The following is a 56,908-nucleotide window of genomic DNA, read 5'->3' as shown; positions in this document are numbered from 1 at the left end:
CGGAAAGGACGAAGCCGATCACGTAATCCTTGGTGGTGGCGTGGAACGCAGGCTCGTGGCCATGCCCGTGTGCGTGGTCAGCCATTAGCGCAGCACTCCCATCAGATAGACAAAGGTGAACACGCCGATCCAGACCACGTCAAGGAAGTGCCAGAACAGCGAGAGGCAGGACAGGCGGCGCTGGTTGGCCTCGGTCAGGCCATGCTTACCCACCTGGAACAACAGCGTGACCAGCCAGATCGAACCGAAGGTCACGTGAAGACCGTGGGTGCCGACCAGCGTGAAGAAGGCCGACAGGAAAGCGCTGCGCTGGGGTCCTGCGCCTTCCTCGATCAGGTGATGGAACTCGTAAAGTTCGATCGAGAGGAAGCCCAGACCAAAGCACAGGGTCAGGATCAGCCAGCCGATCAGGCCCTTCTTGCTGCCATTTTGCATCGCGATCATGGCAAAGCCATAGGTGATCGACGAGAAGAGCAGCAGCGAGGTGTTGAGCGCCACCAGCGGCAGATCGAAGAGATCCTTGGGCGCCGGACCCCCGGCATAATTGCCGCCCAGCACCGCATAGGTGGCAAACAGCATGCCGAAGATGAGGCAGTCGCTCATCAGGTAGATCCAGAAGCCCAGCGTGGTGCTGTAGCCGTCCGGATGGGCGTGTTCGTGCAGATCGTAATACTGCTCGGTGAGGTTGGTGCTCGCCATTACGCGGCTCCCTTTTCCAGCGCGGCCAACTGGGCCGTGCGCGCAGCTTCCACCTCGGCGACATGGTCGGCCTTGATATAGAAGGTGCGGTTATAGTTGAAGGTGTGGAAGATGGCGGTTGCAACAACACCCACCAGCATCACAATGGCCAGCCACCAGACCTGCCAGATCAGCGCGAAACCGCAGACCGTGGACAGACCCGCCAGCACGATACCGGCCCAGGTGCCCTGCGGCATATAGATGTCCTGAAAACCTTCGACCGGACGGGTGACGCCCTTGGCCTTCATGTCGGCCCATGCGTCAATGTCATGGATCTTGGGCGTGAAGGCAAAGTTGTATTCCGGCGGGGGCGACGAGGTGGCCCATTCCAGAGTACGGCCGCCCCACGGGTCGCCGCTTTCGTCCTTGTATTCTTCACGCTTCCAGATCGACACGGCGAACTGGATGAGCATCGCGCCGATACCGGCGGCGATCAGCAAGGCACCTGCCAGCGCGATCCAGTAGTAAACGCGCATCGGGTCAAAGCTGGCGTCGAACACGCGCATACGACGCGTCACGCCCATGAAGCCCAGGATGTAGAGCGGGGTAAAGGCGATCCAGAAACCCGGAACCCAGCACCAGAACGACACCTTGCCCCAGAACTGGTTCAGCTTGAAGCCGAAAGCCTTGGGCCACCAGTAGTTGATCGCGGCAAACACGCCCCAGACCACGCCGCCGATGATGACGTTATGGAAGTGGGCGATCAGGAACACCGAGTTGTGCAGCACAAAGTCGGCGGCGGGCACAGCCATCATCACGCCGGTCATACCGCCGATGGTGAAGGTGAGCATGAAGGCAACGGTCCACATCATGGGCAGTTCAAACCGGATGCGGCCACGGAACATGGTGAAGAGCCAGTTGAACAGCTTGGCCCCGGTGGGGATCGAGATCACCATGGTGGTGATGCCGAAGAACGAGTTGACCGAAGCGCCCGAACCCATGGTGAAGAAGTGGTGCAGCCAGACCGAGTAGGACAGGATGCCGATAACGCAGGTGGCGTAAACCATCGAGGTATAGCCGAACAGGCGCTTGGAACAGAAGGTCGAGACGATTTCCGAGAACACGCCGAAGACCGGCAAGACCAGAATGTAAACCTCGGGGTGGCCCCAGATCCAGATCAGGTTGACATAGAGCATCGGCGAACCGCCGAAGTCATTGGTGAAGAAGTTGGTGTGGAACACGCGGTCCAGACCCAGCAGGGCCAGAACAACGGTCAGCACGGGGAACACGGCAACGATCAGGATGTTGGTGACCAGAGCGGTCCAGGTGAACACCGGCATCTTCATCATGGTCATGCCGGGCGCGCGCAGCTTGATGATCGTGGCGATCAGGTTCACACCTGAAAGCGTCGTACCGACACCGGCCACCTGAAGCGACCAGATGTAGTAATCGACACCCACGTCAGGGCTGTACGCCAGACCCGAGAGCGGGGGATAGGCCAGCCAACCGGTACGCGCAAACTCACCCACAAAGAGCGAGAGCATGACCAGCACCGCGCCGCCCGCCGTCATCCAGAACGAGAAGTTGTTCAGGAAGGGGAAGGACACGTCGCGTGCGCCGATCTGAAGCGGCACGACATAGTTCATCAGGCCCGTGACGAAAGGCATCGCCACAAAGAAGATCATGATGACGCCGTGGGCGGTGAACACCTGATCAAAGTGGTGGCTGTTCAGATAACCGTCCGAACCGCCAAAGCCCAGCGCCTGCTGGCTGCGGATCATGATCGCGTCGGCAAAACCGCGCAGGAACATGACCAGACCCAGGATCATGTACATGATCCCGATCTTCTTGTGGTCCACGCTCGTGAACCACTCTTTCCAGAGATAGGACCACAGGCGGAAATAGGTGAGCGCACCCACCAGCGCGATGCCGCCGAGAGACACGGCCGCAAACGTGGCGAGCACGATCGGCTCGGTAGGGATCGCGTCCGGGCCAAGGCGGCCCAGAAGCGGTGTCCAATGGGAATGTGTCGGGATCATGGGATCTCGCTATCAGCTAAGAGGGGTGCGCGCAGGGGCGGCCAGCGTCAGCTTGGCAGCGGCGGCGGGAACGGGGGTCTTCACACCATCGGGAACGCAGATCGCGCGAACGAATGCCTTGGTGCGAGCGTCAGCCTGCTGGGCGGCGCGACCGGGGATGACGGGGATGGTCGTTTCGCGGCCATTTTTGTCATAGGTCAGAGCGGCGACATTATAGATGCCGGCCTTGCCCGCGCCACCGCGAGCGTCCAGCGCCATCATGTCACGCACGCACATCTTGCCCGGACGGACGCAAAGGTTGACGACCTTGTCGAACAGACCATCATCAACGGCGGTGAAGTGACGGACCGGTTCCTTTTCGCTGGGCTGTTCCAGCTGGAGGTAGGCGACGGTGTCGAGCGAACCGGCGCTGGCATTGTCGGCGCCCTTGGCGATGTTGGCGGTCCACTGGTTGAAATCAGCGTCGGTCATGCCCAGCGTCTTGAAACGCATGTGCGAGAAGCCTGCGCCCGAATAGTTGGCCGAGAAGCCGTCAAACGTGCCGGTCTTGTTCAGAACCGCGTTCAATTCGCTCGTCATGCCGGGCATGGCATAAATCTGGCCAGCGAGAGCCGGGATATAGAAAGAGTTCATCACCGAGGAGGCCGAGATGCTGAAATGCACCGGGCGATCTACGGGCAGAGCCAGTTCATTCACCGAGGCAATCTTCTGCTCGGGATAAATAAACAGCCATTTCCAGTCCAGCGCCACAACCTGCACTTCGAGCGGCTTCGCGTCCGCAGCAAGGGGCTTGCCCTCTGCGATGCGCGAGACCGGACGGAACGGGTCAAGCGTGTGGGTGGTCACCCAGGTCAGCGAGCCGAGCGCGATGATGATCATCAGCGGTGCGGCCCAGATCACCAGTTCGAGCTGGGTCGAATGGTGCCATTCGGGCTCGTAGCGGGCGCCGGCGTTTTCGCGATATTTCCATGCGAAATAAACGGTCAACGCCATCACCGGGATGATGATGATCAGCATCAGCAGCGTGGCGGTAACCACCAGGCTGGCTTCCTGCTTGGCAATGTCGCCCGCGGGGTTCAGCACCACCGGGCTACAGGCGGAGAGCGAGGCGAGCAGGGCAAGGCTGCCGAGCCGGCTCACAAGGCGAAAGGGGGTGGGTTGCGTGCTCATGGCGCCCGCGCGTAGGAGGCTCATGCTGCAACCGCGATAGGACATATTGTCCCATCAATTTGATTGCCATCAAATCGCTTTTGATGCAGTCTCTGATCAGTCCCTGTGAAAGGCGCTGAAATCTGCGGTTTTCCGTCCATTTCGGAACCTTTTTCCGGAGGCGAAATTATAGAGAAAAGCCGGGTTGTTCCTTTGGGAAAACACCGGCCCGATTATGGGGATGCTGATTATGACCACCTCCGTTTCCAACGGGGTGGCCGCAGGGGTCGTTTCGGGCCATGCTGGCCATTCCGATCACGTTTCTCCCGGTGAAATCGCCATTGGCGTGATCATTGGACGCACGTCGGAATTTTTTGACTTTTTTGTCTATGCCATCGCTTCGGTGCTGGTATTTCCGAGCTTTTTCTTTCCCTTCACCGATGCCTATACGGGCACGCTTTACTCCTTCGCGATCTTTCCGCTGGCCTTTGTCGCGCGACCGCTGGGCACTTTCGTGTTCATGACGGTTGACCGGCTGTATGGCCGCTCGGCCAAGCTGGCGATTGCGCTGTTCCTGCTGGGCGGTTCGACGGCAGCGATTTCCTTCCTGCCGGGCTATGCCACGCTGGGCAGCGGGGCGATCATGCTGCTGGCCCTGTTCCGTCTGGGGCAAGGGTTTGCGCTGGGCGGAAGCTGGGATGGTCTGGCTTCGCTGCTGGCGCTCAATGCGCCGCGTGATCGTCGTGGCTGGTTTGCGATGGTGCCGCAATTGGGCGCGCCGCTGGGGCTGATCGTGGCCTCCTCGATGTTCGCCTTTTTCGTCTCGTCGCTGCCGACCGAGGACTTCCTCAGCTGGGGCTGGCGCTTCCCGTTCTTTGTGGCTTTCGCGATCAACGTGGTGGCTCTGTTTGCCCGTCTGCGTTTGGTGGAATCGCCTGAATTCGTTCGCCTTTTCGAAAGCCGCGATCTTCAGCCGGAAAAGGCCATCGTCACCATCCGTGAAGAAGGCCGCACCATCCTGATCGGCGCACTGGCGCCTCTGGCCAGCTTTGCGCTGTTCCACATGGTCACGGTTTTTCCGCTTTCCTATGTGATGCTCAACACGCCTGAACGGCCCGCCTCGTTCCTGATTATCGAAACGGGCGCGGCCATGATCGGCGTGCTGGCGATCATCGTGTCGGGCTATATGGCCGACCGTTTCGGGCGTCGTGCGGTGCTGGGCGCTTCGGCGGCGGCGATTGCGGCGTTTTCGGGTTTTGCCCCGCAATTGCTGGGTCAGGGCACCGGGGGCGAAGTGGCCTTTATGACCATCGGTTTCGCCATCCTCGGCGTCTCTTTTGGCCAGTCTTCGGGCGCTGTGGCTTCCAGCTTCTCGACTCAGCATCGCTATACCGGCTCGGCTTTGACCAGCGATATTGCATGGTTGGTGGGCGCTGCCTTTGCGCCGTTGATCGCGCTGAAACTGGCCACGACTTATGGGTTGATCTCGTCGGGGGCCTATCTGCTCTCCGGTGCTGCGGCCACGTTGATCGCGCTGTGGGCCAACCGCGAACTGGCGGGTAATCGCAACGCGATGTCGCCGATGTCGCTGGCGGTGTAATTGTTTCTCTCGCGGGCCTATGCCTAATGGCATTGCCCGCGGGCCACAGTTCTGTAATGGAAAGGGGGCGTGAAAAGCCCCCTTTCTCTTGACCTGAAGGCTATTGCAGAGCCCGATCCGCCCATAGCCGATGATCGCGGCGCATGGCGTGCGCATCCGCTATGGCCTTACCTTTGCTCGCTGGGGCTGGTGACGGGCTTTTCGCTGGTTGGCATCCTGCTCAACCCTTGGTTGGGTGAAGGCTATGCTTCGCTGGTCTTTGTGGTGGGCGTGTCGATGGTGGGCGCGCTTTATGGGCTGATGCCCTCGCTGCTATGCGCGCTTTTGTCCTCGCTGCTGTTCGACTTTTTCGTGTCGGAACCGGTGTTTGAATTGGCGATCAGCAGGACGACCGACCTTGCCCCTCCGGTGGTTTTTGCCCTTTGCGCGGTGATTTCGGGGCTGCTCTCGGGCCGCCTGCGCGACGAGGCGACGCGCGCCAATCGATCGAACCAGCAATTGGCGAGCCTCCTTTCCCTCTCGCGCCAATTGCAGAGCGCCAGCAGCGACGAGGCGGTCCACGCGATTCTGATGGAAAGCATGTTGGCCGGACAGGCCGGACAGATTGGGCTGTATCGCATGATCGACGGCGCCGCCGTGCCGGTGGGGGACAGCCAGGCCACAGCGGAATGGATCGATCTGGCGCGGGCGGCGATGCAGTGGGAGCCGGAATGGATCGAGGACGAGCATCTGGTCGGATGCCGCCTGTTGGCGGGCGAGCGCTGCGTGGGTGCGATGATCCTTGACCGGGCTACGGCGCGCGGGCGCGGGGTCGGATTTATGCTGGCGCAGGGTCGGATGGCTGCGCTGGCGCTGGAACGGATAGACCTGTCGCTGCGCCTGTCCGAGGCCCATGCCCATGCGCGCACCGAGGAGTTGAAATCGGCGCTGCTGGCCTCGGTCAGCCATGATTTGCGCAGCCCTTTGACCGCGATCAGCGCCTCGGCGGCCAGTCTTTTGACATTCGGCCCGCAATTTGACCGCGAGACGTCGCATGAATTGCTCGACGGCATCGTCAAGGAGGCGGCGCGCCTCAACGACCTGACGACCAATCTTTTGCAGATGACGCGATTGGAGGCGGGCGAGGAGGGGCTGAGCTGGTCGCTCCTGCCCGTTGGGGAAAGCCTGCGCGCCATCATGGGGCGGGTGCAAAGGCATCGCCAGACTCATCCCATGACCTTGCACATGCCGGCGCAGGAATTGCTGGTGCGCACCGATTCTACGCTATTTGATCTGGCCGTCACCAATGTTTTACAGAACGCCATACGTTACAGCCCCGCCGGATCGCCCATTACGATTGAGTGCAGCGCGCAAGGTGAGGGCGCCAGCATCGCGATCAGCGACGAAGGCTATGGCATCCCGCCCGCCGAGCAGGAAAAAGTCTTCGATCGCTTCTATCGGCTTGCCCGCGATGCGCGGGTGCCGCAAGGCTCGGGGCTGGGGCTGGCGATTGTCCGGGGCTTTGTTCAGGCGTCGGGCGGTACGATTAAGCTTGAATCCCCGCTGCGTGATGGGCACGGAACGCGCATTACCATCACCTTGCCGTTGATGGTGCAGGATCAGAGCCACATCGACGGGGCCATGGCCCATGACGATGATGACGATGCAGAGGCCTCTGTCGGTTCGGCGGGTGGCGCTGCGGATATCAGGGCATAAAGGGAAGCGGTTCTATCACGATGGTTAGCGGTCATATTCTGCTGGTGGACGATGAAGTGGGCATTGTGACGGCGCTTCGTCCGGCGCTGCGCGCGGTCGGGCATGAGGTGACGGTGGCCAGCGATGGCACGGCGGCCTTGGCCAGTTTCATGCTGGCCGATCCCGATGTCGTGCTGCTTGATCTGGGCCTGCCGGATATGGATGGCAAACAGGTCATCCGCAAAATCCGCGAAACCTCCTCAACCCCGATCATTGTGATTTCGGCCCGCCATCAGGAAGCGGAAAAGATCGCCGCTCTGGACGAAGGGGCCGACGATTATGTCGATAAACCCTTTGTTCTGGGGGAATTGCTGGCCCGTGTGCGTTCGGCGCTGCGTCGGCGTCAGAATTTGATCGAGGTCCCCGAAGGCGTTGATCTGGGCGATTTGAGCATCGATTTCGGCACACGGGAAGTGCGCCTGCGCGGCGAGATGATCAAGCTCTCGCCCAAGGAATATAATCTTTTGCGCATGTTGGCCGATAGCGCGGGACAGGTGGTGACGCAAAAACGCCTGCTGGCGGCGGGCTGGGGCCGGTCCGAGGCCGATCCGCAATATTTGCGCGTGTACATCGGCATGTTGCGGCAAAAGCTGGAAATCAATCCGTCCGACCCGCAGATGATCCTGACGGAACCGGGCGTGGGCTATCGGCTTTTGGTGTCCGCGCCCGCCTGAAACAGCCATAGAAAGCGGGTCGCCTTCATATCGCTTAGAGATAGGTTGATAGTGAAGGCGACCGCGCCAAGTTGCGGATCGGAAAGCCAGACGATGCGTCGGCCTGCTTTTGTTTTTCTGAAAATCAGACTATATTTGTGCATGCTCTGTTGCACCTAAAAATGGCATATATGCGCCCGGTTTACGCCATTTCGGTTGCAAGCTTTGTGTTGCTTGCCGCGCAAATTCAGTAGCCCGGAAAAAGCTTGCGGACGAGTTGTCCGCGCCAGGGCTTGCCATGATAATTGAAGAAGAACCAGCCGAAAAATCGGGTGAAAATCAGCACCAGCGGGGCCAGCGGATCGCGGTTTTCCCGCATGTGGGCGTAAAGCGCGCGATCGGCACGGCGCCGGTCGGTTTCGCTGCCTCCACCATTGATGCCATAGGCGTTGTCATGCCGTTTGCAGCCAATATTGCGGTTGCGGATGCGGCTGTTCATGAACAGACAATATTGGCGCTGGGGCGGGGTCATGGCCATGGATAATGCCCCGCCGCCGCGCCCGTTCAAGCGTAAAGTTTTCTATCTGTCGGGTTATGACCCACGCGGCGCGCGGTGCTATCACGGCATTCTGGCCGAGGAAGTGACCAAAGAGGCGGCGCGAGGTCGGCATTTCGAACTGTCCCGTCGGGCAAAGTGCGGCGCCAATGTGGGGTGGAACCTGCATTCCGAGGGCGGCGCGTGTCAGGGCGATCATGAATTTCTGGTTTGGGACGATATCGTCCGCGACACATGGGCGAAATTGCCGCCGGGGCTGTTGTGGCAGGGTTTGCGGGCCTATTGGTATTTGTGCCGAAATCACGATGCAAAACTGGCGCGGCGTTGGCCTCGCGTGGTTCACTATACTCTGTTCATGCCGGGGGTGTTGTTCATCCTGCTGCCGGTTCTTTTCGCGCTGCTGCTGTGGGCCGGGATGGGGTTGGTGATGCCGTCGCTTCTGGCGCTGCCTCTGGCCTTGGTGGCGGGATGGGGCGGGGCCTTGTGGTTGCAGAAAAGGTTGCACAGCCTTTGGCTTTTGCGCTTCGTCATTTTCAGCACAATCTTTGCCCGGCGCGAGGTGGAGGGGCTGGATGAGCGTCTGGACAGTTTTGTGGAGCGCATTGACGCTGCCTTGTCCCAGGATTGGGATGAGGTCCTGTTGATCGCCCATTCGGCCGGGACGATCCTGTCGATGCAAATCATGGCCCAATTGCTGAACCGGCTCGGGGGCGGGATGCCGCCGCATTTTGCCTTGGTGACGCTGGGCGGGGTGATCCAGTTGATGCCGTGCCGCCGGGATGCGGCGTGGTTGGGGGGGGCGCTTGATACGGTGGCGGCGGGACGGTTCTGCTGGCTGGATATTGCCTCGATCACGGATGGGGCCTGCGTGCCCTTGGTGCCGCCATGCCTTGGCCGGGAACGGGAGGCGCCCGATGGATTGGTGCAAATCACCCCGCGATGGTTCGTTTATTGCGAACCGACCCATTATGCCCGACGCAGGCGGGACAAGCATATGACGCATTTCGATTATCTGCGCCGATTGGATCACCCTTCGCCGCTGGATTATTTGGGGTTGGTGGCCTCACCGCGCCCCTTGGCGGCATCGGTGGCCGAATTTGAGGACCAGCGCCATGGGTGAGTGTCCCTTTACGCCGCCCTATCCGACGCCCTTGCGCAAAAAACCGGGGTTGGTGCGCCGCTTCTATCTGGGCTGGTTCAAAAGCTGGGTCGATATGCTCTATGACCGCGCCTATTCGATGAAGCTGGGCGTGACGCATTTGCCGGGGGGCAGAGCGTTCATGGTCAACGAAATGCCCCTTGTGGAAAAGGTGCTGGGCGATGCGGGGGAATTTCCCAAGCATCAGATGGTCCATGACATGCTGTCCCCCATGATCGGCAGCAGCGTCTTTGTCAGCAATGGCGAGGAATGGGCGCATCAGCGCGCGATGGTCAATCCGGCCTTTGTTCATACCAATCTGAAGCGCGTTTTTCCGTTGATGGCGGCGGCGACGCATGATCTGATTGTGCGGATGCGCGAATGTGTGGCCAAGGCCGATGGCCGGGCGATGGATGTCGATCCGTTGATGACCCATGTGACCGCCGATGTGATATTTCGCACGATCTTTTCCGTCGTGTTGAGCGAGGCGGAGTCCGAGGCGGTCTATAGCGCGTTTGGTGAATATCAGACCGTGGCGCAAAGGGCCTATCTGCTGGGGGTTTATCGATTGCCCCGATTTGGCCTTGATCGCAAGGCGCAGCGTTTGGGAAAGAAGGTGCGGGGTCTGTTCGCTCCGGTGGTGGAGGCGCGGGTGGCCGAGCGGGCGAATGGCTCGGCGCAGGAGCGGCGCGATATTCTCGACGCGCTGCTTGATGCGCGCCATCCGGTCAGCGGACAGGCGTTTACGGCGCAGGAGTTGGTCGATCAACTGGCGCTGATCTTTCTGGCCGGGCACGAAACGACCGCGACCTCGCTGGGATGGGCACTCTATCTCCTGTCCGAATGCCCCGACATGCAGGAAAGATTATGGGCCGAAATTGAGTCCGTGACGGGCGGGGCGCCGCTGGATTTTGACCATGTGAAGGCGTTGGAGGGCGTGCGCAATCTCTATCGCGAGGCGCTGCGGCTCTATCCGCCGGTGGCGTTTTTGCCGCGCACGCCTCATGCGCCCATCACCATGCGCGAAAAGGCCATCGAGGCGGGCGAGTTGATGATGGTGGCCCCCTGGCTGGTTCAGCGCAATCCGGGTAATTGGAAATGCCCCCACGCGTTTGACCCGGACCGCTTTACCACGCCCGAAGGGGCCGAAGCGCTCAAGGATGCGTGGATACCTTTTGGCAAAGGGCAAAGGGTTTGCATCGGCGCAGGCTTTGCCCAGCAGGAAGCGGCGCTGATTCTGGCCGAAATCATCCGTAATTTTCGAATCGAATTTCCCGCCGGCGTGGCAAGGCCGCAGGTCGTTGCCCGTCTGACCTTGCGCCCGCGACATGGCTTTCCGCTGGTGTTGATCCCGCGCTGATCAGATTCGGCGCAGGCGGTCCTGTCGGGTTTCATCCTGACGCGACAGGGTTGAAACCGGGCCGCGCTGATAATAGTCGCGCGTTTCGGTCTGGGGCGGGGTGATTTCGGCGGGCGTGCGCAGCAACAGCGGGTCGATCGGGCTGGCAAAGGCCACGCCAAAGCGGTTGCTCTGAACCCATGCCACGATGCCCTCGATCGCGCCGACATTGCGCAGATCCAGCACGACCTTTTCGCCCACTGTCGCGCCCAGCGTACCTTCCGCCATCAGCCCGGTGGCCGACACGTTGCGGATCTTCACACGTTCATCCAGTTGCCGCATCGGCCAGCGGCATACCGAAGACAGCAACAAGTTGTTGCGCGGCGCATTGCGCTGATCGGCATAGGGATCGGTGGTGGCGTCGGGCTGAGACATGGTTTGATCCTGAAGTTTTGGCCTGAGGCGAAATGCTCCGTGATTCTCTAGTCCAGTCCGGCAAAGTTGGGCTGAATTGGGGGTTAGGTGTCTTTGCCTATGACACGTCGGAGGCTGTCGCCGGACAAATCGGTGAACTGTGCAAAATTTGTCGGTTTTGCCCGGCTTCCTGCATCATCATGCTTGAATCCGCGACTCAAGTATGATTGCTGTTGAATATGCGACAGAGAATGCACAGGCCGAAATTAGCACGTGAAGCATTGGCACAAGGCTTTGCCCTTTGCCTGCTTCTGGTCATGCTTGCCGTGGCGATTGCCGGGCCAAGCGGATTGCTGGCCTGGGGTGAAAACCGGCATTTGCTGGAGCAGCGTCAGCAGGAAATCCGCAAACTGGCGGTCGAACGGGACGAATTGCGCAATCGCGTCAACCTGCTCGACCCCCGTCATGCCGATCCTGATCTTGCCGGAGAATTGCTGCGCAAAAATCTTAATGTTGCGCATCCCGACGAGATGATCATGATGGTCAACTGACTGGCAGGTGATTCCTGTGGCCTGTCAAGTGGGCCATTGGAACTGCTGTCAGGTCATTACAAAATTCGTATGTGACGGTTTGCTGGAGGGAGTGTTGCTCCTATAGGCAAGGCTGAACATAACGACCTTCAGGGGAAGCGTCTTGGCCAGAACCGGCAAAAACCAGAGTGCGGCACCCGCCGCAGCCGATAACTCCCTCAACGCACTTCAGGCCGCCTATGAGGCCAATCGGCGCTATGGCGCCAGCGATGAGGAATTGCTGCATTTCTACGAGCAGATGGTGCTCATCCGCCGATTCGAAGAACGCGCGGGCCAATTGTACGGCTTGGGCCTGATCGGGGGCTTCTGCCACCTTTACATCGGTCAGGAAGCCGTTGCCGTCGGCATTCAGTCGGCGCTCAAGGAAGGTCACGACAGCGTGATCACCGGCTATCGTGACCATGGTCACATGCTGGCCTATGGCATCGACCCCAAGGTCATCATGGCCGAACTGACGGGCCGCGAAGCTGGTATCAGCCGCGGCAAGGGCGGTTCGATGCACATGTTCTCGACCAGCCACAAGTTCTATGGCGGCCACGGCATCGTGGGCGCGCAGGTGTCGCTGGGCGCGGGTCTGGCCTTTGCGCATCAATATAACGAAGACAACGGCCTGTGCGTTGCCTATTTCGGCGACGGCGCGGCCAACCAGGGTCAGGTTTACGAGAGCTTCAATATGGCGGCTCTCTGGAACCTGCCTATCATCTTTGTTGTGGAAAACAACCAGTACGCGATGGGCACGGCGGTCAACCGTTCGTCGGCCGAAACGCATTTCCACCGTCGCGGCGCGGCTTTCCGCATCCCCGGCATGGACGTGAACGGCATGGACGTTCTGGAAGTGCGCAGCGCAGCCAACGTCGCGGTCGAATATGTCCGCGCCGGCAATGGCCCGGTGCTGATGGAACTCAACACCTATCGCTATCGCGGCCACTCGATGTCGGACCCTGCGAAATATCGCAGCCGTGAAGAAGTGCAGGACGTGCGCGACCACCGCGACCCGATCGAAGCGGCCAAGAAGGACCTGCTGGATCGCGGCATCCCTGAGGAAAAGCTCAAGGAAATCGAAAAGCGCATCCGCACCATCTGCACCGAAGCGGCCGATTTTGCGGAAAATTCGCCCGAACCGGCAATGAACGAGCTTTATACCGACGTTCTGGTGGAGACTTACTGAGATGGCGATTGAACTTAAAATGCCCGCTCTCTCGCCCACCATGGAAGAGGGCAAGCTGGCCAAGTGGCTGGTCAAGGTTGGCGACGAAGTGAAGTCGGGCGATATCCTGGCCGAAATCGAAACCGACAAGGCGACGATGGAATTTGAAGCGGTGGACGAAGGCACCATCGGTTCGATCCTGATCGCCGAAGGCACCGAAGGCGTGAAGGTCGGCACGGTCATCGCGCTGATCGGTGGCGAAGGTGAGGCGGCACCTGCCGCTTCGGCTCCTGCTGCTGCGGCCGCTCCGGCTGCTGCTGCTTCGGTGGCGGCGCCTGCTGCTGCGCCCCGTCCGGCCGATCCGGTTGTGCCCCATGGCACGAACATGAAGACTTCGACCGTGCGTGACGCTCTGCGTGACGCGATGGCCGAGGAAATGCGCCGCGATCCTCGCGTCTTCGTGATGGGTGAAGAAGTCGCCGAATATCAGGGCGCCTATAAGGTGACCCAGGGCCTGTTGGCCGAATTCGGTCCCAAGCGCGTCATCGACACGCCGATCACCGAATATGGCTTTGCCGGTATCGGTACGGGTGCGGCGATGGGCGGTCTGCGCCCGGTGATCGAGTTCATGACGTTCAACTTCGCCATGCAGGCGATTGACCACATCATCAACTCGGCGGCCAAGACCAACTATATGTCGGGCGGCCAGATGCGTTGCCCGGTGGTGTTCCGTGGCCCGAACGGCGCGGCCAGCCGCGTGGGTGCCCAGCACTCGCAGAACTATGGTCCGTGGTATGCCAACGTGCCCGGTCTGATCGTGATCGCACCCTATGACGCTTCGGACGCCAAGGGCCTGCTCAAGGCCGCCATCCGCAGCGAAGATCCGGTCGTTTTCCTTGAAAACGAACTGATCTATGGCCGTTCGTTCGAACTGCCCGAACTGGACGACCACGTCCTGCCCATCGGCAAGGCCCGCATCATGCGTGAGGGCAAGGACGTGACCATCGTGTCCTATTCGATCGGCGTGGGTCTGGCTCTGGAAGCCGCTGAAGCGCTGGCCGCCGATGGCATCGATGCAGAAGTCATCGACCTTCGCACGTTGCGTCCGCTGGACAAGGAAACGGTTCTGGCCTCGCTGGCCAAGACTAACCGCATCGTCGTGGCCGAAGAAGGCTGGCCGACCTGTTCGATCGCTTCGGAAATCGCGGCCATCGCGATGGAAGATGGCTTCGACTATCTCGACGCGCCGGTGGTCCGCGTGTGCAATGAAGACGTTCCGCTGCCCTATGCGGCGAACCTCGAAAAGGCTGCGCTGATCAACACGCCCCGCATCATCGAGGCGGTGAAGAAGGTCTGCTATCGCTAAGCAGAGCTTTGGCTAAAAGACAGGGCGCCCCGGCTGAAAGGCTTGGGGCGCCTTTTCTTTTGGGCGCTGTGTCGGTGTGGTCGAGCGGCCGTGAAGGCTTCGGTCAAAAAGAAAGGTCGGGGATCGCTCCCCGACCTGCTTGTCTAAATGAAAGGCTGTTGGTGGATCATGCCTTCTTCAACGCATTGGCCGCGCTCAGCACCGCGCGTACCGATGCGGTGGCGATGTCATTGTCGAGGCCAACGCCCCATACGGTCTGGCCATCGGGCGTCACAGCCTCGATATAGGCCGCAGCCTTGGCTTCCGACCCGGCGGACAAGGCGTGTTCGGAATAATCCTTCACCGAGATTTCGACCCCGAAATGTTCTGCCAGCGTGGCGACCACCGAGGAGATCAGGCCATTGCCGCGCCCAGAAACGCTGCGCTCCTGACCATCGACGCCGATCTTGCCGGCGAAGACGCGGGTGCCATCGGCGGCGCGGGCTTCTTCGTAATCGACCAGTTGCAGGTGCTGTGGATCGTTGACGTAATAGACGCGCTGGAACACGTCCCAGATGTCGCCCGCCACCAGTTCACGGCCCAATTGATCGGCCAATTCCTGCACATGCCGGCTGAAATGCGCCTGCATCTTCTTGGGCAGCTTCAGGCCCTGATCCTGCTCCAGCACCCATGCAAAGCCGCCCTTGCCGCTCTGCGAGTTGACGCGGATGACGGCCTCATACGAGCGGCCCAGATCGGCAGGATCGATGGGCAGATAGGGCACGGCCCAGAGTTGGTCGTTGCGCGCTTCTTGCGCCGCAAAACCCTTCTTGATCGCGTCCTGATGGCTGCCCGAAAAGGCCGTGAAGACCAGCTCGCCGCCATAGGGATGACGTTCGGCCACGGGCAGTTGGTTGCAATATTCGACCGTCTGGATGACTTCATCGATGTCCGAGAAGTCCAGACCCGGCGCAACGCCCTGCGTGTACATGTTCATGGCAACCGTCACCAGACAGCAATTGCCGGTGCGCTCACCATTGCCGAACAGACAGCCTTCGACGCGGTCCGCGCCCGCCATCAGGCCCAGTTCGGCCGCCGCAACGCCGGTGCCACGGTCATTATGCGTGTGCAGCGAAATCACCGCGCTTTCACGATTGGGCAGGTTGCGGCAGAAATATTCGATCTGATCCGCGTAAACGTTGGGCGTCGCGCATTCGACCGTCGCGGGCAGGTTCAGGATGATCGGATTCTCCGGCGTGGGCTGGAGAATGTTCATCACCGCCTCGCAGCACTCGATGCTGAAATCCAGCTCGGCGGTGGAGAAGGTTTCAGGGCTATATTCGAACTGCCACTTGGTCTGGGGGAAGCGCGCGGCATTGTCGCGCAGCAGCTTGGCGGCGTTTTCAGCGATCCCGCGTACCTGCGGCTTTTCCATGCCGAACACCACATTGCGCCACAGCGGCGAGACGGCGTTGTAAACATGGACGATGGCCGAATGGATGCCCGCCAGCGATTCGAACGAGGTTTTGATCAGGTCTTCGCGCGCCTGAGTCAAAACCTGAATCAGCACGTCATCGGGCACACGACCCTGATCGACCAGACCGCGGATGAAGTCATATTCGGTCGCGCCCGCGCTGGGGAAACCAACCTCGATTTCCTTCAGGCCCACCTTGAGCAGCAGATCGAAGAAGCGGTTCTTCTTTTCCGCGCCCATCGGGTCGATCAACGACTGATTGCCATCGCGCAGGTCGGTCGAGAGCCAACGAGGGGCTTTCTCGATAACCTTGGACGGCCAGGTGCGATCGGGGATGTTGATCGTGGGAAAGGGGCGATACTTGACCGAGGGGTCTTTCAGCATGGTCATGTCAGGATCTCGTGTAGGCTGGATTATGCGACTTGTGGCTTCGAAGGTTGCTCCCTTGAGCGCCGCGCGCGCTCAACCGGCACGCCAGCTCACGCCCAAGGGCGGATAAGTCGCAGGGTAAGGTCCAGCTGAGTGATCATGGCCTCGCCTATGCCCCCAACGATGCGTGAAGTAAAGCCTTGATTGGCGGGAATGGGCCTTAAGTGCGGCGCTGGGCCACGCAGGCGTCAAACCATGCCAGATAGGCGTCGGCGCAAACATCGGCCGCCAGATGCGCGATAAGCGGGCGCAAAACCAAGGGGTCGGGGCGGGGTGCCTCGGCCACGGCCAGCAGGGCTTGCGCCAGTTCATCGGGGCGGCGGCTGGGGACGATCAGGCCCGCTTCGGGAATGGTCATGATGTCGCGCAGGAAGAAGGAGCAATCAGTCGAAACGACCGGCACGCCATGGGCCAATGCCTCGACGGCGACGGCGGGTCCGCCTTCGAAGGAACTGGACACGAAAAAGGCGTCGGCATCATGCAAAAACGGGTCGATGGCCGGAACATGGCCCATAAAGCGGACCTTGTCGCCAAGGCCCATGCTTTGCGCCAGCCTTTCCATCTTGGGCCGCAGATAGCCTTCGCCCAGCATGGTCAGGCGGGCGCGGCTGGTCTGGTTCAACGCGGCGATGGTGCGCAGGGCAAGGGGCGCGTCCTTTTGCGGCTCAAATCGCCCCGCCCACAGGATTTCGAGACGGTCCTTGGCCAGGCGCGGCATCGGCAATTGCGCTTCGGCCAGATAGACCGGATCGTAAAGCGTCGAGACATTGACCCATGGCGCAATGGCGCGGATCTCGCTCTCCAACCCCCGGTTCATCGCCGCAAACCCGTCGAGATGCCGCGCAAACCGGCGCAGCAGCCAGCGAACCGGGCCAGCCACGATCCCTTGCGGCACGGCGGGATTGGAAATCTTGGCCACCAGTGCCGCGCGCCCACGCACCTTGGCCAGAGCCGGGATCAGCGGGAAATGAAAATTGCCCGGAAGGAAAATCACGTCGGGCGCAATCCGCTCGACATAAGGGGCCATTGCGGGGCCCAGACGCAGCCGTGAGGTCAGGCTGCGGGGCAGGGGCGGTTCAAGTTCGACGACTTCGATGCGCGGGTCGACAGTATCTTCCAGCCCCCCCATGCGCGCACCGCACAGGATTGTCACCCGCCGCCCCTGATCCAGCCAGCGTTTAGCCATGCCAAGGGCGATCCGTTCCGTACCGCCCCGGTTGAAATCGTGGAAACAGATAAGGATATGTTGCTCGCTCTCCGTCATGCTCGCCAGCCATAAACAAGAAAGCGCGCCGGGCAAGATGCCGGGCGCGCCTCCTTTGCGATCAAGCGTCGCGATCAGGAAGAACGGATCAGTTCTTCGACTGGTCAACCAGCTTGTTGGCGCCGATCCAGGGCATCATAGCGCGCAGCTTCGAACCGGTTTCTTCGATCTGGTGACGCTTGGCGGCGATGCGCGAAGCCTTCAGTTCGGGTTGCCCTGCGCGGTTGTCGAGAACGAAGTTCTTCACAAAGCGGCCCGACTGGATGTCTTCCAGAACGCGCTTCATTTCCTTCTTCGTTTCTTCGGTGATGATGCGCGGACCGGTCACGATGTCGCCATATTCGGCGGTGTTCGAGATCGAGTAACGCATGTTGGCGATGCCGCCTTCATACATCAGGTCGACGATCAGCTTCAGTTCGTGGAGGCATTCGAAATAGGCCATTTCCGGCGCATAACCGGCTTCGACCAGCGTTTCAAAACCGGCCTGAACCAGCGCGGTGGTGCCGCCGCAAAGCACGGCTTGTTCACCGAACAGGTCGGTTTCGCATTCTTCGCGGAAGTTGGTTTCGATGATGCCCGAACGGCCGCCGCCCACGCCCGACGCATAGGCCAGAGCGATGTCATGCGCGTTGCCGGTCACATTCTGGTGGATGGCCACCAGGCAGGGCACGCCGCCGCCCTTCACATATTCGCCGCGCACGGTGTGACCCGGGCCTTTGGGGGCGATCATGATGACGTCGATGTCGGCGCGCGGTTCGATCAGGCCGAAGTGGATATTCAGACCGTGCGCGAAAGCCAGAGCAGCGCCCGGCTTCAGGTTGGCGTGCAGGTCGGCGGCATAGATCGCGGCCTGATGCTCGTCGGGGGCCAGGATCATGAGAACGTCGGCCCATGCGGCGGCGTCAGCGTTCGAGAGAACCTTGAAGCCAGCGCCTTCGGCCTTGGCGGCCGAGGCCGAACCGGGACGCAGCGCGATGGCCACTTCCTTCACGCCGCTGTCGCGCAGGTTCTGCGCATGGGCGTGGCCCTGCGAACCATAGCCGAGGATGGCGATCTTCTTGTTGACGATCAGGTTCAGATCGGCGTCGGCGTCGTAATAGACCTTCACTGCAATTCCCCTTGCATGCCCCCGCGCTTGGCGCTTCCAAGGGGCTGGACAGGTTGTGCCACGGTTAAGCGGCGGGTTTCAAATTTGGCGCGGCATCTGCATCAGAGTGCCGCTCCGGTCAAGATTTCAGGAGCGGCGCGTGCCGCGAACCATGCCGACCACACCCGTACGGGCGGTTTCGACAAGGCCAAGCTCGTTCATCAGGCTGACGAACATGTCGATCTTGTCGGGCGTACCGGTCAGTTCGAACACAAAGCTCTGCGTGGTCGTATCAACCGGGCGCGCGCGGAACACATCGGCAAGGCGCAGCGCCTCGACGCGGTTCTCACCCTTGCCCACCACCTTCACCAGCGCCAGTTCACGCTCGACATAAGGGCCTTCGGTGGTCAGATCGATCACCTTGTGCACGGGCACAAGACGGTCAAGCTGCGCATGGATCTGGTCGATCACCGCGGGCGGGCCATGCGTCACGATGGTGATGCGGCTGGTCGTGTGGTCCTCGGTGATTTCCGACACGGTCAGGCTGTCGATATTATAGCCGCGCGCGGTGAAAAGCCCCGCGATCTTGGCCAGAATACCCGCCTCATTGTCGACCACCAGCATCAGAACGTGGCGTTCCTCGGCGGCGTGTTTGATCTTCATCATCTCTCTCGCCCTCCTTACACCAGCGCCTTGGCTTCATCGTCCATGATCCCGGCGACATCATCGCCGTAAAGGATCATGTCCGTATGCGCAGCGCCCGAGGGGATCATCGGGAAGCAATTGGTTTCCTTGTGGACACAGCAATCCACGATCACCGGGCCGGGATGGTCGATCATCGCCTGAATCCCTGCATCCAGTTCGCTTTCGTTCTGGATGCGGATACCCTTCCAGCCATAGGCTTCGGCCAGCTTCACGAAATCGGGCAGACTGTCCGAATAGCTGTTCGAATAACGGCTTTCATAGGTCAGTTCCTGCCACTGACGGACCATGCCCATCCATTCGTTGTTCAGAATGAAGACCTTGACCGGCAGGCGGTACTGCGTGGCGGTGCCCAGTTCCTGAATGTTCATCTGGATCGAGGCGTCACCGGCAATGTCGATCACCAGGCTGTCGGGATTGCCCAATTGCGCGCCGATGGCGGCGGGCAGGCCATAGCCCATCGTGCCCAGACCGCCGCTCGTCAGCCACTTGTTGGGGCCGAAGAAGTGGAAATACTGGGCCGCCCACATCTGATGCTGGCCAACTTCGGTGCTGATGACCGGATCGCGGTCCTTGGTCAGCTCGAACAGGCGTTCGATCGCATATTGCGGGGCAATCGTGCTGGAGTAGCGCGGATAGGACAGGCTCTTCTTGGCCTTCCAGCTCTTGACGCGTTCGTGCCATGCCGACAGATCCTTCGGCTTGCGGTCGCCCCACGCCTCGATGATCTGGGCCAGAACGGTCGCGCAATCGCCGATGATGGGCAGGTCGACGCGCACGGTCTTGTTGATGCTGGCGCGGTCGATGTCGATGTGGATCTTGGTCGAATTGGGTGCAAACGCGTCCAGACGGCCCGTCACGCGGTCATCCCAGCGGGCGCCGACGCAAAGGATCAGGTCGGCCTGATTCATCGCCCAGTTGGCCTCATACGTGCCATGCATGCCCAACATGCCCAACCAGTCGTCGTGATCGGCCGGGAACGCGCCCAGACCCATCAACGTGGATGTGACGGGCGCGCCGGTCATCGCCTGCAACTGACGCAGCAGTTCGGTGGCGCGCGGCCCCGAATTGATCACGCCGCCACCGGTGTAGAGAACCGGGGCCTTGGCATTGGCCAACAATTCGACGGCCTGTGCGATTTCGCTCTCGCTGCCCGCCAGACGGGGCTGATAGCGGTTGCGGCGCTGAACCGGGCCTTCGGGGAAATGGGCGCTGGCGATCTGGACGTCCTTGGGGATGTCGATGACAACCGGGCCGGGGCGGCCGGTCGTCGCGATCTGGAACGCCTCGTCGATCACCTTGGCCAGATCGGCCGGATCCTTGACCAGATAATTGTGCTTGCAACAGTGGCGCGTGATGCCAACCGTATCGGCTTCCTGAAACGCGTCCGAACCGATCAGCGGCGTGCCGACCTGGCCGGTGATGACCACCAGCGGGATCGAATCGAGGAAAGCATCCGCAATGCCCGTGACCGCATTGGTCGCGCCGGGGCCGGATGTGACCAGCACAACGCCGGGCTTGCCGGTCGAACGGGCATAGCCTTCGGCGGCGTGCGCCGCGCCCGCTTCGTGACGGACAAGGATGTGGCGCAGACGAGCGTCGTTAAACAACGCGTCGTAAATGGGTAGCACAGCGCCGCCCGGATAGCCGAATACGCATTCGACCCCCTGACGGGCGAGGCTTTCAACCAGAATTTGCGCACCGCTCAGCTCTTGGCTCACGGGAATACATCCTTCTATCACAATGTTTGCGGCCGTTGTGGGGCCACCGGGCTCCACCGCATATGGGTGTGTGCTCATGACAATCGCGCGGCCATGGCCAAGCTTGGCCTGCTGTGCAAGAGGGGAAATGGAAGGCCGCCCGCGAAATTCAGCCATTTCGCGAGTGTTGACCCTGCCTTGCCCCACCGACAGGCAAACAGATGCCTATCCGCCCGTCGGTGACGGGAGGGGCTCTAGGTGACGCAAAATGTCTCGTCAAGCATTAATCGTGAAATAAAATATCAAAATGCTTTTCCGGTGCGAAATTTGTGTCTGTTTTGCGTATCCAATGGGGCGGCGGCTGGTGCCGGAACCATGTATATTGGCGTTTCGCATAATTGCGCGTGGCCTGCGCTCCATCGGCGATGGCCTCGTCCAGATCGGCTTCCCTGCGCAAGAATTTTGCCAGCGAGGATACGCCAATCGCCCGCATCACCGGCAGGTCAGAGTCGAGTCCCCGCGCCAAAAGACGTTCCACTTCGTCCAACGCGCCCTGTTCCACCATCAGGCCGAACCGGCGATCGCACCGTTCATAGAGCCAGTCCCGATCCGGCAGCAGAACCAGCGGCGCCAGCGTGATCCTGTCGCCAATCCCGCCTTCCAGCCTTTGTTGCCAGTGGGCAAGTGTTTGCCCGGTCGAAAGCACGACCTCCAACGCGCGATGGACGCGGGTGGTGTCATTGGCGTGAAGCGTGGCGGCGCGTTCGGGGTCCAGACGGGCCAGTTCGGCATGGGCCAAAGCCACCGGCATGGCGCGCACCGTTTCACGCACATCGGGCGCAATGTCGGGCACGGGCGCGATGCCGTAAAGCAGCGTGCGCAAGTATAACCCGGTTCCACCAACAAGGATCGGCACCAAGCCGTGATCATGCGCCTTGGCAATCTCATCGCGGGCGCGGCCTGCCCAATCGGCGGCGGAGCAGCTTTGCACCCCGTCCCACGCGCCATAGAGGCGGTGGGGGATTTCAGCCTGTTCGGCCTGCGAGGGGGCAGCAGAGAGGATCGGCAGGTCGGAATAGAGCTGCGCGCTGTCGGCATTGACGATGACCGCCCCGCGTCCGGCCTTTTCCAGAGCGCGGGCCAGTTTGAAGGCAATATCGCTCTTGCCGCTGGCGGTCGGGCCTGCAATGAGGCCAACGCATGGACGGGCCGTTGGGCCGTCGAGGTTTTGAAGGGATAAATCGGTGCTCATTGCGCGCGTATTAGCAGATGGCGAGGACGTTTCGGCAAGGATTGATACGTTGCTCGAAGAATTGAGCGATGTTGCGGCGTCGACCGATGCGCGCGAATTGCCCGGCGGCGTTTGGGAAGTCATCGTCGAAGGCGTGACGCTGGAGGCTTTGCGCGCCGCGATTGATACGCATGTCGGTGTGTCGGACGCGCTGATCGTCGATGGCAAGGTGCGCATCCCCAAGCTGTTCATCTCGGACATGGATTCGACGATGATTTCGGCGGAATGCATCGACGAACTGGCCGATTTTGCGGGGATCAAGGACCGCGTGGCCGATATTACCGAGCGTGCAATGCGCGGCGAACTGGATTTTGCGCAGGCTTTGACCGAGCGCGTCGGGCTGCTCAAGGATTTGCCCGCACAGGCGATTCAGGATTGTCTCGACCAACGCATCGCGCCGATGAAGGGGGCCAAGGTTTTGGTCGAAACGCTGAAAGCCAAGGGGTGCCGGACGGTGCTGGTGACCGGGGGATTTCATCAGTTCGCTGACCCTGTGGCCGAGCAGCTTGGTTTTCAGCGGGTGGTGGCCAATCGCCTTGCCGTGGTGGATGGCAAGCTGACCGGTGGCCTTGACGGCCCGATCTGCGACAGCAGCACTAAGAAGGCGACGCTGCTTGAAGAAATGGCGGCGCTGGGCGAGGGGGCGGTTGCTCTGGCCACCGGCGATGGCGCCAATGACATTCCGATGATCGAGGCGGCGGCCTATGGCGTGGCGTTTGAGGCCAAGCCCAAGGCTCGCGCGGCGGCCAATGGCTGGGTGGATCGCGGTGATCTGACGGCGATTTTGCGCTTGTTGGGTGTGCCGGAGAAGGATTGGGTTTTGGGTTAAAGGGGCATTTGCCTCCGGCGGGCAAAGGGCCTAGGCCCTTTGCAATCCCGATAATAGGGTGCCGAAGCTAGTTCTCTATAACTTGCAAAAATAAAGCCTGCGGCGCGGTGACCTTAAAAGGTTCATGCGCCGCAGGCTTTTTAATTCATCGTATTGGGCAAGATGTGGCGGGCCACACGCAACCCCCAAATGGGATTGCAAAGGGCCGAGGCCCTTTGCCCGCCGGAGGCTGAAATCAGCCCTCCATCCAATCCTTGAAGAAGGCCTCATTGGCGGCCTTGAGATCGGACACCATCACGCCCGCCACATCCGCGCCGCCCACGGTGCCCAGACGCACCGCGCCTTCAAGCACGATATCGGCCGCCGTGGTCACGACATAGCGTGACTGGTCTTCGCCAAAGGCCTGTGCGGTGTTGAGCGAAACTTCAAGCTGCACGCCAATGCCGCCCGCCATCGCCATTTCGGCCAGAGCGACCAGTAGGCCGCCATCGGAAATGTCATGCACGGCGGTGGCCACGCCATCGCTGATCAACTGACGCACATTTTCGCCATTGCGCAATTCAACGTCCAGATTGACTTGCGGCGCGGCGCCAGCCTCAACCCCGTGGATTTCGCGCATGTAGAGCGACTGGCCAAGGTGGCTGCCTTCGCTGCCGATCAGCCAAACGATGTCGCCAGCCTTCTTGAACTTCACCGTGGCCATTTTTTCGTGGTTCAGCATCAGGCCCACGCCGCCAATGGCGGGGGTGGGCAGAATGGCGCTGCCGCCGCCGGTGGCCTTGGATTCGTTGTAGAGCGAGACGTTGCCCGACACGATGGGATAATCCAGCGCGCGGCAGGCGTCCGCCATACCTTCAAGACAGCCCACGATCTGCGCCATGATTTCGGGGCGCTGCGGGTTGGCAAAGTTGAGGCAGTTGGTGATCGCCAAAGGCGTTGCACCCACCGCGCAAATGTTGCGCCACGTTTCGGCCACAGCCTGCTTGCCGCCTTCATAGGGGTTGGCATAGCAATAGCGGGGCGAACAGTCGGTGCTCATCGCCAGCGCCTTTTGCGTGCCGTGAATACGCACCACCGCCGCATCGCCGCCCGATTTTTGCAGCGTGTCGCCGCCGACCTGGCTGTCATATTGTTCAAAGATCCAGCGGCGCGATGCCAGATCGGGGCAGGCGACCAGTTTCAGCAGGTCAGCCCCCAGATCGGCGCTTTCGGGCACCGCATCCAGAACAGGCACCTTGGCCCATGCCGCATAATCCTCGCGGGTCAGATGCGGGCGGTCATACAGCGGCGCGTCTTCGGCCAGAGGGCCGAGCGGGATGTTGCAAACTTCCTCGCCCTGGAACGTCAGCACCATGTGGCCGGTGTCGGTCACTTCACCGATCACGGCAAAGTCCAGTTCCCACTTCTTGAAGATGGCTTCGGCCATGGCTTCCTTGCCGGGCTTGAGCACCATGAGCATACGCTCCTGGCTTTCGCTCAGCATCATTTCATAGGGCGTCATGCCTTCCTCGCGGCAAGGCACCTTGTCCATGTTGAGGATGATGCCGGCCTTGCCATTGGTGGCCATTTCGACCGAGGAGGAGGTCAGGCCCGCCGCGCCCATGTCCTGAATGGCGACGATCGCGTCGGTGGCCATCAGTTCAAGGCAGGCTTCGATCAGCAGCTTTTCGGTGAAGGGGTCGCCCACCTGTACGGTCGGGCGCTTTTCTTCGCTCTTTTCGTCAAAATCGGCCGATGCCATGGTGGCGCCATGAATGCCGTCACGGCCGGTCTTGGACCCGACATAGACGATCGGATTGCCGATGCCGGTGGCGGCGGAATAGAAAATCTTGTCCGTGTCGGCTACGCCAACGGTCATCGCGTTGACCAGGATGTTGCCGTCATAGGCCTTGTGGAAATTGGTTTCGCCGCCAACGGTGGGCACGCCCACGCAATTGCCATAGCCGCCGATGCCGGCCACAACGCCCTGCACCAGATGCTTCATCTTGGGGTGGTCGGGGCGGCCAAAGCGCAGCGCGTTCATGTTGGCCACGGGCCGTGCGCCCATGGTGAACACGTCGCGCAAAATGCCGCCAACGCCGGTCGCGGCGCCCTGATAAGGTTCGATATACGAAGGGTGGTTGTGCGATTCCATCTTGAAGATGGCGGCTTGGCCATCACCAATGTCGATGACGCCCGCGTTTTCACCGGGGCCGCAGATGACCCAAGGGGCCTGCGTCGGCAGCTTTTTAAGGTGAAGGCGGCTCGACTTGTACGAGCAATGCTCCGACCACATGACCGAGAAAATGCCAAGTTCCACAAGGTTGGGTTCGCGACCCAGAGCGTGGAGGACCTTGTCATATTCCTCCGGGCTAAGCCCGTGGGCGGCGACAACTTCGGGGGTGATCGTGCTGGCGGCGTTTGTCATGGCCGCGCCCTTAGCGCCATGGGAGGCAGATTTCCAGAGCATTGCAACGGGTTTGAACGTGTATAGTTGCATCATGCCCATGGGGGAGCCTTGACCAGCCTGTGCAAATGAGGCCATGGCAATGCGCATGAGCCAAGAAATTGCCACTTCGCCCGATGCTTCCGGTCTTAGTTTCGAAGACGCTCTGCGCGCTTTAGAGGACGTCGTGCGGCGTCTTGAAAGCGGCGAAGTGCCGCTCGATGAATCGATCACCTTGTATGAACGCGGCGAATCGCTGCGCAAGGCATGTCAGGCGCGGCTGGATTCGGCACAGGCCCGGATCGAGCGTATTGTCGCCGGGCCCGATGGCGCGCCGGTCGGCCTGCGCCCGCTGGATGAACAATAAAGGGGGAGGCAAAAAGATGGCTGTTGTGACGGATAATCTGTTGGCTCAGGGCCTGAAGCGTATTCAGGCTGATATTGATGCGCTCTTCGATTCGCTCTTGCCCGTTCCCGAAGACCCGCGCGCGCGCCTGATCGAGGCGATGCGTTACGCCACGATTGGTGGTGGTAAACGTGTTCGCCCGCTGCTGGTGGCGGCGGTGGCCGAAATGTACGGGGTGGATCGTGATGCGGCGGTGCGCGTGGGCGCGGCCATCGAATCGGTCCATGTCTATTCGCTGATTCATGACGATTTGCCCTGCATGGACGATGACGCGCTGCGCCATGGCAAGCCGACGCTGCATATCGCCTTTGATGAGGCGACGGCGGTTCTGGCGGGCGACGCTTTGCAGTGCTTTGCGTTTGAACTTCTGGCCGATACGGCGACCAGCGGCGATCCCTTTGTGCGGGTTGAACTGGTGACGACTCTGGCCACGGCCAGCGGACACAATGGCATGGCCGGTGGCCAGATGATGGACATCGCCGCCGAAACTTCCAGCTTTGATCTGGCCACCGTGACGCGGTTGCAGCAGCTCAAGACCGGGGCCTTGTTGTGCGCTGCGGTCGAATTGGGCGCGATTTTGGGCAAGGTGGCGCCGGAAGGGCGCCGTCATCTGCGCGCCTATGCCCGCGATATTGGTCTGGCGTTCCAGATCGTCGATGATCTGCTTGACCATGAAGGCGACGCCGAACTGGCGGGCAAGGCGCTGCGCAAGGATGCCGAAGCGGGCAAGGAGACCTTTGTCTCGTTGCTGGGCGCGGATCGTGCGCGTGAACAGGCCCGCATGCTGATCGATCAGGCGATTGCCCATCTGGCCAGCCATGGCAGCGAGGCGGACCTCCTGCGCGCGCTGGCCCGCTTTATCGTGGAACGTGACCGTTAATTGTCTTTGGGCTGGACCGGGCGCTTCGCTGGCTTTACGCAAGAGTAACTAAGGCCAGGGAGCGCAAAGGGAAGGCATGGCAGACAAAATTCTCGGCGTTGCCGGTGGGGCCAAAAGAGTTGGTGTTTATCCCGGCACGTTCGATCCGATCACGCTGGGCCATGCCGATATCATTCGGCGCGGGGCCAAGCTGGTCGATCACCTGATCATTGGCGTCACCACCAATCCGTCGAAAGACCCGCTGTTTACGCCAGAAGAGCGGATGGAGATGGTCACACGCGAAGTGGCCGCCATGGGGCTGGATAATGTCTCGGTGGTGGGGTTTAATGCGCTGCTGATGAAATTTGCCGAGAAGCAGGGGGCCAGCGTGATTCTGCGTGGGCTTCGGGCTGTGGCGGATTTCGAATATGAATATCAGATGGCCGGCATGAACCAACAGTTAAACCCCAATATCGAAACGGTTTTTCTGATGGCGGATGTTTCGCTTCAACCCATTGCCAGCAAATTAGTGAAAGAAATCGCCCTGTTTGGCGGCGAAATCGCCAAATTTGTCAGTCCCGCGGTGCGCGCCGATGTCATTGCGCGCATTGATAAAGTGGGAAGAAAGGGTGACGATTGATGAACCGTGCCGAATTTTCGGTGACTGGTTCATTGCCACGACAGATTTGGCGGTCTATCGCCTCCGCCATTGGTCCCCAGCAGGGCCTTGGGTACCATACTTGCAAGAGAGCCGCATGAAACGTCCTGATTTCGCCAAAACCGCGCTTGCTGTGCTGATGGGCGCTGCGATGCTGTCCACCGGGGCTTGCGCACATCGTGACAAGACCCCCAAGCTGTCCAACCTCAAGGCGGTTGAAGCTTTGCCCGGCGCCAACCAGTCGGCCAAGGTCGATCAGGACATTTCGCATGATCCCGACAATGTCCTGTTGCTGGACCTGTCGAATGGCGGGCGCGTTGCCATCCGCATGATGCCCAAATGGGCGCCCAACCATGTTGAGCGCGTCAAGACGCTGGCTCGTCAGGGTTTTTATGACGGCATCATCTTTCACCGCGTGATCGAAGGCTTTATGGCCCAGACCGGCGACCCGACGGGCACCGGGGCTGGCGGGTCAAAGCTGCCGGATCTGAAGGCGGAATTCAATTCGATCCCGCATGTGCGCGGTTCGGTGTCGATGGCGCGCACGAACGAGCCGGACACCGCCAACAGCCAGTTCTTTATCGTGTTTTATCCGCGCTTTGCCTTGGACAAGCGTTACACGAATTTTGGTCGCGTGATTGCGGGCATGGATATTGTCGACGCCATCGTGCGCGGCGAACCGCCCAGCAATCCGACCAAGATCGTTCAGGCCTCGATCGCCTCGGATAACAAGCCGCGTCCGGCCTATGCGCCGCCGTCGGCCCCCGCCAAGATCAGCATTGATCAGTTGAACAACTCGCGTTCGAACTGAGGCTGTTTTGCGCGTCGATCTGTTTGATTTCGAATTGCCGACCGAAAATATCGCGCTGAGACCCGTGTCTCCGCGCGATTCGGCACGTATGCTGCTGGTTCCCCCCGCCGGGCAATTTGGCCAGCATCTTGTGCGCGACCTGCCGCAATTGCTGCGGGCGGGCGATGTGCTGGTGTTCAATGACACACGCGTCATTCCGGCCCAGCTTGAGGGGCGCCGGGGCGAGGCCAAGATCGGCGCGACGTTGCATAAACGGATCGACCTGCGGCGTTGGCAGGCCTTTGTTCGCAATGGCAAACGCCTGCGCGAAGGCGATGTGATCCAATTCCCCGCCGATGTCTGTGCCACGGCCGAGGCGCGCCATGCCGATGGCAGTTGGACGCTGGCCTTTCATGGTGATGAGCCGGTTGAGGTTTTGCTGGAACGTGCGGGCCAAATGCCTTTGCCGCCCTATATCGCGGGAAAACGCCCGACGGATGAGGCCGACAAGAGCGATTATCAGACCATGTTCGCGCAAAAGGATGGCGCGGTGGCCGCGCCGACGGCTGCGCTGCATTTCACACCCGAACTGATCGACGCGCTCGACGCCAAGGGCATCGCGCGCGAATTTCTGACGCTGCATGTGGGGGCGGGCACGTTCCTGCCGGTGAAGGCCGACGATACGACCGATCATCAGATGCACGCCGAATGGGGCACGATCAGCCCGGAGGCTGCTGATCGCCTGAATGCGGCGCGCAAGGCGGGGGGGCGCGTGATTGCGGTGGGGACGACCTCGCTGCGCCTGCTCGAATCGGCGACTGGGGATGATGGCGTGATCCAGTCGTTCAGCGGCGACACGTCGATCTTCATCACGCCGGGCTATCGTTTTAAGGCGATTGACGGGTTGATGACCAATTTCCATCTGCCCAAATCGACGCTCTTCATGCTGGTCAGCGCGTTGATGGGTCTGGAACGGATGCAGGAAACCTATGCCCATGCCATTGCGTCGGGCTATCGTTTCTATTCCTATGGCGATTCCAGCCTGCTTTTGCCCAAGGGCTGATGGAATTGCGGCTTGCCTTGGGCTTGACCCTCGGCCACCTTTCGTGCGGATCGAAAGCCCCCGGCGGATAGGATTGGCGCGTATGAAATGGAAAATTGGTTTCGCTTGCCTGATGGCGGCTGCGGCAACTGCTGCGACGGCACAGGCGCCAGCGGTGGATGAGGCGTCGCAAAAGCTGGCCGAATGCGTGACGGTCAAGGCGACGGTCGAGGATAAGGCCACGCTGTCCAAATGGGTCGCGGTTGAAATCGCCTCGTCCATGCCGGCGGCCGGGGCGGTGACGGTGGACGCCGAAAAGAAGGCGGCTCTCGACAAGGACGCGGCCAAGATCTTTACCCGCCTTGTGATGACGGATTGCTTCGATCTGGCCAAACCCTTGGCCAAGCAGGGCGGCGGACAGGCATTCCGTGCGGCGGGCGCGGCGCTGTCGCGTCTGGCGGTGCGTGAATTGATTGCCACACCCGGCGTCAACAGCGCCATCGTGCGCAGCTATGTCTCAAACCTCAATCAGCAGGATTTCCTCAAGCTGATCCAGCAATAAGCCCCGTGGGGCCGGTTCACCCGGTGAACCAGCCCCATATCAGCTTGGCCGTCAGGCTGAGGCTGACCACGACCAGCAAGGGGCGGATGATTTTGGCCCCCATCTTTGTCGCCATATGTGACCCCAGCCAAGCGCCGGTCATCGCCCCAACGGCCATGCACAGGCCCAGCGCGAACATGATCTGGCCGCCAATGGCAAAGACAACCAGCGACGCCAAATTGCTGGTTAGGTTGAACAATTTGGTCAGGCCCGTCGCCCGCGTCAGCCCATAGCCGCGCAGGGAAACCAGCGTGATGGCAAAGAATTGCCCGGTGCCCGGCCCAAAGAAACCGTCGTAAAAGCCGATGCCGCTGGCAATGGGCAGATAGGCTTTCTCGCTGACCTTGGCCTCACCTTCATGGTCATGCATTTTGGGGCTGAGCAGCGTATAGGCCGCAATCGCGATCAACAGAATGGGCACCAACAGCTTCAGCACACCCGGACTGATCCGCTGAACCGCCCATGCGCCCAGCGCCGCACCTACCAGCACAAAGAGCACCGCAGGCAAATTGGGGCGCAGCTTGAACAAGCCCGCACGATGATAGCGCCATGTGGCCAGCGCCGTCCCGCTGCATGATTGCAACTTGTTCGTGCCCAGAACTATAGCCGGGGGAAGGCCCGCATAGATCAGCGCAGGGACGGTAATCAAACCACCGCCCCCCGCCACCGCATCCACAAAACCCGCCAGCACCGCAACGCCGGTCAGCGCGGGATACATCCAGTCAATGGTCACTTGGCCGCCTCACGGGCGAGGGTGGTGTTGAGGCGATCCTCAAAGCGTCCGACCGTGGCGGCGCAGGCACCTTTGTCTTCCCAATTCACGCTGCTGGGCGCGCGCATGGCGGCGGCGACCTTGTCATCGGTTTGATTGTGTTCGGGGTGGCCGGTGATGAGATAGTCGCAAGGGAAAGTCCGCGCCTTGGCAAAGGATTGGCGGAAAGAGGCGACGACGGAGGCATGTTCGGGCGCGGAAAAACGGTAGGTGTCGGCGGCTGTGGCGTTCATGCTGGCCATGAAAACCATGGCGCGGCATCCGGTTTTGGGGGCGCAGGATTGCCAGGTCCAGCTGGTCGATCCGGCGGTATGGCCGGGTGTGAAACGCGCGGTGATCACCGTATCGCCCAGTTTGATTTGCCCGCCATCCCGTATTGCCCGCAGGCGCGTCGGCGCAGGAAAGGGTTTGAGATCGCCGTTTTGCGGGTCCTCTGCTCCGGTCTGTCCTTTGCGCAGCGCGGCCACCGTATAGGGGCTGGCGATCACGGTGGCGCCCGAATCGCGCGCCAGTGCGGCCACCCCGCCTGCGTGGTCAAAATGCGCCTCGGTCACAAGGATGTAGCGCACATCGGAGGGCTTGTGGCCAAGGCTGCGGATTTGGGCCTTCAATTGCGGCTCAAACTGGGGCAGGCCTGCATCGATCACGATCAGCCCCGCGCCGGTGTCGATCACCGCCGTGTTCAAATGCACCGAGCCAGCCATCCAGGTCTTGCCATAGATCGGGATCGGCGCCCGCACCTGCATCCAGCGGTCAGTATAGCTGGTGGTGATGGGGCGGGTCAGCGGATCATCCGCGGCCAGAGCGGGGGCGGCCAAAAGGGCGAGGAGCAGGGTGGCTTTTTTCATGGTCGCAACGCTAGACGCCCGCACTGTCCGCGTCCAGATTGCGGGCCTTCGCTTTTGCGCGTAAGGCGCGGGGCCATGACCCGTTTTCAATTCAACATTCACGCGCGCGACGGCAAGGCGCGCACCGGCACCATCCAGATGCAGCGGGGCGAAATCCGCACGCCTGCTTTCATGCCCGTGGGCACCGCGGCCACGGTCAAGGCGATGAAGCCGGAGACCGTGCGTTCAATCGGCGCGGATATCATCCTTGGCAACACCTATCACCTGATGCTGCGCCCCGGTGCGGAACGGGTGGCGCGGCTGGGCGGATTGCACAAGTTCATGAATTGGGACCGCCCGATCCTGACCGACAGCGGCGGGTATCAGGTGATGAGCCTGTCGGAACTGCGCAAGATCACCGAGGAAGGTGTGACCTTTGCCAGCCATATTGACGGTTCGCGCCACAATCTGACGCCCGAACGCAGTATGGAAATCCAGCGCCTGCTGGGCAGCGACATTGTGATGTGTTTCGATGAATGCCCGCGCGCGGATCAGCCCAAGGATGTGATCGAGCGCTCGATGCTGATGTCGATGCGCTGGGCCAAGCGCAGCCGTGATGGTTTCGACAGCGGCGAGGAACATGCGGCGCGTTCGGCGCTGTTTGGTATTCAGCAGGGCGGTTTGAACGAAGACTTGCGCTCGATTTCGGCGGGCAAGCTGCAAGAGATCGGCTTTGATGGCTATGCCATCGGCGGTCTGGCCGTGGGCGAGGGGCAGGAGGCGATGTTCGCGACGCTGGACTTTGCTCCGGGCCAATTGCCGGAGGACAAGCCGCGTTACCTGATGGGTGTGGGTAAACCGGACGATCTGGTCGGCGCGGTTGAACGCGGGGTTGATATGTTCGACTGCGTTTTGCCCTCGCGTTCGGGGCGTAATGGTCAGGCGTTTACGTGGAACGGGCCATTGAACATCCGCAACGCCAAACATGCCGAGGATACCGGGCCAATCGATACGGATTGCACGTGTTCGGTTTGCGGCACCTACAGCCGGGCCTATCTGCACCACCTGAACAAGGCGGGTGAGATCCTGGGCGCGATGTTGATGACGGAACACAATCTGGCGTTCTATCAGCAATTGATGGCCGGTATGCGGGCCGCTATTGCTGAGGGGCGGTTCGCGGCTTTTGCGTCGGGGTTCCGGGCGCGGTATTTTAACAAGGGGAATTGAGGGGATGCGAGGGTCTTAACCCTCGCGCTCCCGTTACTGTCGGCGTGGCGACGTTAGCGCAACTTCGCCGCGCAGCTGGCTGTGTCAGCCACTAAGGCTACACCCCCCTCACAAACTGGCCGCTCCCCCATAACGGGATTGCAAAGGGGCCGAGTCCCTTTGCCCGCCGGAGGCATATTCCCGCCGTGTAAAATCAGGCTGGAACGACCTCGCCATCCGGCATCAGAACTTCCAGCCGAGTCCCCATATAGGTGGAAAACTGTCCGCTCTTTTCCGCCATGAATCCAGCGCCGATTTTGAACGCAAAGCGCTGTGCGGTGACGAGATCGGGGTACCATTTGCCGACGCGATGGGCGGTCACATAACGATAGAGCTTGTTCATGGCCGTGATACGATTCTGGTTTGAAAAGGTTCCGTTCATCGCGGTGAAATGAAGCCGAATAGCGACGATCTGATGACAGAAATGAACCAGAAAGGCTTTGTTGCAAAAGAAAAAGGCGGCAGCCGAAGCCACCGCCTTTTCTTTGCTTTTCCGTGAGGAAACGCGAATTAGCGCGAATAGAATTCGACGACCAGATTCGGTTCCATCTTCACCGGATAGGGCACTTCGTCCAGGGTCGGAACGCGAACGAAGGTGATCTTGTCGCCGTCCTGGGCAACATAATCGGGCACTTCGCGCTCGGGCAGAGCCTGAGCTTCGGCGATCAGAGCCATTTCCTTGGCCTTCTTGCCCAGCGAAACGACGTCGCCGGGGCGAACGCGCCGCGAGGCAATGTTGCACTTAACGCCGTTCACATAGATGTGACCGTGCGAAACAACCTGACGGGCCGAGAAGATGGTGGGGGCGAACTTCGAGCGGTACACCACGGCGTCCAGACGCTGTTCGAGCAGGCCGATCAGGTTCTGACCGGTGTCGCCCTTCATGCGCGACGCTTCCTGATAGGTGCGCTTGAACTGCTTTTCGGTGATGTCGCCATAGTAGCCCTTGAGCTTCTGCTTGGCGCGCAGCTGGATACCGAAGTCCGAGATCTTGCTCTTGCGGCGCTGACCGTGCTGGCCGGGGCCATACGAACGGCGGTTCACCGACGACTTGGGACGGCCCCAGATGTTTTCGCCAAGGCGGCGGTCAATCTTGTACTTCGAGGCATGACGCTTCGACATAGTCTTCCTTACATTTGCTTCGTGGCGCGGGGCGGGATGCCTCGTGCCTTGCTGTAGCCGGTCGTATTGACCGACAGGTTCCGGCGCGCACCCTGATGCTATTTAAGCTTCAGGCGGCCACTGCTTCACCGGACATGCAGGGCCAATGGAATACGGCGCCGGGTGGGCGCCATCCTTGTGAAGGGGCGCCCTTGGCGGGAATGACGGATTTTGTCAATCCCCCGTGTTGCCGGATTCTTCGTCTTTCTTGGGCGCGGGCTTGACGCGCGGCGGCGGCGGCACGCCGGGCTGGCGCATCAGCGCGGAGAGAACGCCGCGCATGGTACGCACTTCCAGATGGTTCCACGCCGGTTTGGTCAGCATGGTGCGCAAAGTGCGCCGCGTGGCATCGGCCCGTGCCTCGGGAAAATAATAGCCGCGCGGCTCAAGCAGGCTGTCGAGGTGATTGATCAGCCCTTCCAGCTCTTCCTGCGGGGCAGGGGGCAGGATTTCCTCCACCGGGGGCTGTTCCAATGCCACGCCCTTCGACCACTCATAGGCGCACAGGATCACCGCCTGCGCCAAATTGAGAGAGCCGAATTCCGGGTTGATCGGCACGGTGATGATCGCGCGGGCCAGCGCCACATCATCGGTTTCCAGACCCGAACGTTCGGGGCCAAAGATGATCGCGCTGCGCCCCGGCTGGGCGTGGATTTCGCGTGTGGCGGCTTCGGGCGTCAGCACCGGCTTGGTCACGCCGCGCTTGCGTACTGTGGTGGCATAGACATGCGGGCAATCGGCCACTGCCTCGGCCAGGGTTTCAAACACCTGCGCTTGTTCCAGCACGATGTCGGCGCCCGCCGCGGCAGGCCCCGCGCTTGGGTTGGGCCAGCCATCGCGGGGCGACACCAGCCGCATTTCGACAAGGCCGAAGTTGAGCATGGCGCGCGCCGCCTTGCCGATATTCTCGCCCAATTGCGGGCGGACGAGGACGATTACAGGTTTCATTTCTTATGCCCCGCGTCGCGCACAGTCCCGGCAAATTCTTCAAAATCGCGCGCTTCGGAAAAGTCGCGATAGACGCTGGCAAAGCGGATATAGGCCACGCTGTCGAGGGCGCGCAGCCCTTCCATCACCATTTCACCAATGGCTTTCGATGGCACTTCGCTGTCGCCCAGCGTTTCGATCTGACGCTGAATGCCCGAAACCAGTTGGTCCAGACGTTCCTGCGCAATGCCGCGCTTGCGACTGGCCAGCGCCACCGATTGCTCGATCTTGGACCGGTCAAACGGCTCGCGCTGGTCGTTGCTTTTCACTACGGTGATTTCGCGCAATTGCACCCGTTCAAACGTGGTGAAACGCGCGCCGCAGCCTTCGCACTGACGGCGCCGACGGATGGACGTATTGTCCTCCGTCGGGCGCGAATCTTTCACCTGCGTATTGTCACAGGCGCAGAACGGACAGCGCAAGGATCAGTAACCCAGCTTGGGATAGATCGGGAAGCGGGCGCACATTTCGGCGACTTCGGCGGCCACGCGGGCTTCGACCTGTGCATCGCCTTCGGGGCCATTCTTGCGAAGGCCGTCAACCACTTGCGCGATCCACTTGCCGATCTGGGTGAATTCGGCCTCGCCGAAACCGCGGGTGGTGCCGGCCGGCGTGCCCAGACGGATGCCGCTGGTCAGCAGGGGCTTTTCATCGTCAAACGGGATCGAGTTCTTGTTGCAGGTGATGCTGGCGCGGTCCAAAGCCTTTTCCGCATGCTTGCCCTTGGCGCCATAGGGGCGCAGGTCGACCAGCATCAGGTGGTTGTCGGTGCCGCCCGACACGATGCCCAGACCTTCGGCCTGAAGACTGGCGGCCAGAGCCTTGGCGTTTGCCTTGACCTGCGCTGCATAGGCCTTGAACGAGGGCTGGAGCGCTTCACCAAAAGCCACCGCCTTGGCCGCGATAATGTGCATCAGCGGGCCGCCCTGAAGGCCGGGGAAGATCGCGCTGTTCAGCTTCTTGGCAATCGCTTCGTCGTTCGACAGGATGATGCCCGAACGCGGACCGCGCAGCGACTTGTGCGTCGTGGTCGTGGTCACATGCGCGAAAGGCACCGGCGAGGGATGCGCGCCGCCCGCGACCAGACCCGAAATGTGGCTCATGTCGGCCAGCAGATAGGCGCCCACTTCGTCCGCAATCGCGCGGAAACCGGCCCAATCCCATTCGCGCGAATAGGCCGTGCCGCCGCAAACGATCAGCTTGGGCTTGCACTCGCGGGCGATGCGGGCAACCTCGTCCATGTCGATGAGCTGGTTGTCTTCGCGCACGCCATAAGGCACGACGTTGAACCACTTGCCGCTCATGTTCACCGGCGAACCATGCGTCAGGTGCCCGCCCGAGTTCAGGTCCAGACCCATGAACGTGTCGCCGGGCTGAAGCAGGGCAAGGAACACCGCCTGGTTCATCTGGCTGCCCGAATTGGGCTGAACATTGGCGAAAGCGGCGCCGAACAGTTCCTTGGCGCGGTCGATGGCGATCTGTTCGATCTCATCCACATATTCGCAGCCGCCATAATAGCGACGGCCCGGATAGCCTTCGGCATACTTGTTGGTCAGGATCGAGCCAGCGGCCTCAAGCACGGCGGTCGAGCAGATGTTTTCCGACGCGATCAGCTCGATCTTGTCCTGCTGACGGCCCAGTTCCTTGTTGATCCAGCCGGCGATGGCGGGATCGCGATCGGACAGCGTGCCAGTGAAGAAGTCGGCGGGGCGAATATCGGTCATGGATCTCGTCCTTTTGGGGATCAAACGGAGGGGTTGGAGAGCTTTTCGACGCGGCCGGTATGACGGCCACCACCGAATTGGGTGCTCAAAAATGCGGTGAGGCAGGCCTTGGCCATGTCGATGCCGGTCAGGCGGGCGCCCATGGCGATGGCATTGGCATTGTTATGCTCGCGGGCCAGTGCCGCCGAGAGCGGTTCGCCCACCAGCGCGCAGCGCAGCGCCGGGTGGCGATTGACGGCGATCGAAATGCCAATGCCGCTGCCGCACAGGGCGACGCCATATTCCGCAGCGCCCGAAGCGACCGCTTCGGCCAGCTTGTAGCCATAGTCTGGGTAATCGACCCGATCTTCGGTTTCGGGGCCAAGGTCGCTGACCTCATGCCCTTCATCGCGCAGGAACTGGGCAAGTTCGGCCTTGAGGCCGACGGCGGCGTGATCGGATGCGATAGCGATTTTCATGGGTTTGGCTCATTCCCCAAAGAGTCGTCTTGGCGGCTCCTTAGGCGTCAAAGCGCGCCATGGCCACCCCCAAAACCGGCGGAAAGTGGCAGTTTCGCGACATCGGTGGCCGGTTTGCATCAATCCGGCATTCCGGATGATGGATTGCATCAAGCTTTTACGAAAACGGGCGCGATTCCCAATAGAATCGCGCCCGTTTGCATCAAGATTTCCGCAATTATTGGTCGAGGAATGACCGCATCTTGCGTGACCGGCTGGGGTGCTTAAGCTTGCGCAGCGCCTTGGCCTCGATTTGACGGATACGTTCACGCGTCACGCTGAACTGCTGGCCCACTTCTTCCAACGTGTGGTCAGTGTTCATGCCGATGCCGAAACGCATGCGCAACACGCGCTCCTCACGCGGCGTCAAGGACGCCAGCACGCGGGTGACGGTTTCCTTGAGGTTCGACTGGATCGCGGCATCCACGGGGATGATCGCGTTCTTGTCCTCGATGAAATCGCCCAAGTGGCTGTCTTCCTCGTCGCCGATCGGCGTTTCAAGAGAGATCGGCTCCTTGGCGATCTTCATCACCTTGCGCACCTTTTCGAGCGGCATCGAGAGACGCTCGGCCATTTCCTCGGGCGTCGGCTCGCGGCCCTGCTCGTGCAGGAACTGACGGCTGGTGCGGACCAGCTTGTTGATCGTTTCGATCATATGCACCGGAATACGGATGGTGCGCGCCTGATCGGCGATCGAACGCGTGATGGCCTGGCGGATCCACCACGTTGCATAGGTGCTGAACTTGTAACCGCGACGATACTCGAACTTGTCGACGGCCTTCATCAGGCCGATATTGCCTTCCTGAATAAGATCGAGGAATTGCAGGCCACGGTTCGTATACTTCTTGGCAATCGAGATCACGAGGCGAAGGTTGGCTTCCACCATTTCCTTCTTGGCGATACGCGCTTCGCGCTCACCCTTCTGCACCATGTTCACGATGCGGCGGAATTCGGGCAGGGCCATGCCGGTGTTGCTGGCAATGTCCGACACTTCGGCGCGGATGCGTTCGACAGCATCGCCTTCGTTGATGGCAAAGGCCGCCCACTTCTTGTCCTTGCCCTGAACACTGGCCAGCCAGTTATCGTCCAGTTCGCGGCCGACATAGGCTTCAAGGAAGTCCTTGCGGCTCACCTTGTGGCGCTCGGCCAGACGCAGCATTTGGCCGCCCAGCGCGGTCAGGCGGCGGTTGAAGGCGTAGAGGTTGTCGACCAGATATTCGATCTTCTGGCCGTGGAACTGTACGCTTTCGACTTCCGCCGTCAGGTCTTCGCGCAACTGCTGATAGGCGCGTTCCTTGTCGGCGGGATAGTCATTGCCCACCGCCATGAAGTCGAGGCGTTCAGCCTGCGCCTTTTCAAAGCTGTAGAACAGCTCGGTGATGCGGGCGAACTTCTCCAGCGCTTCGGGCTTGAGCTGCGCTTCCATCTGGGCCAGCGAAAGAGTGTTGTCCTCTTCCTCTTCCTCGACAGGGCGCTTGGCGCGGCGCTCGATGCCGTCCTCATCCTCTTCGTCGGCGGATTCCTCCTCCTCGATGTCTTCTTCCTCCTTGAAGGAAGGGCCAGCGGTGGCTTCGGAAATTTCGCCATCGGCTTCTTCGCCGTCTTCGGACAGGTTTTCCGGCTGCGGCTCTTTGCTCAGCATCGCGTCAAGATCGAGGATCTCGCGCAGCTGCATTTCGCCATTGTTGAGCGCTTCGGACCACTGGATGATGGCGTGGAACGTGATCGGGCTTTCGCACAGGCCCAGAATCATCGTGTCGCGACCGGCCTCGATCCGCTTGGCGATGGCGATTTCGCCCTCGCGGCTCAGCAGTTCGACCGCACCCATTTCGCGCAGATACATGCGCACCGGGTCGTCGGTACGCTCGATGGTTTCTTTCTTCTTTTCAACCGCGGGCCGGTCGGCCAGCATCGAATCGGAATCTTCGACATCATCGGCCGGATTGTCATCAGGCTCGGCGGCATCTTCATCGCTTTCCACGATGTTGACGCCCATCTCGCTGATGGCGGCCATGATGTCCTCGATCTGATCGTTCGAGAACTGGTCCTGAGGCAGCGCCTCGTTCAACTCGTCATAGGTGATGATGCCACGGCGCTTGGCGCGGGCAATCAGCTTCTTGATCGAGGCTTCATTGAGGTCGATCAGAGGGGCGTCGCCGCCTTCCCCCTTGCCGCCATCAGACATGTCCGCGCCAGAAATCTCTTCGTCCATCCTATACGCCATCTAGAGGTGCGCGGCATCGGGCGATGCCGCCGCAGCATTATCCTGTGCAACCGCCATTTGGCCGAGTCGCGCTTTCAAATCCAGTTCTCTTTTTTCCAAATCACGCAAACGGGCCAACAATCTTTGTTGTTCCGCCCAACTTTCTTCGGTCACATCCCCACTTTCGCGGGTTTGGGCCAATGCGGCCTCCACCAAAGGCTTTTCCGCCAACACGCAAAGCACGTCAGCCAATTGGGTTTTTGCGCCTTCCCCCGATTCGCAAAGGAAGGCAAATCCCATGCCGGGGCGCGGTGTCGTGTCTGGAGGGGTAAAGCCTTTCTCGCCCAAGATGGTGGCGATGGCCGCGCTTTCAAGGGGGGCGCCATCATCAAGCGCATCAAGCAAAGCGTCGCACCGCGCATCCTCATGCGCCAAACGGGCCAACAGGCTGGAATGGCGCGCAATCTCTTCCGGCATGCGGATCAGGCCGACCAGAACCGCCTCGATCGTGGCGGCGCGGAACGGGTTGGCGGGGCGCTGAAGCCTTTGCGTGGTTTCCTGATGGGGCAGGGGCGGGGGCATATCCCGCCCGAACCGCCCGCCGCGTTGTTGCCGCTGAAAAGGTTGGCGCGGTTGCCATGGCGGACGGCTGTCCTCGCGCCGGGGAAAGGCGAAGGCGGAAAAACGTTCCAGCAGATCGCGGCGATAGAGCGCTTTGATGTCATTGTCGGCAATTGTGTCGACATGGGCCATCAGGCGCGCTTTCAGCCCGGCCTTTTCCTCCGGGCTGGTGGCGGGGGCGGCATCCAGTTCAACCTGCCACAAAGTATCGAGCAGGCTTTGCGCGCCGCTCAGCACTTCCTCCATGGCCGCCGGGCCGCGCGCCTTGATCAGATCGTCGGGATCTTGCCCTGCTGGCATACGCACGATGCGCAAGGAATGGCCGGGGCGCAGCAGGGGCAGGGCGCGGGTGACGGCGCGCATCGCGGCCCTCTGGCCCGCCGCGTCGCCATCGAAACACAGGATCGGCATCGGCACCATGCGCCAGATCATCTCGATCTGTGTTTCGGTCAGGGCCGTGCCCAGCGGCGCGACAGCATCATGGAAACCCGCCGCGGCCAGCGCGATCACGTCCATATAGCCTTCAACCACGATGATCCGCCCCGATTGGCGCGAGGCGGGCGAGGCGCGGTGGTGGTTGTAAAGCGTGCGCCCCTTGTCGAACAAAGGCGTGTCGGGGGAATTGAGATATTTGGGCGCATCGGTCTTGTGCGTCGCCAGAATGCGCCCACCGAACGCGATCACCCGCCCGCGCGGGTCATGGATGGGCAACATCAATCGCCCACGGAACCGGTCATACGGCTCCTTTTTCTGGCCTTGGGCGTCCTCGACCACGATGCGCAGGCCGCCCTCGATCAGCATGGCCTCCGGAAACTGGCCGAGAGCGCCTTTCAATGCCTGACGACCTTCCGGGGCATAGCCAAAACCGAATTCGCGGCACACGCCCTGTGAAAACCCGCGAGAAGCCAGATAGGACCGCGCCTGCGCGCCTTCATTGCTGGCCAGTTGGTCGACGAAAAACGCCTGCGCCGCGCCCATCACATCGTGCAGGCTCTTGGCCTTTTCCGCCCTTTGCGCCGCGCGCGGGTCGGGGGCAGGGACTTCCATCCCCGCCTCCTCGGCCAATTGTTTGACCGCATCCATAAAGGAAAGGCCGCGCTGGTCAGTCATCCACCGGATGACATCGCCATGCGCCCCGCAGCCAAAGCAGTGATAGAAGCCCTTTTCATCATTGATGGTGAAGCTGGGCGTCTTTTCATGGTGGAACGGGCAACAGGCCTTGAACTCACGCCCCGCCTTGGTCACGCGCTCGGTGCGGCCGATGATGGCCGACAGCGTGATCCGGCTGCGCAATTCATCAAGGAACTGGGGCGAGAGTGACATTAAGCGAGCGCGGCCTTTACCAGCGCGCTGGCCTTGCCCATGTCGATCTGGGTGCCATGCTTGGCTTTCAGCGCGGCGATTACCTTGCCCATGTCCTTGGGGCCGGCGGCGCCGACTTCGGCCTTGATGGCTTCAATGGCTGCCTTCACCTCATCCTCGCCCATCTGCGCGGGCAGGAATTCCTCGATCACGGCCACTTCGGCGGCTTCGATTTCGGCCAGTTCGGGGCGGCCGCCCTGTTCATACATGGTGATCGATTCGCGGCGCTGCTTCACCATCTTTTGCAGCACATCGGTCACGATCGTGTCATCGTCGGGGACGTTCGACGCCGTGCGCAGTTCGATATCCTTGTCCTTCAGCTTGGCCAGAATCAGGCGCACGGCGGCAAGGCGGGCCTTGTCGCCCGATTTCATGGCGGCCACCTGCGCGGCCTTGATCGAATCGCGGATCATTTTTCTAAGACTTTCCCGTGGAGTTTTGCGCATTTCGCGGCTTGGCGCATAACCCTAGCGGGATTTTTCCGGTTTTGATAGGTTGACGGATAAGGGGATGGGGTCTAGCGGGCGGGCCTTAGCACCCATTGTTATAACCTTCTCACGGAGCGCCCCCATGGCAGACCCCGCCCCTTCGCTTGCGCCTAAATCAGCTGGCGCCCCAGCTGGCGCCACTGCCGTTCTGGTTCTGGCTGATGGTTATGTCGCCTGGGGCCGAGGCTTCGGCGCCCAGGGCAGCGCAGTTGGTGAAGTGTGCTTCAACACTTCGATCACCGGCTATCAGGAAATCATGACCGACCCCAGCTATGCGGGCCAGATCGTGACTTTCACGTTCCCCCACATCGGCAATGTCGGCGTGAACCATGAAGACAATGAAGCCGCCGTTGATGGCGCCGTTGGCTGCATCGTGCGCGAAGATGTGACCGATCCTTCGAACTTCCGTTCCGAAGGCCGCTTTGACGCATGGATGAAGGCCAAGGGCAAGATCGGCATCGCCGGTCTCGACACGCGCGCCCTGACGCGCCGCATTCGCCTGTCGGGCGCGCCCAATGCGGTCATCGCCTATAACGAAGCGGGCGAATTCGACCTTCCCGCGCTGCTGGCCAAGGCGCAGCAGTGGCCGGGCCTTGAAGGCATGGATCTGGCCAAGATCGTGTCGCGCAAGGAACAGGAAAGCTGGGAAGGTTCTGTCTGGCATCTGGGCAAGGGCTATGGTCGTTCGCCCCACGATCCGCGCCCGCATGTTGTGGCGATGGATTTCGGCGCCAAGGACAATATTTTCCGCAACCTTGTGGCCGCTGGCGCCTCGGTGACGGTGGTTCCGGCGGAAACTCCGCTGGAGGTTATCCTTGGTTTGAACCCCGATGGCGTGTTCCTGTCGAACGGCCCCGGCGACCCGGCGGCCACCGGCGCCTATGCCGTGCCGGTCATTCAGGCGCTGCTGGAACGCAACATCCCGATCTTCGGCATCTGCCTTGGTCACCAGATGCTGGCGCTGGCCGCCGGTGCGCGCACGATCAAGATGCATCAGGGCCATCGCGGCGCGAACCATCCGGTCAAGCGCACGGCCGAAGGCGTGGTGGAAATTACGTCGATGAACCACGGCTTTGCGGTGGACGCGGTAACGCTGCCCGCCGGCGTGGTCGAAACCCACAAGTCGCTGTTCGACGGTTCGAATTGCGGTATCGAGATCACCGGCAAGAAAGCCTTCTCGGTGCAGTATCACCCCGAAGCCTCGCCGGGGCCGATGGACAGCCTTTATCTTTTCACGAAATTCATTGAGAGCCTCGCCTGATGCCTAAGCGGACAGACATCTCCTCGATCCTCGTCATTGGCGCGGGGCCCATCATCATCGGTCAGGCTTGCGAGTTTGACTATTCCGGCACGCAGGCCATCAAGGCGCTGAAGGAAGAGGGTTACCGGGTCATTCTGGTCAACTCGAACCCGGCGACGATCATGACCGACCCGGAAATGGCCGACGCGACCTATATTGAGCCGATCACCCCGGCCATGGTCGCCAAGATCATCGAGAAGGAGCGCCCCGATGCGGTGCTGCCCACGATGGGTGGCCAGACCGCTTTGAACACCGCGCTGGCGCTGTTTGAGGACGGTACGCTGGAAAAGTACGGCGTCCAGATGATCGGCGCCGACGCCGACGCCATCGATAAGGCCGAAGATCGCCAGCGTTTCCGCGAAGCGATGGACAAGATCGGTTTGGAATCGGCCCGTTCGGGCGTCGCCCATACGGTCGAGGAAGCCTTTGCCGTGCTGGAACGCACCGGCCTGCCTTCGATCATCCGTCCCTCCTTTACGCTGGGCGGCACGGGCGGCGGCATTGCTTATAACAAGGCCGAGTTCGAAAAGATCGTGAAGAGCGGTCTGGAAGCCAGCCCCACCACCGAAGTGCTGATCGAAGAATCGCTCCTCGGCTGGAAGGAGTATGAGATGGAGGTCGTTCGTGACAAGAACGACAACTCGATCATCATCTGCTCGATCGAAAATATCGACCCGATGGGCGTGCATACGGGCGACTCGATCACGGTCGCGCCCGCGCTGACGCTGACGGACAAAGAATATCAGATCATGCGTACCGCGTCCTTGAACGTGCTGCGCGAGATCGGCGTGGAAACGGGCGGTTCGAACGTTCAGTTTGCGGTCAACCCCAAGGATGGCCGTCTGATCGTGATCGAAATGAACCCGCGCGTGTCGCGTTCCTCGGCGCTGGCATCGAAGGCCACCGGCTTCCCCATCGCGCGCGTCGCAGCCAAGCTGGCCGTGGGCTATACGCTGGACGAGCTGACCAACGAGATCACGGGTGCCACGCCCGCCTCGTTCGAACCGTCGATCGACTATGTCGTCACCAAGATCCCGCGCTTTGCCTTTGAAAAGTTCAAGGGTTCCGAGCCGCTGCTCTCCACCGCGATGAAGTCGGTGGGCGAGGTGATGGCCATTGGCCGCAACATCAAGGAATCGATGCAGAAGGCGCTGCGTGGGCTGGAAACGGGCCTCGACGGTTTCAATCGCGTCGATGAACTGGTGGGCGCAAGCCGTGACGAGATCACCGCCGCCCTCTCGCGCGCCACGCCCGACCGCCTGCTGGTGGTGGCGCAGGCCTTCCGCGAGGGCTTCACCGCCGCCGACATCAACCGGATCACGCATTACGATCCGTGGTTCCTGGCCCATATCGAGGAAATCATCGCGGCCGAGGCCGAGGTGGAAGCCAACGGCCTGCCCAATGATGCCGAAGGTCTGCGCCGTCTGAAGGCGATGGGCTTCTCGGACAAGCGTTTGGCCAAGCTGGCGGTCAAGTCCGCCTCGCTGGCGGGCAGCCCCAACATGGCGCGTTCCGGCCTGTTGCATGACGTGGTCGAAGCCATGGTCGGCGCGACGAGCGAGGCCGAAGTGCGCGCTCTGCGTCACCGTCTGGGCGTGCGTCCGGTGTTTAAGCGCATTGACAGCTGCGCGGCCGAGTTCGAGGCGATCACGCCCTACATGTACTCGACCTATGAAGCGCCGATGTTTGGCGAGGCAGAGAACGAAGCCGATCCCAGCGACCGCAAGAAAATCGTGATCCTTGGCGGCGGTCCGAACCGTATCGGTCAGGGCATCGAGTTCGACTATTGCTGCTGCCATGCCTGCTTCGCGCTGGAAGAGGTGGGCTATGAAACCATCATGGTCAACTGCAACCCGGAAACGGTGTCGACCGACTATGACACTTCGGACCGGCTGTATTTCGAGCCGCTGACGGCCGAAGACGTGCTGGAAATCCTGACGGTGGAACAGTCGAAGGGCGAACTGGTCGGCGTGATTGTGCAGTTTGGCGGGCAGACCCCGCTGAAGCTGGCGCAGGCGCTGGAAGATGCCGGTATCCCCATTCTGGGCACCAGCCCGGATGCCATCGACCTTGCCGAAGATCGCGAGCGTTTCGCCGCTCTGGTTGAACAGCTTGGTCTGAAGCAGCCCGCCAACGGCATCGCTCGGAGCCGTGACGAAGCTGTGGCCGTTGCCAACCGTATCGGTTATCCGGTGCTGATGCGTCCCAGCTACGTTCTGGGCGGTCGCGCCATGGAAATCGTCGACAGCGTGGCCCAGTTGGATGACTATATCGCCACCGCAGTTCAGGTGTCGGGCGATTCGCCGGTGCTGATCGATCAGTATCTGCGCGATGCGATCGAATGCGACGTTGATGCGCTGTGCGATGGCGAAAAGGTCGTCGTGGCGGGCGTGATGCAGCATATCGAAGAGGCCGGTATCCACTCGGGCGACAGCGCTTGCACTCTGCCGCCCTACAGCCTTTCGGCCGACATCATCGCCGAGATGGAGCGTCAGGCCGAAGCTCTGGCGCTGGCGCTGGGCGTCAAGGGGTTGATGAACATCCAGTTCGCGGTCAAGGATGGCGAAGTTTACCTCATCGAGGTCAACCCGCGCGCCTCGCGCACGGTGCCTTTTGTGGCCAAAGCCATCGGTCAGCCGGTGGCCAAGATTGCCGCCCGCGTGATGGCGGGTGAAAAGCTGGACACGTTCCCGCCGTTCCGCCGCGATCTGCCCTATATGGCGGTCAAGGAAGCGGTGTTCCCGTTTGCCCGTTTCCCCGGCGTTGACCCTGTGCTTTCCCCCGAAATGAAGTCCACCGGCGAGGTCATGGGCCTCGACAAGGATTTCGCCACGGCCTTTGCCAAGAGCCAGTTGGGCGCGGGCGTCAAGCTGCCGCAGGAAGGGCTGGTGTTCATCTCGGTCAAGGATACCGACAAGCCGGTCGTCCTGCCTGCCGCGCGCAAGCTGGTCGAACTGGGCTTTACGCTGGTCGCCACGGGCGGCACGCAGAAGTATCTGGCGCAGGCCGGTGTGCCGGTTGAATTGATCAACAAGGTGGCCGAAGGTCGCCCGCATATCGTTGATCGCATTATCGATGGCGGCGTGGCTTTGGTGTTCAACACCACCGAGGGCTGGCAGAGCCTGAAGGATTCGCAGAGCATCCGTCAGGCAGCCCTTGGCAACAAGGTTCCCTACTTCACCACCGCCGCGGGCAGCGTCGCGGCTGTGGAAGCGATTGGTGCGATGCGCTCGGCCAGTCTTGAAGTGTGCCCGTTGCAAGCCTATTATAGCTGACCGACCACGTCCTTTCCGCAAAAGTTGGAAGGCATCACCTGCGTATTTTCTTTAAAATACGGGGCGGTGCCTCCGACTGTCCCGGCGGAGGGGAGGGGCATGAAGGAAGTTTCACGGATGGCAAGTGTTGAAAAGTTGCCGATGCTGGCGATTGGCTATGAAAAGCTGACGTCCGAGCTGAAGGCGCTGCGGGAAGAACGTCCCAAGATCGTTGATGCGATTGAGGAAGCGCGCGCGCATGGCGACCTTTCCGAAAACGCGGAATATCACGCGGCCAAGGAACGCCAGGGGCAGGTTGAAGCCACAATCGCCGATCTTGAAGACAAGATCAGCCGCGCCCAGATCATCGACCCGACCACATTGTCGGGTGACAAGATCATCTTTGGCGCGACGGTGACGTTGCTGGACGATGATGACAAGCCGGTGCGCTATCAGATCGTCGGCCCGTATGAGGCGGACGCCAAACTGGGCCGGATCAGCTATGTTTCGCCGCTGGGCCGTGCGTTGATCGGCAAGAAGGTCGAAGACGAGATCGAAGTGCGCGTGCCGGCGGGTGAGCGTTTCTATGTCGTCGAAAAGATCGAATTCATCTGATCGGCGCGGTCAGGCTACGGCCTGATGGCACATGAAAAAGGCCCCGCCGGTCGGTGGGGCCTTTTCTGTATGTATCGCGCATGCCGAAGGCATGATGGCGCCGGGCGGTACCCGGCACGCGATCAATGCTCGTGGCCGGGTTCCAGCAGCTTGTGCAGATGGACGACCACATACTTCATCTCGGCATCGTCGACGCTGCGCTGTGCGGCGCTGCGCCATGCATCCACGGCCGAAGCGTAGTCAGGAAACACGCCAACATAATCGAGCGCGTTGAGATCCACGAAATCGAGGCCCTGCGGATCGCGCACACGACCGCCGATGACGAGGTGGAGAAGTTGGGACATGATGGCTTGCTTCCAGAAATTGGAGGATTGAGCCTTTGCCATAGCATTGCGCCAAGCCGATCAGCAAGCACCACCAAGGTTGAAATCAAGCATATTCTGATTGCATTTAGCGCAAGTTTTATACCTGTCCGCTCTTGCCGCGCAGGCGGGTCTTGGCTTTTCCCAGACTGCCTTTGACCAGATCCTGCATCTTGGCCCATGCGGGTTTTGCCTTGGGGGCCAATTCGACGGCCTTGGCAAAAACCTGTTTGCGAGCCATCCAGAGCATCAATGCGGTCAAGGTTCCGGCCAGAACGCCCCGTTCATCGGCGGCGATCTCCATGGCCTGTGACAGGGCTTTGCGGCCTTGTACCTGAACATCACGGGTGATCCGGCGGCTCAATTCGCCCGGCTTGGCCAGATCGCGGATGCGCCCGCTATGTTCGAGGAATTCCGCACGCGCCGCATCACGGGCCGCGCGCAATTGCGCCAGCTTTTCCTCAGCCGCGCTCATGCATCAGGCTCCGAGGGTGAAAAAAGGGCGGCAAATTTGCCCACGGCACGTTTGGCGCGAAGGGCGCTCCATATCGTGATGATCAACAGCAAAGCGACCATGATGCCCGTGGCGGCCCAAGGGCCCAGCCATGCCGCAAGGCCCAGCAATCCCCCCACAATCAGCGCCATCAACACAAAAAACAACAGAGCCAGCGCCAAAGCCACAAGGCCCGCAATCCGCATGACCAGCTTTGCCGCCAGAGCCGCACGGGCCTTTTGATAGGCGATTTCGCTGTCAAACGCGGCGCGGGTCGATGTGAACAGGCCATAGAAATCCTGCTCCAGACTGGGCTCTTCCGCTTCGTTCAGATCTTGCCGATGCTTGGGCATCAGGCCCCCTATCATTGCGGCAAAAGGCGCCGGAGGCCCAAACCCCCGGCGCCTTAAAACCGATCGCCTTGCGGCTTATTCTGCTACTTCATCGCTTTTGCTGCTGCCCAAAAGCTTGGTCAACGCAAATCCCACCGCGATCAGCGCGCCAGCGGCGATCACAGGGTTCTTTTTCACGAACTCGGTCGCTTCCTTGCCCAATTCCTCAAGATCCTTCGATTCCAGCTTGGCGCCGGTTTCCTGAAGGGCGCGGGCAGCGCTGCGGGCATAATCGCCAAACTTTTCGCCCAGCTTGTCGTCTACAAGTCCGGCATTGTCGGCAACCACCTTGCCCAGCGAGGTGATGGCATCGCTCGCCTTCACCTTGCCATCGGCGGCAAGACCCAGCGCGCGTTCCTTGGCCTGTTCGCCAATTGCCTTGGCTTCGGCCAGCAATTCGCCGCTCGAAAGCTTTTCGGTATAGGGCGCGGCCTTTTCCTGAAGATCCTTGCCCAGCGCGATGGCGCTGGTGCGGGCCTCGTCAATCGCCTTGCTGAACTTCGCCTTCACGCCATCTGCCGCCTCGACGGCATTGGCGACGGCCGTTTGCGCGGCGTCGGCAACAATAACGTTGGTTTCATCGGCCATGGCTAATCATCCTTTCATGGGCTGGGGCAAAAGAATCGCGTGATGAATTCGCATCGATTTTTTCGCCACTCTCTTATCATGCTGCAATGCGCCTTGCCTGCCAAGGTTCCGCTGCTAAGGGATTTGGCCTGAGGGCACTTGAAAACTGTCCGAGAGGAGATGAACACGCCATGACCGCGATTATCGACATCCACGCTCGCGAAATTCTGGACAGCCGTGGCAATCCCACGGTCGAAGTCGATGTGCTGCTTGAAGACGGCAGCTTTGGCCGCGCCGCTGTGCCTTCGGGCGCCAGCACCGGCGCGCATGAGGCGGTTGAACTGCGTGACGGCGACAAGAGCCGCTATCTGGGCAAGGGCGTCACCAAGGCTGTTGAAGCGGTGAACACCGAGATTCAGGAAGCTCTGATCGGTCTTGATGCCGAAGACCAGCGCGACATCGACCTTGCCATGATCGAACTGGACGGCACGCCCAACAAGGGCCGCATCGGCGCCAACGCCATTCTGGGCGTTTCGCTGGCCACGGCCAAGGCCGCGGCGGACGCGCGTGGCCTGCCGCTTTATTCCTATGTTGGCGGCGTTTCGGCCCATGTCCTGCCCGTGCCGATGATGAACATCATCAACGGCGGCGAACATGCCGACAACCCGATCGATTTCCAGGAATTCATGATCATGCCCGTGGGCGCTGACTCGATTGCCGAGGCGGTGCGTTGGGGTGCGGAAATTTTCCACACGCTGAAAAAGGGCCTGCACGAAAAGGGTCTGGCCACGGCCGTTGGTGACGAAGGCGGTTTTGCCCCCAACATTGCCAGCACGCGCGCTGCGCTCGATTTCGTGTCGACCTCGATCGAAAAGGCCGGCTTCAAGCTGGGCAGCGACATCCTGCTCGCGCTCGACTGCGCCTCGACCGAATTCTTCAAGAACGGCAAGTATGAGATTTCGGGCGAAGGCCTGTCGCTCTCGCCGGTCGAATTCGCTGAATATCTGGCCAAGCTGACCGCCGACTATCCGATCATCTCGATCGAAGACGGCATGAGCGAAGATGATTTCGAAGGCTGGGCCGCTCTCACCAAGCTGGTGGGCGACAAGGTGCAGTTGGTGGGTGACGACCTGTTCGTGACCAACCCGAAGCGCCTGTCGATGGGCATCGATCAGGGACTGGCCAACTCGCTGCTGGTCAAGGTTAACCAGATCGGCACGCTGACCGAAACGCTCGAAGCCGTCTCGATGGCCCAGCGCGCCGGCTACACCGCCGTGATGAGCCACCGTTCGGGTGAAACCGAGGACAGCACGATTGCCGACCTCGCCGTTGCCACCAATTGCGGTCAGATCAAGACCGGCTCGCTGGCCCGTTCGGATCGGTTGGCCAAGTACAACCAGCTGATCCGTATCGAAGAACAGCTTGGCGTTGCCGCGCTCTATGCCGGCAAGAGCGCCTTTGGTCGTCTGAAGTTCTGACGATCATATCCAACGAGGTTGGACCGGGGGCGGGGAGCATCATGCTCCCCGCCCTTTGTTTTTGGGTGTTCAGAGATTGGCGAAATAGTCGAGCATCATCGCCCGCGCCTTGGCGGTCAGGCGGACGAAGGAGCGACGCGCATCGTGATTGTCGTCCTCACGCTCCACCATGCCGCGAAGTTCCAGCACATTGAGCCAACGCAGCGCCGTCGTGCTGGGCACGCCGGACCCGATGCAGGCGCTGGTCACGGCGACGCGTTTGCCGCGTTCACCGGCCACGAACAGGTCGAGCAGGATGTCCCACGCCGGTTCGCCAAACAGCGTGTCATCGCCGAAGGCCTCGATCCGGCGTCGACGTTCGCGATAGAGCTGCTGTGCCTGCTCGGCCGGGTCCGATTTGGTTCTTTGCAAAAGCGCCGGAGAACCTCCATCCTCCATCGGAATAGCCGGTGGCGCTTTTTCCAATTCGACCGCCGCGTTGAGCAGCGATTGAGCCAAGGTCCGCAAGCGCTGGTTGATGGGCGCAGGCCCCTCTGCGTCTTTCCAGATCTGGTTTGCCGCACTAGCCAGAGCGGCAGGATTTCTGTCGGTCCAGTTCATCCCTCGCAATGTCCCCCATGTGGTAGCAGCAGAAATAGCTACTGGTGTCTGCGTAGTTTAGACCAAGGGGGGGAGTGGGGAATATTAGGGACAATACATAATCAGTCGTCTTTCGAGAGATTTCCCTCGGAAATGAAATAATCGCTCAAGGCATGAAGGCATGCATCAAGATGTGCAGCCGCAGTAAAGGCATTAATGTCATCGAGCCGATCAAGCGCGCTGCGAAGACATTGCATCAGCGAAAGGGGTTCGTTCAAACGTTCCATATGATCCCTGTTTTTGGTCATTCCAGATATAGGTTCATCGGCGTTGAATTGGGCTTTGAAGGCGAAAATCTTGTGCCGATAGTGTCTGTTTGCTTGAAACTGGAAAACGGTGAATTACGGGTATGCACTTATGTAGATGCAAGGATGCCTTAGTGTCTTGTGCAGATTCCCCAAATTTGGACTATTCAAAGCCGCTGATTGGCCTATCCCGATCGCCATGGCGGCCTTGCTGACACGGGTGTCATTTGTTTACCCTGCCCCAGGCGTTGGGCGTAGAGGCCGATGCCCGGAAAAAGTTGTGGCGCTATTGTATTGTAAGGATGGGATAATGCCAAAGATTGGAAATTACCGCCGCTCGCTGGCGCTTGGTCTTTGCCCGTTGGCGCTGTTGTTGCCGTTGGCGGGGCAGGCGGCCGGTGCGCCCAAATTGGCCTCAGCGGGGATAAATACCTCCGGAATGGATCGATCTGTCCGGCCCGGAGACGACTTTTATACCTTTGCAAATGGCGCTTGGGCCCGCGAAACAGAGATCCCGGCGGACCGGGCATCGGTCGGCGGCTTCTATATTGCCGATCAATCGACCGAAAAGCGAATCACTGCACTGGTCGCCGACGTCGTGGCGGGCCATCCGCAACCGGGCAGCACGGCCGCTTTGATCCATGATTATTACCGCGCCTATTTGAACACCGATGCCATCAATGCCGCGGGCATGGCGCCGGTTCAGGGCGACCTGTCACGCTTTGCTGCGGTTGCGAACAAGGGCGATCTTTCGCGCGTTTTGGGTGAGCAGATTCGGGCCGATGTTGACCCTCTGAACGCCACCGATTTCCAGACCGAGAACCTGTTTGGTCTGTTCATCACCCAATCGCTCAATGGCACGGCGGTGATGCCTTATGTGCTTCAGGGCGGTCTTGGCCTGCCGGAACGGGAATATTACCTTTCCTCGGATGCCAAGATGGCGGACATTCGCGCCAAATATCGCGCCTATATCGCCACCATCCTGACCGATGCCGGTCTGGCCGCTACGCCTGCCGACGCCGAGGCGCGTGCAGGGCGGATCTTCGATCTGGAATCCAAGATCGCGCAGGCCCATGAAAGCCGCGAACAGAGCGAGGACTTCCAGCACGCCAATGCCGAATGGACCCGCGCCGACTTTGCCAAAAAGGCCCCCGGTATTGATTGGGATACCTTCTTCACCGCTGCAGGCCTGCCGCATCAGAATCAATTTGCCGCTTTCCACGATCAGTCGATCCCGCGCATTGCCGCGCTGGTCGCCTCCGAACCGCTGGATGTGTGGAAGGATTGGCTGGCCTTTCATCAGGTCAACCAATATGCCTCGGTCCTGCCGACAAAGATCGATGATGATCGTTTCGCCTTCTATGGCGCCGTGCTTCAGGGCGTAAAGGTTCAGCGCAGCCGGGAGCGTCGCGCCATTGCCGCCCTGAATGGTGCGCTGGGCGATGCTTTGGGCAAGCTCTATGTCGAGAAATATTTCCCCGCCAGCGACAAGGCGCGTATTCAGGCCATGGTGTCGGGCATCAAGGACGCCTTCGCCGTCCGCATCGGCAAACTCGACTGGATGGCGCCCGCGACGAAAAAGGAAGCCATCGCCAAGGTTCGCGGCATTGTCGTGGGCGTGGGCTATCCTGACCATTGGAAGGATTATTCGGCGCTGAAGCTGGGCACTGACGCCTACGCCAATGCGAAGGCTGCTGGTCTCAATGACTATCGCCAGCAACTGGCCAAGATCGGCAAGCCGATGGACCGGGGCGAATGGTGGATGAATGCGCAACTGGTCAATGCCGTCAATCTGCCGGTGCAGAACGCGCTGAATTTCCCCGCCGCGATCCTGCAAAAGCCGTTCTATGATCCGGCGGCGGATGCGGCCTTCAACTATGGCGCGATCGGCGCGGTGATCGGGCATGAAATCAGCCATAGCTTTGACAACAATGGCGCGGCCTTCGATGCTTCGGGCCGGTTGCGCGACTGGTGGACGCCTGCGGACATGGCGCGTTTCAAACAGGCGGGCAAGGCATTGGCCGATCAGTTCAGCGCCTATGAACCCTATCCGGGCTTGCATGTGCAGGGTGAATTGACGCTGGGTGAAAATATTGCCGATGTGGCGGGGTTGGCGGCGGCTTTGGACGCCTATCACGCCTCGTTGAAAGGCAAGCCTGCGCCGGTGATCAATGGTATGACCGGCGATCAGCGCTTCTTCCTCGCCTTTGCGCAAAGTTGGGCGACCAAGGCGCGCGAAGCCGCCGCCCGCGCCCAGATTGCCACCGATGGCCATGCGCCGGGGCAGTATCGCGCGCTGACGGTCCGCAACGTCGATGACTGGTACAAGGCGTTCAATGTAAAACCGGGCGACAAGCTCTATCTGCCCCCGGCCAAGCGCGTGAAGGTCTGGTAAAAAGAAAGGGCGCGGATGGTATGACCACCGCGCCCTTTCCCTTGCATTGTCCTGCGGGTTTTACGCGCCAAACTTTTCCTTGAGCGCCAGCAGCGCGAGGGCCGCCTTGGCCGCTTCGCCGCCCTTGTCCTTCTGCTTGGGGTCGGCGCGGACAATGGCCTGCGCTTCGTTTTCGACCGTCAGGATGCCATTGCCGATGGCAATGCCATCCATGGTCAGCGCCATGATCCCGCGCGCGCTTTCGCCCGCCACGATTTCAAAGTGATAGGTTTCACCCCGGATCACCACGCCGATGGCCACATAGCCTTCGTACTCGCCCGATGCTTCGGCCAGCGAGATGGCGCCCGGAATCTCCAGCGCGCCCGGCACGGTCAGCACGTCGACCTTGTGCCCCGCCGCCTTCAACGCTGCCCGCGCGCCTTCGACCAGCATGTCGTTGAGGTGGTCATAAAAGCGGGCTTCGACAATCAGAAACTTGGCCATGAAAATGCGTCCTTAATTCAATCGATCCGGCGTTCTTCGGTGATGGTCAGCCCATAACCTTCCAGCGCGACAAGGGTGTGATGCGTGTTGGTCAGAAGCACCAGTTCGTGAACGCCAAGCTCTGCCAGAACCTGAGCGCCAACGCCATAGTCACGCAGCTCTTCAAGATGCTTGGTGTTGCCCGCCAAAGCCTGACGGCGCCATTCAAACGCCTTGGACACCTCGGGATGGGGGCGGTTGACAAAGACGATCACGCCCGCGCCTTCCTGACCGATGATTTCCATTGAACGATGCAACATCCCGGCACGCGGGCTGTCTTCCCACAACAGGTCGGCAAAGACCGATGTGCCGTGCATACGCACCAGCGTCGGCTTGGCCGGGTCGATGCGGCCTTTAAGCAGCACCAGACTTTCATCGCCTGTTGCCTTGTTGAAATAGGCCCGCGCCTGCCACTCGCCGCCATAGCGGCTCTTGAAGGTGGTTTCCGATTTCAGGCTGACCATGCGGTCATTCTTGCGGCGATAGGCGATCAGATCGCGGATCGTGCCGATCTTCATGCCATGCTGGCGGGCAAAGCCGATCAGATCCTCAAGGCGGGCCATCGTACCATCCTCGCGCATGATCTCGCAGATCACGCCCGAGGGGTTGAGGCCGGCCAGACGGGAAATATCGACCGCCGCTTCGGTATGGCCCGCACGCACCAGCACACCCCCGGCGCGCGCGCGCAGCGGGAAGACATGACCGGGGCTGACAATATCGGCCGAACCCTTGCTGCCGTCGATGGCCACCGAAACGGTGCGGGCGCGGTCGGCGGCGGAGATGCCGGTGGTGATGCCTTCCTTGGCCTCGATCGACACGGTAAAGGCGGTGCCCAGCGGGGTGCCGTTGCGGCGGCTCATCGGCTCCAGACCAAGCTGGTCCACGCGTTCATGCGAAAGGGCAAGGCAGACAAGGCCGCGCCCATGGGTGACCATGAAATTGATGGCGGCAGGCGTGGCCATCTGGGCCGGGATAATCAGATCGCCTTCGTTTTCGCGGTCTTCGTCATCGACAAGGATATACATGCGCCCATTGCGGGCTTCCTCGATGATTTCCTCGATGCTGACCAGCACCGGGGTCTCGTCGCTTTCGTCCAGGAAACGCTCAAGCTTGCCCAGCGTTTCGGCTGTGGGGTTCCATTCCGCTTCGTTGACATCGCGAAGGGTGTTGGCATGAAGACCGGCGGCACGGGCCAATCCGGCGCGGGTCATGCCTCCTTCGTTGACGAGGCGGCGAACGCGATCGATGATGTTCTGTGTCATGCGGCACAGGTAAACACACGGCAATGTGTTTTCAAGTGTCACATCACATCGGCGTCACATCATTTCTGTTTCTGCCGCCACGCGGATATGGGCGCGCTGATCAAGCCCAGCGCCACACCCGCCACCGCCGCCACACTCAACCCGATCCAGTAATTGCCGCCAAGCTGTCGAATGCCCTGAAGGATCGGCATTTGCAGGGCAAAGAGCGGAAAGGCGATCTGTCCTATCCAGCCCGCCGCGCGATGAAACCGATCCAGCCGCATTGCCCCCGCTATCATCAGCGGGCAGGCGAGCACGACAAAGCCGATATCGAACAGCCACCCCTGCGTCTTTGTCCACCAGACCAGCGGCAAGAGTGCAGGCATCAGCGGCACGGCCAGCCACCATGGCACCGGCACCGCTGGTTCGTCACCCCACCAGCGCGACAGGGCGATGCCCAGCGCATAGGCCGCCAGACAACGCAGGGCGCCCCAAAAGAAGTTGGTGGTCTTGGCCCCGATATCTAGCCCATGAAAATGCCATGACATCCAGCCATCCGCGATGAGCAGCGTCACCGTCAGCCCGATCAAGCCCCATCGCCGCAAACGCCACAGGCCCAGCACATGGGCGGCGTTGCAGGCCAATTCGCACGTGATCGTCCATGCCGGAATGTTCAGCGGAAAGACAAAGGTCCACCACCACACCGGCAACAGCGCCATATTGGGCACCGCCGCCAGCAGGAAATTGGGCAAATCCGCCGAACGCAACCACAGGCGCGGCATGCCGATCAACCCGCCCAGCGCCATCATCGGCCACAGCCGCCACAACCGCCTTTTCAGGAACCGCCAGGGCGATGTGCCATTGGCCAGACGCGGTTCCTGAACCCGCGCCATCAAAAAGCCGGAGAGCATCAGAAAGAAATCGACGCCCAGATAGCCCAGCCCAAACACCCTTTGCCCGCCAAACACCGCCCGCACATGCAGCAGCAGCACGCAACATGCCGCGACAAAACGCAGCAGTTCGAGGCCGGGCAGGCGTTTGATGGAAGAAAAGGGCATATAGGCCATGGCGCGGCCACTATCGACCATCGCGGCAAATGAAAAGTGTTCTGTCGGGAAAGGGTGGTGGACGCACTAGGGCTCGAACCTAGGACCCGCTAATTAAGCATTGTTTTTGATTTATAAGGAATATCCCTGTAAACCGAGCGCGCACTCGCCATCAGAAATTCAAACTGTCAAGGGAAAATGTAAACTAAAATTGAGGGCGTATTTTTCTCCTGCTCATTGACAGGTGCGCTTCTCCGCCTCCCGGCGCATCCGCCGTCAGCCATGGATCTGCCCCGGAGACATCGCCAGGCGCTTGGCCACGCCCACGATCGTGGCCTTGGGCTCGTCGCACATCAGCAGAACCGCTGCGCGCTCCTCATCCGAATACCGACGGCGGCGCTCTACCTCGGTGACGATTGGACTTGTAACGGATTTGTGCCGGTCACCTGAGCGTTTTATGCTCGCAACAGGAGACCGACGAGATGATGAAGCATAGTGAAGATTTTAAGCGA

The 56,908-nt window shown here is 60.8% G+C and carries 54 protein-coding genes (1 of these 54 cut by a window edge); 21 read left to right on the top strand and 33 right to left on the bottom strand.

The window, feature by feature from the left end; genetic code table 11:
• The 4 genes in view from cyoD to cyoA are tightly spaced (at most 12 nt apart) and all read right to left on the bottom strand, a layout consistent with a single transcriptional unit that may run on beyond the window.
• Positions 1-85: the beginning of a cytochrome o ubiquinol oxidase subunit IV gene (cyoD, locus tag ACZ9HU_RS10860; protein WP_476104872.1), read on the bottom strand. The gene continues 275 nt to the left of window position 1, outside the view; only the first 85 of its 360 coding nucleotides appear in the window; its start codon is at positions 83-85; its stop codon lies beyond the left edge, outside the window.
• Positions 85-699: a cytochrome o ubiquinol oxidase subunit III gene (gene cyoC / locus ACZ9HU_RS10855; RefSeq protein ID WP_476104869.1), complete on the bottom strand. Its 615-nt coding sequence runs from the start codon at positions 697-699 to the stop codon at positions 85-87. The genes cyoD and cyoC overlap by 1 nt, the downstream gene beginning before the upstream one ends.
• Positions 699-2,717, bottom strand: a complete 2,019-nt coding sequence (cyoB, locus tag ACZ9HU_RS10850; RefSeq protein WP_476104868.1) for a cytochrome o ubiquinol oxidase subunit I — start codon at positions 2,715-2,717, stop codon at positions 699-701. The genes cyoC and cyoB overlap by 1 nt, the downstream gene beginning before the upstream one ends.
• A gap of 12 nt (positions 2,718-2,729) precedes the next feature.
• A complete protein-coding gene (cyoA, locus tag ACZ9HU_RS10845; protein ID WP_476104867.1) occupies positions 2,730-3,887 on the bottom strand; it encodes a ubiquinol oxidase subunit II in 1,158 nt (385 codons plus the stop codon).
• A 220-nt stretch (positions 3,888-4,107) separates the two neighbouring features.
• Here cyoA and ACZ9HU_RS10840 point away from each other — a divergent pair, with 220 nt between their 5' ends.
• From ACZ9HU_RS10840 to ACZ9HU_RS10830, 3 genes are all read left to right on the top strand, one after another.
• Positions 4,108-5,466 (top strand): MFS transporter, encoded by a 1,359-nt coding sequence (locus tag ACZ9HU_RS10840; protein ID WP_476104865.1) that lies wholly within the window; start codon positions 4,108-4,110, stop codon positions 5,464-5,466.
• A gap of 69 nt (positions 5,467-5,535) precedes the next feature.
• Positions 5,536-7,161 (top strand): ATP-binding protein, encoded by a 1,626-nt coding sequence (locus ACZ9HU_RS10835; RefSeq protein WP_476104864.1) that lies wholly within the window; start codon positions 5,536-5,538, stop codon positions 7,159-7,161.
• A 20-nt stretch (positions 7,162-7,181) separates the two neighbouring features.
• The gene (locus ACZ9HU_RS10830) at positions 7,182-7,874 is read left to right on the top strand and encodes a response regulator transcription factor (protein ID WP_476104862.1); all 693 of its coding nucleotides are present in this window, start codon (positions 7,182-7,184) and stop codon (positions 7,872-7,874) included.
• 226 nt (positions 7,875-8,100) lie between these two features.
• On the opposite strand, the gene ACZ9HU_RS10825 is transcribed toward ACZ9HU_RS10830, so the two are convergent.
• Positions 8,101-8,352: a hypothetical protein gene (locus tag ACZ9HU_RS10825; protein WP_476104860.1), complete on the bottom strand. Its 252-nt coding sequence runs from the start codon at positions 8,350-8,352 to the stop codon at positions 8,101-8,103.
• Here ACZ9HU_RS10825 and ACZ9HU_RS10820 point away from each other — a divergent pair.
• Positions 8,351-9,529, top strand: a complete 1,179-nt coding sequence (locus ACZ9HU_RS10820; protein ID WP_476104859.1) for a hypothetical protein — start codon at positions 8,351-8,353, stop codon at positions 9,527-9,529. The two genes, ACZ9HU_RS10825 and ACZ9HU_RS10820, sit on opposite strands and share 2 nt — an antisense overlap.
• Positions 9,522-10,907: a cytochrome P450 gene (locus ACZ9HU_RS10815; RefSeq protein ID WP_476104857.1), complete on the top strand. Its 1,386-nt coding sequence runs from the start codon at positions 9,522-9,524 to the stop codon at positions 10,905-10,907. The genes ACZ9HU_RS10820 and ACZ9HU_RS10815 overlap by 8 nt, the downstream gene beginning before the upstream one ends.
• On the opposite strand, the gene ACZ9HU_RS10810 is transcribed toward ACZ9HU_RS10815, so the two are convergent.
• On the bottom strand, positions 10,908-11,321 hold the full coding sequence (locus tag ACZ9HU_RS10810) for a PilZ domain-containing protein (protein WP_476104856.1): 414 nt from the start codon (positions 11,319-11,321) through the stop codon (positions 10,908-10,910).
• A gap of 218 nt (positions 11,322-11,539) precedes the next feature.
• Between ACZ9HU_RS10810 and ACZ9HU_RS10805 the strand changes: the two genes are divergently transcribed.
• From ACZ9HU_RS10805 to ACZ9HU_RS10795, 3 genes are all read left to right on the top strand, one after another.
• Positions 11,540-11,851 (top strand): FtsB family cell division protein, encoded by a 312-nt coding sequence (locus ACZ9HU_RS10805; RefSeq protein WP_476104855.1) that lies wholly within the window; start codon positions 11,540-11,542, stop codon positions 11,849-11,851.
• 142 nt (positions 11,852-11,993) lie between these two features.
• Positions 11,994-13,058: a pyruvate dehydrogenase (acetyl-transferring) E1 component subunit alpha gene (gene pdhA / locus ACZ9HU_RS10800; protein WP_476104853.1), complete on the top strand. Its 1,065-nt coding sequence runs from the start codon at positions 11,994-11,996 to the stop codon at positions 13,056-13,058.
• 1 nt (position 13,059) lies between these two features.
• Positions 13,060-14,403 carry a pyruvate dehydrogenase complex E1 component subunit beta gene (locus ACZ9HU_RS10795; protein ID WP_476104851.1) on the top strand — a complete coding sequence of 448 codons (1,344 nt, stop codon included), beginning with the start codon at positions 13,060-13,062 and terminating at the stop codon, positions 14,401-14,403.
• Positions 14,404-14,569: 166 nt separating this feature from the next.
• On the opposite strand, the gene leuA is transcribed toward ACZ9HU_RS10795, so the two are convergent.
• From leuA to miaA, 6 genes are all read right to left on the bottom strand, one after another.
• Positions 14,570-16,246 (bottom strand): 2-isopropylmalate synthase, encoded by a 1,677-nt coding sequence (leuA, locus tag ACZ9HU_RS10790; protein ID WP_476104849.1) that lies wholly within the window; start codon positions 16,244-16,246, stop codon positions 14,570-14,572.
• Positions 16,247-16,445: 199 nt separating this feature from the next.
• The gene (locus tag ACZ9HU_RS10785; RefSeq protein WP_476104847.1) at positions 16,446-17,549 is read right to left on the bottom strand and encodes a glycosyltransferase; all 1,104 of its coding nucleotides are present in this window, start codon (positions 17,547-17,549) and stop codon (positions 16,446-16,448) included.
• Positions 17,550-17,637: 88 nt separating this feature from the next.
• Complete coding sequence (gene ilvC / locus ACZ9HU_RS10780; protein WP_476104845.1) at positions 17,638-18,657, bottom strand: ketol-acid reductoisomerase; 1,020 nt, start codon at positions 18,655-18,657, stop codon at positions 17,638-17,640.
• A 126-nt stretch (positions 18,658-18,783) separates the two neighbouring features.
• Positions 18,784-19,299 carry an acetolactate synthase small subunit gene (gene ilvN / locus ACZ9HU_RS10775; protein WP_476105122.1) on the bottom strand — a complete coding sequence of 172 codons (516 nt, stop codon included), beginning with the start codon at positions 19,297-19,299 and terminating at the stop codon, positions 18,784-18,786.
• 17 nt (positions 19,300-19,316) lie between these two features.
• Positions 19,317-21,059, bottom strand: a complete 1,743-nt coding sequence (gene ilvB, locus ACZ9HU_RS10770; protein ID WP_476104844.1) for a biosynthetic-type acetolactate synthase large subunit — start codon at positions 21,057-21,059, stop codon at positions 19,317-19,319.
• 262 nt (positions 21,060-21,321) lie between these two features.
• Positions 21,322-22,290: a tRNA (adenosine(37)-N6)-dimethylallyltransferase MiaA gene (gene miaA / locus ACZ9HU_RS10765; RefSeq protein WP_476104841.1), complete on the bottom strand. Its 969-nt coding sequence runs from the start codon at positions 22,288-22,290 to the stop codon at positions 21,322-21,324.
• A 121-nt stretch (positions 22,291-22,411) separates the two neighbouring features.
• Here miaA and serB point away from each other — a divergent pair, with 121 nt between their 5' ends.
• Positions 22,412-23,158 carry a phosphoserine phosphatase SerB gene (gene serB, locus ACZ9HU_RS10760; RefSeq protein ID WP_476105121.1) on the top strand — a complete coding sequence of 249 codons (747 nt, stop codon included), beginning with the start codon at positions 22,412-22,414 and terminating at the stop codon, positions 23,156-23,158.
• A gap of 235 nt (positions 23,159-23,393) precedes the next feature.
• On the opposite strand, the gene purL is transcribed toward serB, so the two are convergent.
• Positions 23,394-25,565, bottom strand: a complete 2,172-nt coding sequence (gene purL / locus ACZ9HU_RS10755; protein ID WP_476104839.1) for a phosphoribosylformylglycinamidine synthase subunit PurL — start codon at positions 25,563-25,565, stop codon at positions 23,394-23,396.
• A 127-nt stretch (positions 25,566-25,692) separates the two neighbouring features.
• On the opposite strand from purL, the gene ACZ9HU_RS10750 reads away from it, so the two are divergent.
• From ACZ9HU_RS10750 to ACZ9HU_RS10725, 6 genes are all read left to right on the top strand, one after another.
• Positions 25,693-25,950, top strand: coding sequence for an exodeoxyribonuclease VII small subunit (locus tag ACZ9HU_RS10750; RefSeq protein WP_476104837.1), 258 nt, complete (start codon positions 25,693-25,695; stop codon positions 25,948-25,950).
• Positions 25,951-25,966: 16 nt separating this feature from the next.
• Entirely contained in the window at positions 25,967-26,869 is a 903-nt protein-coding gene (locus ACZ9HU_RS10745) for a polyprenyl synthetase family protein (RefSeq protein WP_476104836.1), read from the top strand.
• A 76-nt stretch (positions 26,870-26,945) separates the two neighbouring features.
• On the top strand, positions 26,946-27,488 hold the full coding sequence (gene coaD / locus ACZ9HU_RS10740) for a pantetheine-phosphate adenylyltransferase (protein WP_476104835.1): 543 nt from the start codon (positions 26,946-26,948) through the stop codon (positions 27,486-27,488).
• Positions 27,489-27,603: 115 nt separating this feature from the next.
• Complete coding sequence (locus tag ACZ9HU_RS10735) at positions 27,604-28,317, top strand: peptidylprolyl isomerase (protein WP_476104834.1); 714 nt, start codon at positions 27,604-27,606, stop codon at positions 28,315-28,317.
• Positions 28,318-28,324: 7 nt separating this feature from the next.
• Complete coding sequence (gene queA / locus ACZ9HU_RS10730; protein ID WP_476104833.1) at positions 28,325-29,359, top strand: tRNA preQ1(34) S-adenosylmethionine ribosyltransferase-isomerase QueA; 1,035 nt, start codon at positions 28,325-28,327, stop codon at positions 29,357-29,359.
• 82 nt (positions 29,360-29,441) lie between these two features.
• Positions 29,442-29,900 carry a hypothetical protein gene (locus ACZ9HU_RS10725; RefSeq protein ID WP_476104832.1) on the top strand — a complete coding sequence of 153 codons (459 nt, stop codon included), beginning with the start codon at positions 29,442-29,444 and terminating at the stop codon, positions 29,898-29,900.
• A gap of 16 nt (positions 29,901-29,916) precedes the next feature.
• On the opposite strand, the gene ACZ9HU_RS10720 is transcribed toward ACZ9HU_RS10725, so the two are convergent.
• Together ACZ9HU_RS10720 and bla are read right to left on the bottom strand one after the other, a co-directional pair.
• A complete protein-coding gene (locus tag ACZ9HU_RS10720; protein WP_476104830.1) occupies positions 29,917-30,672 on the bottom strand; it encodes a TSUP family transporter in 756 nt (251 codons plus the stop codon).
• Complete coding sequence (bla, locus tag ACZ9HU_RS10715) at positions 30,669-31,559, bottom strand: subclass B3 metallo-beta-lactamase (RefSeq protein ID WP_476104829.1); 891 nt, start codon at positions 31,557-31,559, stop codon at positions 30,669-30,671. The genes ACZ9HU_RS10720 and bla overlap by 4 nt, the downstream gene beginning before the upstream one ends.
• A 75-nt stretch (positions 31,560-31,634) precedes the next feature.
• Here bla and tgt point away from each other — a divergent pair, with 75 nt between their 5' ends.
• Entirely contained in the window at positions 31,635-32,765 is a 1,131-nt protein-coding gene (tgt, locus tag ACZ9HU_RS10710; RefSeq protein ID WP_476104827.1) for a tRNA guanosine(34) transglycosylase Tgt, read from the top strand.
• 193 nt (positions 32,766-32,958) lie between these two features.
• Here the strand turns inward: tgt and ACZ9HU_RS10705 are convergent, their stop codons facing one another.
• The 9 genes from ACZ9HU_RS10705 to ACZ9HU_RS10665 form a co-directional block, all read right to left on the bottom strand.
• Positions 32,959-33,279 (bottom strand): hypothetical protein, encoded by a 321-nt coding sequence (locus tag ACZ9HU_RS10705; RefSeq protein ID WP_476104826.1) that lies wholly within the window; start codon positions 33,277-33,279, stop codon positions 32,959-32,961.
• A 35-nt stretch (positions 33,280-33,314) separates the two neighbouring features.
• Positions 33,315-33,926, bottom strand: a complete 612-nt coding sequence (rpsD, locus tag ACZ9HU_RS10700) for a 30S ribosomal protein S4 (RefSeq protein ID WP_476104824.1) — start codon at positions 33,924-33,926, stop codon at positions 33,315-33,317.
• Between the two features lie 213 nt (positions 33,927-34,139).
• Positions 34,140-34,913, bottom strand: a complete 774-nt coding sequence (locus tag ACZ9HU_RS10695) for an RNA methyltransferase (RefSeq protein WP_476104823.1) — start codon at positions 34,911-34,913, stop codon at positions 34,140-34,142.
• Positions 34,910-35,374 (bottom strand): transcriptional regulator NrdR, encoded by a 465-nt coding sequence (gene nrdR, locus ACZ9HU_RS10690; RefSeq protein ID WP_476104822.1) that lies wholly within the window; start codon positions 35,372-35,374, stop codon positions 34,910-34,912. The genes ACZ9HU_RS10695 and nrdR overlap by 4 nt, the downstream gene beginning before the upstream one ends.
• 3 nt (positions 35,375-35,377) lie before the next feature.
• Positions 35,378-36,676 carry a serine hydroxymethyltransferase gene (gene glyA, locus ACZ9HU_RS10685; RefSeq protein WP_476104820.1) on the bottom strand — a complete coding sequence of 433 codons (1,299 nt, stop codon included), beginning with the start codon at positions 36,674-36,676 and terminating at the stop codon, positions 35,378-35,380.
• A gap of 20 nt (positions 36,677-36,696) precedes the next feature.
• On the bottom strand, positions 36,697-37,134 hold the full coding sequence (gene rpiB / locus ACZ9HU_RS10680) for a ribose 5-phosphate isomerase B (RefSeq protein WP_476104819.1): 438 nt from the start codon (positions 37,132-37,134) through the stop codon (positions 36,697-36,699).
• Positions 37,135-37,351: 217 nt separating this feature from the next.
• Positions 37,352-39,385 carry an RNA polymerase sigma factor RpoD gene (gene rpoD, locus ACZ9HU_RS10675; protein WP_476104818.1) on the bottom strand — a complete coding sequence of 678 codons (2,034 nt, stop codon included), beginning with the start codon at positions 39,383-39,385 and terminating at the stop codon, positions 37,352-37,354.
• Between the two features lie 12 nt (positions 39,386-39,397).
• Entirely contained in the window at positions 39,398-41,320 is a 1,923-nt protein-coding gene (dnaG, locus tag ACZ9HU_RS10670; protein WP_476104817.1) for a DNA primase, read from the bottom strand.
• Positions 41,320-41,772 (bottom strand): GatB/YqeY domain-containing protein, encoded by a 453-nt coding sequence (locus ACZ9HU_RS10665; RefSeq protein ID WP_476104815.1) that lies wholly within the window; start codon positions 41,770-41,772, stop codon positions 41,320-41,322. Before ACZ9HU_RS10665 ends, dnaG begins: the two co-directional genes overlap by 1 nt.
• Positions 41,773-41,929: 157 nt before the next feature.
• On the opposite strand from ACZ9HU_RS10665, the gene carA reads away from it, so the two are divergent.
• The 3 genes from carA to greA all read left to right on the top strand — a co-directional run bounded on the left by carA (position 41,930) and on the right by greA (position 47,016).
• Positions 41,930-43,108, top strand: coding sequence for a glutamine-hydrolyzing carbamoyl-phosphate synthase small subunit (gene carA / locus ACZ9HU_RS10660; protein WP_476104814.1), 1,179 nt, complete (start codon positions 41,930-41,932; stop codon positions 43,106-43,108).
• On the top strand, positions 43,108-46,422 hold the full coding sequence (gene carB, locus ACZ9HU_RS10655) for a carbamoyl-phosphate synthase large subunit (RefSeq protein WP_476104813.1): 3,315 nt from the start codon (positions 43,108-43,110) through the stop codon (positions 46,420-46,422). The genes carA and carB overlap by 1 nt, the downstream gene beginning before the upstream one ends.
• Before the next feature lie 117 nt (positions 46,423-46,539).
• Positions 46,540-47,016 (top strand): transcription elongation factor GreA, encoded by a 477-nt coding sequence (greA, locus tag ACZ9HU_RS10650; protein ID WP_476104811.1) that lies wholly within the window; start codon positions 46,540-46,542, stop codon positions 47,014-47,016.
• A gap of 122 nt (positions 47,017-47,138) precedes the next feature.
• Here greA and ACZ9HU_RS10645 read toward each other — a convergent pair whose 3' ends face one another.
• From ACZ9HU_RS10645 to ACZ9HU_RS10630, 4 genes are all read right to left on the bottom strand, one after another.
• Complete coding sequence (locus tag ACZ9HU_RS10645; RefSeq protein WP_476104810.1) at positions 47,139-47,360, bottom strand: DUF4170 domain-containing protein; 222 nt, start codon at positions 47,358-47,360, stop codon at positions 47,139-47,141.
• 118 nt (positions 47,361-47,478) lie between these two features.
• Positions 47,479-47,853 carry a hypothetical protein gene (locus ACZ9HU_RS10640; RefSeq protein WP_476104809.1) on the bottom strand — a complete coding sequence of 125 codons (375 nt, stop codon included), beginning with the start codon at positions 47,851-47,853 and terminating at the stop codon, positions 47,479-47,481.
• Positions 47,850-48,224 carry a phage holin family protein gene (locus ACZ9HU_RS10635; RefSeq protein WP_476104808.1) on the bottom strand — a complete coding sequence of 125 codons (375 nt, stop codon included), beginning with the start codon at positions 48,222-48,224 and terminating at the stop codon, positions 47,850-47,852. Before ACZ9HU_RS10635 ends, ACZ9HU_RS10640 begins: the two co-directional genes overlap by 4 nt.
• A 75-nt stretch (positions 48,225-48,299) precedes the next feature.
• A complete protein-coding gene (locus ACZ9HU_RS10630; protein ID WP_476104807.1) occupies positions 48,300-48,851 on the bottom strand; it encodes a hypothetical protein in 552 nt (183 codons plus the stop codon).
• 170 nt (positions 48,852-49,021) lie between these two features.
• Between ACZ9HU_RS10630 and eno the strand changes: the two genes are divergently transcribed.
• On the top strand, positions 49,022-50,308 hold the full coding sequence (gene eno, locus ACZ9HU_RS10625; RefSeq protein ID WP_476104806.1) for a phosphopyruvate hydratase: 1,287 nt from the start codon (positions 49,022-49,024) through the stop codon (positions 50,306-50,308).
• Between the two features lie 69 nt (positions 50,309-50,377).
• Here eno and ACZ9HU_RS10620 read toward each other — a convergent pair whose 3' ends face one another.
• Together ACZ9HU_RS10620 and ACZ9HU_RS10615 are read right to left on the bottom strand one after the other, a co-directional pair.
• Positions 50,378-50,908: a MarR family transcriptional regulator gene (locus ACZ9HU_RS10620; protein WP_476104805.1), complete on the bottom strand. Its 531-nt coding sequence runs from the start codon at positions 50,906-50,908 to the stop codon at positions 50,378-50,380.
• A 101-nt stretch (positions 50,909-51,009) separates the two neighbouring features.
• A complete protein-coding gene (locus ACZ9HU_RS10615; RefSeq protein WP_476104804.1) occupies positions 51,010-51,174 on the bottom strand; it encodes a hypothetical protein in 165 nt (54 codons plus the stop codon).
• A gap of 328 nt (positions 51,175-51,502) precedes the next feature.
• Between ACZ9HU_RS10615 and ACZ9HU_RS10610 the strand changes: the two genes are divergently transcribed.
• Entirely contained in the window at positions 51,503-53,587 is a 2,085-nt protein-coding gene (locus tag ACZ9HU_RS10610; protein WP_476104803.1) for a M13 family metallopeptidase, read from the top strand.
• Positions 53,588-53,647: 60 nt separating this feature from the next.
• Here the strand turns inward: ACZ9HU_RS10610 and ribH are convergent, their stop codons facing one another.
• From ribH to ACZ9HU_RS10595, 3 genes are read right to left on the bottom strand one after another with little or no spacing between them, the layout of a single operon-like run.
• Positions 53,648-54,070 carry a 6,7-dimethyl-8-ribityllumazine synthase gene (gene ribH / locus ACZ9HU_RS10605; protein ID WP_273618739.1) on the bottom strand — a complete coding sequence of 141 codons (423 nt, stop codon included), beginning with the start codon at positions 54,068-54,070 and terminating at the stop codon, positions 53,648-53,650.
• Between the two features lie 17 nt (positions 54,071-54,087).
• Entirely contained in the window at positions 54,088-55,371 is a 1,284-nt protein-coding gene (gene ribB / locus ACZ9HU_RS10600; protein ID WP_476104802.1) for a 3,4-dihydroxy-2-butanone-4-phosphate synthase, read from the bottom strand.
• A 59-nt stretch (positions 55,372-55,430) separates the two neighbouring features.
• On the bottom strand, positions 55,431-56,438 hold the full coding sequence (locus ACZ9HU_RS10595) for an acyltransferase family protein (protein ID WP_476104800.1): 1,008 nt from the start codon (positions 56,436-56,438) through the stop codon (positions 55,431-55,433).
• Between the last annotated feature and the right edge of the window lie 470 nt (positions 56,439-56,908).

The organism is Novosphingobium sp. Sphag1I, assembly GCF_056279125.1.
The sequence above is the reverse complement of the archived record's forward strand: the minus strand, read 5'-3'. Positions and strand labels throughout refer to the sequence as shown.

Coding starts and splice junctions, on each gene's coding strand:
- ilvN (WP_476105122.1), bottom strand. CDS start 19,299: ATGAAGATCAAACACGCCGCCGAGGAACGCCACGTTCTGATGCTGGTG.
- ACZ9HU_RS10825 (WP_476104860.1), bottom strand. CDS start 8,352: ATGAACAGCCGCATCCGCAACCGCAATATTGGCTGCAAACGGCATGAC.
- ACZ9HU_RS10635 (WP_476104808.1), bottom strand. CDS start 48,224: ATGCCCAAGCATCGGCAAGATCTGAACGAAGCGGAAGAGCCCAGTCTG.
- ACZ9HU_RS10820 (WP_476104859.1), top strand. CDS start 8,351: ATGAACAGACAATATTGGCGCTGGGGCGGGGTCATGGCCATGGATAAT.
- ACZ9HU_RS10645 (WP_476104810.1), bottom strand. CDS start 47,360: ATGTCCCAACTTCTCCACCTCGTCATCGGCGGTCGTGTGCGCGATCCG.
- ACZ9HU_RS10830 (WP_476104862.1), top strand. CDS start 7,182: ATGGTTAGCGGTCATATTCTGCTGGTGGACGATGAAGTGGGCATTGTG.
- greA (WP_476104811.1), top strand. CDS start 46,540: ATGGCAAGTGTTGAAAAGTTGCCGATGCTGGCGATTGGCTATGAAAAG.
- dnaG (WP_476104817.1), bottom strand. CDS start 41,320: ATGTCACTCTCGCCCCAGTTCCTTGATGAATTGCGCAGCCGGATCACG.
- ACZ9HU_RS10815 (WP_476104857.1), top strand. CDS start 9,522: ATGGGTGAGTGTCCCTTTACGCCGCCCTATCCGACGCCCTTGCGCAAA.
- ACZ9HU_RS10795 (WP_476104851.1), top strand. CDS start 13,060: ATGGCGATTGAACTTAAAATGCCCGCTCTCTCGCCCACCATGGAAGAG.
- purL (WP_476104839.1), bottom strand. CDS start 25,565: ATGACAAACGCCGCCAGCACGATCACCCCCGAAGTTGTCGCCGCCCAC.
- leuA (WP_476104849.1), bottom strand. CDS start 16,246: ATGACCATGCTGAAAGACCCCTCGGTCAAGTATCGCCCCTTTCCCACG.
- bla (WP_476104829.1), bottom strand. CDS start 31,559: ATGAAAAAAGCCACCCTGCTCCTCGCCCTTTTGGCCGCCCCCGCTCTG.
- tgt (WP_476104827.1), top strand. CDS start 31,635: ATGACCCGTTTTCAATTCAACATTCACGCGCGCGACGGCAAGGCGCGC.
- rpiB (WP_476104819.1), bottom strand. CDS start 37,134: ATGAAAATCGCTATCGCATCCGATCACGCCGCCGTCGGCCTCAAGGCC.
- ACZ9HU_RS10840 (WP_476104865.1), top strand. CDS start 4,108: ATGCTGATTATGACCACCTCCGTTTCCAACGGGGTGGCCGCAGGGGTC.
- ACZ9HU_RS10750 (WP_476104837.1), top strand. CDS start 25,693: ATGAGCCAAGAAATTGCCACTTCGCCCGATGCTTCCGGTCTTAGTTTC.
- carB (WP_476104813.1), top strand. CDS start 43,108: ATGCCTAAGCGGACAGACATCTCCTCGATCCTCGTCATTGGCGCGGGG.
- ribH (WP_273618739.1), bottom strand. CDS start 54,070: ATGGCCAAGTTTCTGATTGTCGAAGCCCGCTTTTATGACCACCTCAAC.
- ACZ9HU_RS10735 (WP_476104834.1), top strand. CDS start 27,604: ATGAAACGTCCTGATTTCGCCAAAACCGCGCTTGCTGTGCTGATGGGC.
- ACZ9HU_RS10630 (WP_476104807.1), bottom strand. CDS start 48,851: ATGGCCGATGAAACCAACGTTATTGTTGCCGACGCCGCGCAAACGGCC.
- coaD (WP_476104835.1), top strand. CDS start 26,946: ATGGCAGACAAAATTCTCGGCGTTGCCGGTGGGGCCAAAAGAGTTGGT.
- ACZ9HU_RS10810 (WP_476104856.1), bottom strand. CDS start 11,321: ATGTCTCAGCCCGACGCCACCACCGATCCCTATGCCGATCAGCGCAAT.
- ACZ9HU_RS10615 (WP_476104804.1), bottom strand. CDS start 51,174: ATGGAACGTTTGAACGAACCCCTTTCGCTGATGCAATGTCTTCGCAGC.
- ACZ9HU_RS10610 (WP_476104803.1), top strand. CDS start 51,503: ATGCCAAAGATTGGAAATTACCGCCGCTCGCTGGCGCTTGGTCTTTGC.
- miaA (WP_476104841.1), bottom strand. CDS start 22,290: ATGAGCACCGATTTATCCCTTCAAAACCTCGACGGCCCAACGGCCCGT.
- ACZ9HU_RS10620 (WP_476104805.1), bottom strand. CDS start 50,908: ATGAACTGGACCGACAGAAATCCTGCCGCTCTGGCTAGTGCGGCAAAC.
- ACZ9HU_RS10725 (WP_476104832.1), top strand. CDS start 29,442: ATGAAATGGAAAATTGGTTTCGCTTGCCTGATGGCGGCTGCGGCAACT.
- rpsD (WP_476104824.1), bottom strand. CDS start 33,926: ATGTCGAAGCGTCATGCCTCGAAGTACAAGATTGACCGCCGCCTTGGC.
- cyoB (WP_476104868.1), bottom strand. CDS start 2,717: ATGATCCCGACACATTCCCATTGGACACCGCTTCTGGGCCGCCTTGGC.
- ACZ9HU_RS10745 (WP_476104836.1), top strand. CDS start 25,967: ATGGCTGTTGTGACGGATAATCTGTTGGCTCAGGGCCTGAAGCGTATT.
- ACZ9HU_RS10785 (WP_476104847.1), bottom strand. CDS start 17,549: ATGACGGAGAGCGAGCAACATATCCTTATCTGTTTCCACGATTTCAAC.
- cyoC (WP_476104869.1), bottom strand. CDS start 699: ATGGCGAGCACCAACCTCACCGAGCAGTATTACGATCTGCACGAACAC.
- glyA (WP_476104820.1), bottom strand. CDS start 36,676: ATGACCGATATTCGCCCCGCCGACTTCTTCACTGGCACGCTGTCCGAT.
- ACZ9HU_RS10805 (WP_476104855.1), top strand. CDS start 11,540: ATGCGACAGAGAATGCACAGGCCGAAATTAGCACGTGAAGCATTGGCA.
- cyoA (WP_476104867.1), bottom strand. CDS start 3,887: ATGAGCACGCAACCCACCCCCTTTCGCCTTGTGAGCCGGCTCGGCAGC.
- ribB (WP_476104802.1), bottom strand. CDS start 55,371: ATGACACAGAACATCATCGATCGCGTTCGCCGCCTCGTCAACGAAGGA.
- ACZ9HU_RS10640 (WP_476104809.1), bottom strand. CDS start 47,853: ATGAGCGCGGCTGAGGAAAAGCTGGCGCAATTGCGCGCGGCCCGTGAT.
- carA (WP_476104814.1), top strand. CDS start 41,930: ATGGCAGACCCCGCCCCTTCGCTTGCGCCTAAATCAGCTGGCGCCCCA.
- ACZ9HU_RS10595 (WP_476104800.1), bottom strand. CDS start 56,438: ATGGTCGATAGTGGCCGCGCCATGGCCTATATGCCCTTTTCTTCCATC.
- ACZ9HU_RS10695 (WP_476104823.1), bottom strand. CDS start 34,913: ATGAAACCTGTAATCGTCCTCGTCCGCCCGCAATTGGGCGAGAATATC.
- rpoD (WP_476104818.1), bottom strand. CDS start 39,385: ATGGACGAAGAGATTTCTGGCGCGGACATGTCTGATGGCGGCAAGGGG.
- ACZ9HU_RS10665 (WP_476104815.1), bottom strand. CDS start 41,772: ATGATCCGCGATTCGATCAAGGCCGCGCAGGTGGCCGCCATGAAATCG.
- eno (WP_476104806.1), top strand. CDS start 49,022: ATGACCGCGATTATCGACATCCACGCTCGCGAAATTCTGGACAGCCGT.